Origin of the sequence: Bradyrhizobium sp. RD5-C2 (assembly GCF_019972155.1) — a bacterium.
GTDB lineage: Bacteria > Pseudomonadota > Alphaproteobacteria > Rhizobiales > Xanthobacteraceae > Bradyrhizobium.
Map to the genome: position 1 here is coordinate 1 of NZ_BOVL01000026.1, position 55,235 is coordinate 55,235.

Sequence of the window (55,235 nt, forward strand, 5' to 3'; positions counted from 1 at the left end):
GGCTCCCCCGCCGCCCCGCGCCGCAGCCGTTGCGCCGCATCCGGCACCGGCCCCGCGCGCCGCGCCGCCGCCGCCACGGCCGGCTGTGCAGGCGCAACGCGCAGCACCGCCGCCGCCTCGGCCGGCACCGCCGCCAAGGCCCGCAGCAGCAGCAGCAGCACGGGCAGCGCCGGCATGCCCTCCCGGCAAATGCAAACACTGAGGGGATGACACCATGAGCCGGGCAGGTCAGCCTTCATGAGCATCACGGCCACACTCGGATCGCGGACATCAGCGAAACTGATGATCGGTACGATCGTGGGGCTGGTGGTGTTCCACCAGCCGGCGCGGGCGGCCGAACTCGCAGCGCAGGACATCGCGCTGCTCGATCGCCTCACCTGGGGTGTCAGCGCCTCGAGCGCGGCGCATCTGCGCGAGGTCGGCACCGAACGCTGGCTGCAGGAGCAGCTGCATCCGGCCAACACCGCACTGCCGGCCGCCGTCCAGAAGCAGATCGAGGCGATGCCGGACGTGCATCGCTTCCCGTTCGACATTGCCGCCTCGTTCGACCAGCAGGGCAAATCCGCCAACCAGGTTGCCGATCCGGAGCAGAAGAAGGCGGCGCAACAGGTCTATCAGCAGGCCATGAACGACCGCGCCAGGCAGGCCGCGGCCCGCACCATCCTGCACGCGCTCTATGCGCCGGATCAGTTGCGCGAACGCCTGACATGGTTCTGGTTCAACCACTTCAATGTCCACCAGTACAAGGCCAACATCCGCGTGCTGGTCGGCGACTACGAGGATCGCGCGATCCGCGCCAATGCGCTCGGCAAATTCCGCAACCTGCTGTCGGCGACGCTGCATCATCCCGTGATGCTGCGTTACCTCGACAATGCCGATAACGCGGCCGGTCATCTCAACGAGAACTACGCCCGCGAGATCATGGAGCTGCACACCATGGGCGTCGGCTCCGGCTACACCCAGGCCGATGTCGAGGCGCTGGCGCGGATCCTCACCGGCGTCGGCATTGACTTCAAGTCGGAGGACCCGAAGCTGAAGCCCGAGCAGCAATCCCAGCTGGTCCGCGAGGGCGCGTTCGAGTTCAATCCGGCGCGCCACGATTTCGGCGACAAGACCTTCCTCGGCCATCAGATCAAGGGCCGTGGTCTTGCCGAGGTCGATGAGGCTCTCGACATCCTCTGTCATCATCCCGCGACCGCCACGCACGTCGCAAAGCAGCTTGCGACCTATTTCGTGTCGGACAATCCGCCGGCCGCACTGGTGCAGCAGATGGCGCAGACCTTCCAGAAGACCGACGGCGATATCGCGGCCGTGATGTCGACGCTGGTTCATGCGCCGGAGTTTGCCGCGAGCCTGAAGGGCGGCGCCAAGTTCAAGGACCCGATGCTCTACGTGATGTCGTCGGTGCGGCTCGCCTACGACAGCAAGGTCGTCCTCAACACGCTGCCGATCCAGGGCTGGCTCAACCGCCTGTCCGAGGGCCTGTTCAATCACGAGACGCCCGACGGCTATTCGATGCTGTCGGCGGCCTGGAACGGCCCCGGGCAGATGATGCTGCGTTTCGAGATCGCGCGCGCGATCGGCTCGGGATCGGCCGGGCTGTTCAAGCCGAACGAGCCCAACGCCGTCGACCAGCCGGCGTTTCCGCTGGTCATGAACGGGCTCTATTTCAGCAACATCAGGCAGACGCTGAGCCCGACCACGCTCGCCGCGCTCGATCAGGCCGTCTCGCCGCAGGACTGGAATACGCTGTTTCTGTCGTCACCCGAGTTCATGCACTGAAAGGGAGGTTCGCCAATGAACCGCCGTGAACTGCTCAAGGCCTTCGCCGCTTCCGCCTCGCTCACCCTGGCCGGCCGGGTCTGGGCCGCACCCGCGACCGACGCGCGGCTGCTCGTCGTGTTTCTGCGCGGTGCCTACGACGCCGCCAACGTGGTGGTGCCGGTCGGCAGCGAGTTCTACTACGCCTCGCGCCCGACGCTTGCGGTCGCGCGGCCCGACGCTGGCAATCCGAATGCGGCGCTGGCGCTCGACGCCGGATGGGGGCTGCATCCGGCATTGCGCGATTCGATCTATCCGCTGTGGGCCAAGCGCGAGATCGCGTTCGTCCCGTTCGCCGGCACCAGCGACGATCTCTCGCGCAGCCATTTCGAGACCCAGGACACGATCGAGCTCGGGCAGGCAGTCGGCGGCAGCCGCGACTACCGATCCGGCTTCATGAGTCGGCTCGCGACCGAGTTGACGCGGGTGAAGCCGATCTCCTTCACCGACCAATTGCCGCTGATCTTCCGCGGCCAGAACCAGATCCCGAACATCGGCATCGCCAGCGTCAGCAAGCCGGGTGTCGACGATCGGCAGGCGCGGCTGATCCGGGAGATGTATGCCAAGGGCGATCTCGCCAATTCGGTGTCGGAAGGTTTTCGGGTCCGCGACGACGTCTACAAGTCGGTCTCCGAGGAGATGATGGCGGCCAACCGCGGCGCCGTGTCGCCGCGCGGCTTCGAACTGTCGGCGCGGCGGATCGGTCGCCTGATGCGCGAGCAGTTCAACCTCGGCTTCGTCGACGTCGGCGGCTGGGACACCCACGTCAACCAGGGCGCGGCGACCGGCTATCTCGCCGACCGCCTCGGCGAACTCGGCAGGGGCCTCGCCGGCTTCTCCGAGGAGATCGGCCCTGCGATGTGGCGCGACACCGTCGTGGTCGTGATCTCCGAATTCGGCCGCACCTTCCGCGAGAATGGCGACCGCGGCACCGATCACGGCCATGGCAGCGTGTACTGGGTGATGGGCGGCGGCATCAATGGCGGACGCATGGCCGGCGAGCAGGTCCAGGTCGCACAGGCGACGCTGTTCCAGAACCGCGATTTCCCGGTTCTGACCGACTACAAGGCGTTCTTCGCCGGTCTGATCCAGCACGTCTACGGCCTGCAGCAGGCGAGCCTCGAACGCATCTTCACCGGCATCAAGCCGAAGGACCTGAACCTGGTTTGAAGGGGCGCTGCCGAAATATCGAAAACAACCCCATGCAAAGTAGCTGGTCGCCAGCATTCGGCACGGCGACTTGACACGTCGGGCAACTCAGCGGTATTCTTCTATTATTCAGAAATAATGCAATGGCGGCCACCTGGCCGTCGAGCAGGTTCATCGCTGTGCTAGCCGTGCGATGGCATTTGAGGGGAGCTTGAACGCGGACCTTCGAAGATAGGCGGCGCCGGCACGCCGCGCTGAAACGCAAGAAGGTCGAGCGACGGTGGTTCCTTGCCGGTCAGGATCGATACGCAAGCGTGGGCCTGGCCTCGATGGTGCGTCTGATGATTGAACAGATGCTGTAGGATGTCGGCGAGCCGCTGTTCCTGCGGTTGCTCGCTCGTCGTTCTGTAGGCGTGAACGCGATTCAGCTCCGCTTCCCCATAAGCCGAGACGACCGTCACGAGCCGCTCGTCCTCCTCAAAGCGAGCGCGGGCAAGGTCATGCCGGTCATCAAAGATGATGGCATTGAGACGGTCAGGATGTTCGCCTTCGCCTGTCAGTCGACGAAGCCACAGTCGATCGGTGAGGAGCAGGTGGTTGAGCGTCCCATGTAGGCTGCCGAAGAACACACCTGTCGGCCGCCTGTACGCGTCCTCGGGAAGCGCCAGCGCCGCAGCGTAAATGCGGGCGTTCGCCCACCGATTGTAGGCCGCGAACTGGTCAAAGATAGCTTTGGTCATGGGCACCTCCACAGGCGACCATAGTGGCTTCGCGCACGCCCATGCGTGAGATATATTCACGCTTCGCGTCGGAGCTTCAGCGATATGGACCTACCTTCGACAAGGAACTTGCAGGCCCTGGCAGCCCTGAAGAGAGCATCCTCCCTCAGCGCCGCAGCAGCGACGCTCGGAGTGACCCGTTCGGCGCTGTCGCACCGGATCGCAGAACTGGAGCGACAACTCGGTGTCGTTCTCGTCCGCCAGTCTGGCCGCTGTGCCGTGCTCACGGACGACGCGCAGTCCCTCCTGATGGTGTTGGGCAACGCTCTCGACCGTATCGAGGCGGCGGTGGCGCCGCTTCGTCGGCGGCGGGGACAGTTGCGCATCAGCACCGTGGCGACCTTCGCGTCGCTTTGGCTGATCCCCCGTCTTGCGGACTGGCAGCAGCAGCATCCCAACATCGAGCTGGCAATTTCCACCACGACACGGGTGCTCGATCTTGCAGCAGAAGATATTGATTGCGCCATCCGCCATGGTCTTGGGGATTGGCACGACCTGTCAGCCACTCTGTTGTTCCACGAAACGCTTGTGCCAGTCGCCCGTCCGGATCTGGCCGACCTTTCTGTTGCAAGCACGGTCATCAGGGCGCGATCCCGCTTCTCGGACTGGACACGCTGGTGGCGTGCTACATGCAAAACGGGGGAGCCGCCGATCCGAAGCGTCGTCGTTGAGACCCGCGCCCAAGCGATGGATGCGGCTCTGGCCGGCGCTGGGGTCGCGATGATGGACGAGGCCTATGCCCGACCCCATATCGCAGCAGGCCGACTTCGCCTGCACGGCCGAGCCACAGAACTTCCCGAAGGCTATTTCCTTGTGACGACACAAGAGGAGAAGCCACGGTCCGCGGCGGTCAGGCAGCTAGCAGCCTGGCTTGAGCATCAAGTCGCCTAAGTATGGCAACCAAGTCGTCGCCCATGGCCGATAGGAGGCGGTCCCCACCCGGAGTCGCCTCTTGCTCCGATGAAGCCGGGCTCGGAAGCGTCCGCCCTGGTCTCAAGCCGGATGCGGAACGACCCGCAGCGGCAGCGCGATCCCGAGCCGGTCGAGCATGCGCTGGAAGTCGCCTGCCGTGTAGCGGTCGTTCTCGGTGACCAACCCAAGGACCTGCCCTTGCCCTTCGACAGCCACCGGCCCAATTGCACCAAGGGCGCTGTCCAGCGGGTCAAGCAGAGGCCGTCCCTCGACGGAGCGCTCGAGGAAACTGCGGAGCCAGGGCAGATGTGTGCTCGATAGCGTCATCGCACCGATGTCTGCGTGTTGTGCGTCGAGCTCTGAGATAAACGCATCGACCTTCTGCTGGACGCCGGTTTGGTCAAACAGGAAGGCGCCGCTTTCGACCAGGTCGACGAGCGGCGAGGCGTTGACGAAGAGAACGCGCCGTACCTGATCGCCGGTCTCGGTCGCGGCGAAGGCGCGCATCTCCGCGCTCTCGACCAGCGACTTCACGCCGAGAACAGCGACGTTTCCGTTCGCCTGCGCGAGTGCCTCCTTCACCGGCGGACGTACCCCGAACACCGGCACGGAAACCATGTCCTCGAGATCGTCGAGGACGGTGATCGAAGGGGCATTGGATGCGACGAGGATGGCGGCGGGATCGAAGCGAAGCAGGAAATCAAAGGTTCGCCGCATCGTGTCGAGCAGCTCCTGCCGGCTCTTGCTGCCATAGGGAAAGCTCGCACGATCTGCGAAATAGACGAGGTCCTGGCGAGGAAGCGCACGCTGCAAGGCGGCCACGGCTGCATAGCTGCCAATGCCGGCGTCGAACACGGCAACGGGCTTGGTCAAGGCAGGAAAGTCGAGCATTTGATCGGTCATTAGCTCTGATATGGCGCCGGCTACGCCTTCGCCGCCAAATCCGCGATCGCCTTCATCACGGCGTTGCGGATGCCGGGGTCGTAGAGGATGTGGCCCGCGCCATCGATGATGCGGACCTCGCTGCCCGGCCAGCGCGCGGCGAGCGCGTGCGAGGTGGCGGGCGGGCACAGCAGATCGTAGCGGCCCTGCACCAGGATGCCGGGAATGCCGGCGAGCTTATTGGCCTCGTCCATCAGTTGGCGAGGCCGCATGAAGCAATTGTTGGCGAAGTAGTGCGCCTCCATGAACGGCGTCGAGGGCAGGGCGCCTGATGCCTTGAGATCGAGCCGGGTCTGCTTCGGCGTGTGCTCCGACAGCGTGCGTTCGGTGTCGTGCCAGGCCCGCGCGGCCGGTCCATGCACGGCGGCGTCGGGATCGAGGATGCGGCGGTAATAAGCCGCAAGCGGTGCGGCACGCTCGTTCTCGGGCAGGAAGTTGAGAAAATCCTCGGAGAGGCCGGGATAGAAGCGCGGCAACGCGCGCAGGAACACGTCTTCCAGCTCTTCGCTGGTGCCGAGAAACGTCGCGCGCAGCACCAGCCCGCTGACCCTGTCAGGGTGGGCTTGCGCATAGGCTAAGGCCAGCGTCGCGCCCCAGGAGCCGCCGACTACCATCCAGCGCGCGAAGCCGAAACGCTCGCGGATCTTCTCCATGTCGGCGATCAGATGCTGCGTCGTGTTGTTGTCGCGACTGCCCTTCGGCCGACTGCGGCCGCAACCGCGCTGGTCGAACAGCACGGCGTGAAAGCGCTCGGGATCGAACAGCCGGCGATGATCGGGCTGGCAGCCGCTGCCCGGGCCGCCGTGCAGATAGACCGCGGGAATGCCGTCCTCGCACCCAACGCTCTCGACATGGAGCTCGTGGCCATCGCCGACAGCGAGCCATTCCGATGTCAGCGGAGCAAAGGGATCGGCGCGCCTCGCGGCCTTGCCGGCATCGGCGTCAGGCGCCATTGATTTTTTCCTGGGGAGCTTCGGTCTCCAGCGTGCCACCGGCGAAGTTGCGGTAGAGGAAACGGTTCTGCGTGCCGGCGGATTCCTGCTCGGCCTGCTTGAAGATCTCCTCATGCCGCGGCGACAGCGCGCAGGCCGGGTCGGTGTTGCCGGCATCGCCGGTCAGCGCAAAGGCCTGGCACCGGCACCCGCCGAAATCGTCCTCGCGGAATTCGCAGGACTTGCACGGCTCCGGCATCCAGCCGGTGCCGCGATAACGGTTGAAGGCCTCCGAGTTCTGCCAGATCCAGGCGATCGAATGGTTCGAGCGCACCGACTCGAATTCCAGCCCGGTGATGCTTTCGGCGGCGTGGCACGGCAGCACCTTGCCGGCCGGCGAGATGTTGAAGAACTGGCGGCCCCAGCCGCCCATGCATTTCTTCGGACGCAGCGCGTAGTAATCCGGCACCACGTAGTCGATCGCGAGCGTGCCCTTCAGGCGCACTTGCGCTTCCTCGACGATCCGGCTGGTCTCCTCGATCTGTTCGATCGTCGGCATCAGCGCGGCGCGGTTCTTCAGCGCCCAGCCGTAATACTGCACGTTGGCGACTTCGAGCCGGTCCGCGTCGAGGTCGACCGCCATCTGGATGATGTCGGACAGCTGATGCAGGTTCTGCCGGTGCATCACCGCATTCACCGTGAGCGGCATGTCAAGCTCGCGGGTCCATCTCGCGACTTCGAGCTTCTTGCGATGCGCGTCCTTCAGGCCCGCAACGCGATCGGCAACCATGGGTTCATTGCCCTGGAAGCTGATCTGCACATGGCTGAGGCCGGCATCGGCCAGCGCCGACAGCTTGTCCTTGGTCAGCAGCACCGCCGAGGTGATCAGGTTGGAATACAGCCCGACATCGGTCGCGTGCTGCACCAGTTCGACGATGTCCTTGCGCGCGGTCGGCTCACCGCCGGAGAAATGAACTTGCAGCACCCCGAGCTCGGCAAGCTCGCTCAGCACCTTCTTCCATTCCTCGGTGGTGAGCTCGGTCGAGCCGCGGTCGAGCTCGACCGGGTTCGAGCAATACGGACATTGCAGCGGGCAGCGGTGGGTGATCTCGAGCAGCACCGCGAGCGGGATGCCGTAGGTCTCGGCCGCCGAGCGCGTCTGCTCGAGCACCGCGAGCCCGTCGGTCGTGCCGGCTGTCGTCGTCTTGTTGCCGGCGAGCGTGTCACTCATGCTGTGCTCTCGCGCGCTTCAGTGAGAAAGCCCTTGTCGGCCAGATCCTGCAGCATCGCGATCACGTCGGTCGCGATCGCATCGCGCGGCGCGGCGTATTTTTCGGCGAGCTGGTCCACCATCTCGGCGACGCTGCGCACGCCGTCGCAGAGTTGTAGCACCTCGACCGCGATTTCGTCCGGCGCCAGCACGCGCTCCGGCGCCAGGATCACCCACACCTGCCGCGTCTCGTCGAATTTCAGCTTGGTGTGGCGCGGCAGTTTCGGCCGGCTGGTCTCGCTGACGCTGATGTTGCGGCTGGCCATGTTACGTCTCTAGCTGGTTTTCGGCACGAAGGCGCCGGGCGGGATCTGGCCATCGACGTAGGCGTGATACAGCGCGTCGAGCTGCACCCACAGCACATTGGTCTTGAAGATCAGCGCGTTGCAGACCGCCTCGCGTTCGGCGGGCGTCTTGGCGTGCTGCTTGACGTAGTCGAGCGCAAAGCCGGCGTCGCGCGGCGCCTGGGTCAGTCGGCGGCTGAAATAGCTCATGATGTCGGGATTGACGAAGTCGTAGTGCTTCAACATCCCCGAGATGCGCTCCTCGTGCAGGTTCGGCGCGAACAATTCGGTGAGCGAGGAGGCAATCGCTTCCAGCGGCGTGCGGTCGCGGCAGAAATGCACATAGGCTTCCACGGCAAAGCGCGTCGCCGGCAGGATGCCTTCGGTGGACTCGACATAGGCCGTGTCGAGGCCGAGGCCTTCGGTCAGCTTCAGCCAGCGCTCGATGCCGCCCTCGTTGCCGAGATCGCCGTCGTGATCCTCGATGCGGTGGCGCCATTCGATCCGTGTGTTGCGGTCGCGGAAGCGCGAGATCACCATCGCGTCCTTCAGCGGGATCGTGCTCTGGTAGTAATAGCGGTTCAGCGCCCAGGCCTGAACCTGGCCCTTGTTGAGCTTGCCGCCGTGCAGCAGGCGGTGGAACGGATGCAGGCTGTGATAGCGCGTCGCGCCGATCGTGCGCAGCACGGATTCCATCGCCTCGGCACTGTCGAGCGTAATGCCCTTGCCGATCGAGAGCGCGGTCATTCCAGAGGTAGGCACGGCATTCACAGCACGATCTCCGTTCCGTCGGAGGGAATCTGCCAGCCCGCCTGTTCGGCCGCCTTGCGTTCGGCCGAGGTCCCAAGCAGCGCCGGGTTGGAGTTGTTGATATGCAAAAACACTTTTAGTCCGATGTCGAGCCCGGCGAGGCTTGCGATCGCGCCCTGATCGCCCGACATCGCGATATGTCCCATGCCCTGGCCGGTCTTGTTGCCAAGCCCCGCTGCGATCAGTTCGTCGTCGCGCCACACCGTGCCGTCGAAGAACACCAGCGGCGCGCCCTTGAGCCGCAATTTCAGGTCGTCGGTCACCCGGGCGCAGGCGGCCAGGAAATAGAAGTATTTGCCGCTGCGCCTGTCCGCAATACGCAGGCCGAGCGTATCGCCGACGCCGTCGGCGCCCGCCGGGTGCGCCTTGCCCTCGAGATACCAGGCGCCCTTGCCGGGAACCTCGAACGGCAGCACCTCGAGACCGGACGGCGATCCGTCGGGCAGGGCCGGCTCAAAGGCCTGGTCGACCGCGATCGGCCGGCGGGCGACGTTCTTCTCGCTCAGCACGTTGAAGATGCTGTTCGCGCGCAGGATCGCCAGCACCCGCTCATGGGCGTAGATCGCAAACGGCGAGCCCTCGCGCATCGACAGCAGTCCGGCGACGGCATCGATCTCGCCATTGGTGAGGATGACACCGGCGATCGGGCTGTGGCGCAACGCGCCTTGCTTCGGATGCAGCTGCGGCGTCGCGATCAGCTGTTGGCGCAGATCCGGGGAAGCGTTGACCAGGAACCAGTGCGCGCCATCGCCGCTGACGGCGATCGAGGCTTGCGTGCTCTGCAATTCGGGATGGTCGCTTCGCGCCGTCCTGCAGACGGCACAGCCGCAGTTCCACTGCGGAACGCCGCCACCCGCCGCGGCACCCAGGACGACGACACGAAGCATGATCCGTCCCCTGGAGACGTTTAACTCGGACCCATCAACTCGGCCCAATAACCTGGACCCAGAAACGTTACGAGGTGGACCCCGGCTTGGAACACACCCCCATGCTCGGGAGCGCGTTACGCCCGGATGTCCACCTGCGCTAAAACGCTAAACGTGTATAGGGCGCTGCCGCTTACTTGCGGGTGGCGCACATATACATGTTGATTTCCATGCCGACCGACACTTCGACGATCTTCGGTGCTTTCCAGGCCATTAGGCTCTCCTTGTTGCAACCGGACGAACTTTCCGCCCTACAGTTAAACTACTGCGGTTCGAAAAGTTCGCCACTTAAATTTTTCGCAAGCTGCCCTGCGGAAGCGCATGCTGCACTGCGGGAAGAAAATCCGGCCCACTCACAAATTTGTGCGCGCATTTCCGGTCAAAACCCGGTGGCATCAGACCTTTTTACTGTTGTTCGCCACACGGTGAATGGTGATCTTGGACTAAGAGAGGGGGCCACGCGATCCTCCGAAGGTCCTGATGACGATTCTGTGCTTCCCGGTGACGGGACGCGACTAACCGAGCCGAGTTCTGCCGATGCCACGCTATTTCTTCAATACCCGTATCGGCGACGAGCTGATCTCCGACCCCGACGGCGAAATCCTGCGCGACCCGGATCGCGCGTGGGAGATGGCGCGGGCGATGATTCGCGAACTGCTGAAGACCGAGGGGGCCGACGGCGCGTTGCTCAGCGCCGTGATCGAGGTGACCGACGACGAGGGCGAGATCGTGCTGGAGTTTCCATTCACCGAGGCGATTCTCGATCGCCCGGATCACTCGATCACAAGGCACTGAGAGACACCGGGACGGAGGCACACCGACACGGTCGCGTGGCCACAACCATGCGTTGGCCGATGCCGGCATGTTTCCGATTGCAATTGTCCGGACAAATTCGCAAGACTATGAGCGGAAAGCCTGATAGCGCCGGTCGACCTCAATGGCGCAATGAACAAACGGCTTCCACCCAGGGGAGATCATCATGAAAAAACACTCATTCGCTCCGCGCAGCCTGCTGCTCGCGGGGGCCATGCTGGGAGCGTTCACGCTCTCCGCTGCGGCGCAACAGCCCGCGGCCGCGCCGGCCGCAGGTGCCGCACCGGCCGCCCAGCCGCTGCCGCCGGGCTCGCCCATGATCGGGCGTCCGGACAATGAAGCCGCCGCCAAGCTTGCACCCGTCGTGGGCCCGCCGATTCCGGCCGCGCCCGACAAGCTGCCGCTCGCCAAGCTCAAGGTGCCAGCCGGCTTCAATATCGAGGTCTATGCTGCCGGCATGGCCAATGCGCGTTCACTGGCGCTCGGCGACAAGGGTACCGTGTTCGTCGGCAGCCGGCTCGTCGACAAGGTCTATGCGATCGTCAACAAGGACGGCAAACGCTCGGTCAAGGTGATCGCCTCCGGCCTCTACCGCCCGAACGGCGTCGCCTTCAAGGACGGCACGCTCTACATCGCCGAGCTGTCGAAGGTCTCCAAGATCGACAAGATCGAGGACAATCTGGACAACCCGCCGAAGCCGACCGTCATCTACGACAAGCTGCCGAAGGACGAGGCGCATGGCTGGAAGTTCATCGCCATCGGTCCCGACAACAAGCTCTATGTCCCGGTCGGCCAGCCCGGCAACAATGTGCTGCATGACGCCGACCACGGTCAGATCCGCCGCATGAATCTCGACGGCTCCGGCGCCGAGGTCTACGCGCTCGGCGTGCGCAACTCGGTCGGCTTCGACTGGAATCCCGAGACCAAGCAGATGTACTTCACCGACAACGGCCGTGACTGGCTGTCGGAGACGGTGCCGGAGGACGAGCTCAACCGCGTCACCAAGGCGGGCGAGGATTTCGGTGCGCCGTTCTGCTACCAGGGCAACATCATCGACCAGGAGCTCGGCTGGGGTAAGTCTTGCAAGGACTACACCGCGCCGGTGGGCCTGATGGGTCCGCATACCGCCTCGCTCGGCATGCGCTTCTACACCGGAAGCCAGTTCCCGAAGACCTACAAGAACGCGATCTTCGTCGCGCGTCACGGCTCCTGGAACAAGTCGCAGAAGCAGGGCGGTGACGTCGTCGTCGTCAAGCTGAACAAGGATGGCACCGTGAAGTCGATGGAGCCGTTCCTGACCGGCTTCCTCGAGGACAACAAGTATGTCGGCCGCCCGGTCGACGTGATGCTGCTGAAGGATGGCTCGCTGCTGGTCTCCGACGACTGGAACGGCGCGGTCTATCGCATCAGCTACGGCAAGCCGAAGGTCGCCAACCAGTAAGCTGAAGTCAGCGATCGGGGGCAGCGTCTGCTGCCCCCGATTTTCTTTTGAACTGCATGCAAGGATGGACCGATGCGTAAGCTCGCAATCGCCGCGGCGCTGGCCGCTCTCAGCTTCTCCGCAAACGCCGAGACCATCCAGGAGCGCACCGTCGCGTGCTTTGCCTGCCATGGCGAGCATGGCACGTCGGAAACCGAGAACACGCCTTCGCTCGGCGGCCAGCAGGCGCCCTATGCGCTGATCCAGCTCTTCATGTTTCGCGAGAAACTGCGGGTATTCGACCCGATGAACGAGATGGCGAAACCGATGACCGACGACGATCTGCGCACCTTCTCGGATTTCATCGCCACCTTGCCGAAGCCTGCGCCGCCCGCGGAGGCCGGCGATCCGGCACGGATGGCGCGCGGCCAGGCGCTGGTGCAGCAGAACCGCTGCAACACCTGCCACAACACCGATTTTTCGGGCAAGGACAACGTCCCTCGCATCGCCAACCAGCGCGAGGATTATCTCGCCAAGACGCTGGCCGAATACAAGGACAACAGCCGCCACGGCTACGACGCCACCATGGCGGACGTGATGCAGACGGTCACCAAGGAGCAGATCGGCGACCTTGCCTATTACATCGCCCATTTCCGCTGACCGGTTAGGCGGGGGCCGCTGGCCATGTCCTTCGTGCGGCGCTAAAACGCGTCCGTCATACGGAGTAGCACATGCAGGATCTTTGGCGTCTGTCGGCGGCTGAACTCGCCTCCCTTATCAAATCCAAGAAGGTATCGGCGAAGGAGGCGGCCGAGGCCGGGCTCGCCCGGCTCGACGCGGTCAACCCCAAGATCAACGCGGTGGTCGATCACCGGCCGGACGACGTGCTGGCACAGGCAGCCTCGATCGATACGGCAATTGCACGCGGTGAGGCGGTCGGGCCGCTGGCCGGCGTGCCAATCACGATCAAGGTCAATGTCGACCAGGAGGGCTACGCCACCACCAACGGGCTGAAGGCGCAGCGCGACCTCATCGCCAAGATCGACAATCCGGTCGTCGCCAACCTGCGCAAGGCCGGCGCGGTGCTGCTCGGCCGCACCAATTGTCCGGCGGTCTCCTACCGCTGGTTCACCACCAATCTCATTCACGGCGACACCAAGAACCCGCGCGATCCCGGCATCACGCCGGGCGGCTCGTCGGGCGGCGCGGGCTCCGCGGTCGCGGCCGGCATCGGCCACATTGCGCATGGCACCGATATCGCGGGCTCGGTCCGCTATCCGGCCTATGCCTGCGGCGTGCATGGCCTGCGGCCGAGCATGGGCCGCATCCCCGCCTTCAACGCGGCGTTGCCGGAGCGCCCGATCGGCCCGCAGATCAGCGCGGTGTCGGGCCCGCTGGCGCGCACCGTCAACGATCTGCGCATTTCGCTCGCGGCGATGTCGGCACCCGACTATCGCGATCCCTGGTATGCGCCGGTGCCGCTCGAGGGACCGCCGCGCGAGAAGCGCGTTGCGATGTGTCTCAATCCCGATGGCCTCAACCCGGTGCCGGAAGTGGTCGCCGCGGTGGCCGATGCCGGCAGGCGCTTGCGCGACGCCGGCTGGATCGTCGAGGAGATCGCCGACACGCCGTCGTTGCGCGAGGCGGCCGAGATCCAGACCCGGCTGTGGCTCGGCGACGGCTACGAGGCCCAGCTTGCGTTCGCGGAGCGCGAGGGCGATCCCGGCGCGCTGGCCTGCCTGCGCGGCGTCCGCTCAAAAGTGCACCCGTTCGACCTGTCGCAGGCGCTGACCCGCCGCGCGACCTTGACCCGCGAATGGTTTGCCTTCCTCGACAAATATCCGGTGCTGCTGATGCCGGTCTCGGGCGAGCTGCCGTTCCCCGATCATCTCGACCGCAAGGACGAGGCGTCGTTCGCGCGGGTGTGGCACGCGCAGCTGCCGCAGATCGCGATCCCGTTCATGGGGCTTCCCGGGCTTGTCGTCTCCACGGGGCTCGTCGGGCGGATTCCGGTCGGCGTGCAGCTGGTGGCCGGCCGCTACCGCGAGGATCTCTGCCTTGCCGCGGGCGAGGCGGTGGAAGCCGGCGGCACGCCGTCGTCGCCGATCGATCCGGTGATTTAACATGGCAACCGTCTACGATTTCACCGCCAAGTCGCTGGTCGGCGACGAGGTGCCGCTGCAGCGGTTCGAGGGCCAGGTGCTGCTGATCGTGAACACGGCGAGCGCCTGCGGGTTCACGCCGCAATACAAGGGCCTCCAGGAGCTGCACGCCGGTCTCTCGCCGCGCGGCTTTGCCGTGCTCGGCTTTCCCTGCAACCAGTTCGGCGCGCAGGAGCCGGGCGATGCCAAGCAGATCGCCACGTTCTGCGAGACCAACTACGCCGTGACGTTTCCGATGTTCGCCAAGATCGACGTCAATGGCTCAGGTGCGCATCCATTGTACGAGCACCTGAAACGTGAGAAGTCGGGCCTGCTCGGGCCGGCGATCAAATGGAACTTCACCAAGTTCCTGGTCGATCGCGCCGGCAAGGTCGTGGCGCGGCATGCGCCGACCGCCCGGCCCGAAGGATTGAAGAAGGAAATCGAGGCGCTGCTATGAGCGACGACAACGACACCACCAACGATCAATTTCCGGACCGTCTCTCGATCGATCCGAAGAGCCCCTATTACAACGAGGCGATCCTGTCGCGTGACGTCGGCATCCGGTTCAAGGGTGCCGAGAAGACCAATGTCGAGGAGTACTGCATCAGCGAAGGCTGGGTGCGGGTCACCGCCGGCAACGCCAAGGACCGTTACGGCAATCCGCTGACCATCAAGGTGCACGGGCCGGTCGAGCCGTATTTCCGGGATAAGAAGTAGCCACCGTCATTCCGGGGCACGCGAAGCGTGAACCCGGAATCTCGAGATTCCGGGTTCGATGCTTTGCATCGCCCCGGAATTACGCGCCTAGCAACTCCGAAGGCAACTCCCATGTCCGTCCGCATCGTCGACGTCCGCGAGGTGACAAAGCCGATCTCCTCGCCGATCCGCAACGCCTATATCGACTTCACCAAGATGACCACGAGCCTGGTCGCCGTGGTCACCGATGTGGTGCGCGACGGCAGGCGGGTGGTCGGCTACGGCTTCAATTCCAACGGACGTTACGGGCAGGGCGGACTGATCCGCGAGCGCTTTGCGCCGCGGCTGCTCGAAGCCGATCCGAAATCGCTGCTGGATGCTGATGGCGCCAACCTCGATCCGGACAAGGTCTGGTCGACGCTGATGTCGAACGAGAAGCCGGGCGGCCATGGTGAGCGTTCGGTCGCGGTCGGCACCATCGACATGGCGGTGTGGGACGCGGTGGCGAAGATCGCGGGCAGGCCGCTGTTCCGGCTGCTTGCCGAGCGTCATGGCCTGACCGCCAATCCGCGCGTGTTCGTCTATGCCGCCGGCGGCTACTACTATCCGGGCAAGGACCTCGGCGCATTGCGCAAGGAGATGCGCGGCTATCTCGACCGCGGCTACAACGTCGTCAAGATGAAGATCGGCGGCGCGCCGCTCGCCGAAGATCGCGAACGCATCGATGCGGTGCTGAAGGAGATCGGCCGCGAGGCGCAGCTCGCGGTCGACGCCAACGGCCGCTTCGATCTGGAGACCGCGATCGCCTATGCCAAGATGCTGCGGGAGTATCCGCTGTTCTGGTACGAGGAAGCCGGCGATCCGCTCGACTATGCGTTGCAGGCTGCGCTCGCCGAGTTCTATCCGGGCCCGATGGCGACCGGCGAGAACCTGTTCAGCCACCAGGATGCGCGGAACCTGATCCGCTACGGCGGCATGCGGCCGGATCGTGATTGGCTGCAATTCGACTGCGCGCTGTCCTACGGGCTCTGCGAATATCAGCGCACGCTCGCGGTGCTGAAGACCCACGGCTGGTCGCCGAGCCGCTGCATCCCGCATGGCGGCCACCAGATGTCGCTCAACATCGCGGCCGGCCTCGGCCTCGGCGGCAATGAGAGCTATCCCGACCTGTTCCAGCCCTATGGCGGGTTCCCGGACGGCGTGCGCGTCGAGGGCGGCCACATCGTCATGCCTGATCTCCCCGGCATCGGCTTCGAGGGCAAGTCGGATCTCTATGCGGAAATGAAGGCGCTGGCAGCGTAAGCGGCGCTCGTCCGGCCAGCCCGGCAGGCTCGAGTCCGCTTGCGAAATATCTTGAGCGTCGCTCAAAAAATATTGAACGTCGCTCACGTTCCGATATACTCATACGGGAGTGGCGTCTTCCGCGGATCCCCGGGGAGGCGCCCCAACCGGACATGAGGATCACCGCATGCCATATTCAGCGAAGAATCTCCGGGACGCCGCCGATGCCGGGGTGATTAGCGCCGCTGATCTGGACCGGCTTCTCGCCTTCCTGGCGAGCCATGACGGGCAGGGCGCGGTGGGCGACGCAAGCCCGGCGGCCAGGTTCGATGCCGCGCATGTGCTCTGGTACGCCGGCGCGCTGATCGTGATCGGCGCCATGGGCCTGTTCTCGACCCTGGCCTTCACCCAGATGGGCGGACGGGCGCTGACGGCCTGCGCGATCGCCTACGCCACCGCCTTCGCCGTGGCCGGTCACCACCTCTGGTACGGCAAGAATCTGCGGGTTCCCGGCGGCTTGATGATCGCGATCGCGGTCTCGATGGCGCCGCTTGCCGTCTACGGCATCCAGGACGAACTCGGCTGGTGGGGCAAGTTCGGCAAGCCGGGAACCGTGCAGGATTTCTACATCTGGGTGAAGGGCAGCTGGATCTTCATGGAGATCGCGACCGTCGTCGCCGGCGTCGTCGCGCTGCGCTACTTCCGCTTCGCCTTCATCGTCGCAATCATCGCGTTCGCGCTGTGGTTCATGTCGATGGATCTGGCGCCGTGGTTCAGCGGCACGAATTATGCCGATTTCGAGACGCGGCGCCGGGTGTCGGTGTGGTTCGGATTGGCCGTGCTCGCGGTGGCCTGGATCGTCGACTATCGCAGCCGCAATGGCGACTTTGCGTTCTGGCTGCATCTGTTCGGCCTGATGGCGTTCTGGGGCGGCATCACCGCGTCGGAAGGGTCAACCGAACTCTCGAAAGCGGTGTATTGCCTGCTCAATGTCGGTCTCGTCGCGATTGCGGTGATCCTGATGCGGCGCGCCTATGCGGTGTTCGGCGCGTTCGGCATCTGCATCTATCTCGGACATCTCGCCGACGTCGTCTTCAAGGATTCGCTGTGGTTTCCGTTCTCGCTGTCGCTGATCGGAATTGCCGTGATCGCCGCAGGCTTGCTCTACCATCGCAACGAGCGTGCGATCGCCGCCTGGCTCGCGGCGCATCTGCCGGCGGGGCTGCGTCCGCGGTCCGCCACCGCGTGACGCCGGACGGCATCGAAAGGCTGCTTTAGAACCGGTACAATCTGGAATTCCTACAAGAAGTGCGGCGCGCGAGCGCCGTTCTTCGTTTCCCGGCGCAAATCCGGAAGCCGACAGAAACCATTTGCATCCTTGACTTTTCCAACCCGGCGCTTGCTCCGCGCAGCGCCTGCGCGCTTTCGTCGCGATTTTATTCCGGCCTTACGTAAAAATTTTCTGAGGTCCGTCGTCTGGACGCAGAGCGCCTCACCTCTCTAGAGGACGGCGCATCGCTTTCGCGCAAGGCGACAGTTGCTTGGGGACGACGTCATGACATCAGGATCACAAACCAGCCGTCGCGGTGTTTTGCTCGCGAAGCTGTCGCTGCTCACGGTGAGTTATCTCGCACTGAGCGTTCCGCTCACGCCTTCCGCCGCGCAGGCACAATCGACGCCCTCGCAAGCCGGCGCCTCGACGCTGCCGCCGGTGACCATCACGCCGCCGGCCGCGCAACGCCGCCGCAGCGCGCCATCGACATCGCGCAGCACGACGGCCGCGCGAGGCCGCCGTACCCAGACCGCGCGGCGGATCGAGCCTGCGGTCGCGGCAAAACCGTTTGCGGAATCGCAGGATGCCCGCACCGGCACGTCAGGCTATTTCGCCAACAGCACATCGGTTGCGACCAGGACCAACACCGCCATCGTCAACATCCCGCAATCGCTCAACGTCGTGACGCGGGAGCAGATCCGCGACCAGAACTACCAGGGCCTCACCGACGTCACCCGCTACGTTCCGGGCGTCGCGGTGCACCAGGGCGAGGGCAATCGCGACGAACTCGTGATCCGCGGCGTCGATTCCAGCGCCAATTTCTTCGTCAACGGCTTCCGCGACGACGTGCAGTATTTCCGCGACATGTACAACGCCCAGAGCATCGAGGTGCTGAAGGGCCCGAGCGCGCTGACCTTCGGCCGCGGCGCCGGCGGCGGCCTGCTCAACCGAACGCTCAAGGAGGCTGACGGCAATCGCGTCTACGAGGCGACGGCGCAGACCGGCTCGTGGGGCGATCGCCGCGTCACCCTCGATGCCGGGCAGGCGATCAACGAGAACGTCGCAGCAAGGCTCAACGTGTTCTACGAGGGCGCCGACGCCTTCCGCGACTTCAACCATCTGGAGCGCTACGGCATCAACCCGACGGTGACGCTGAAGCCCGACGACAACACCAAAATCAAGCTGAGCTACGAGTATTTCCACGACGAGCGCACCGCCGACCGCGGCAATCCCTCGCAGGGTGTGCCGGGCGGCGCGACCCGCTTCAATCCGACGGCGCCGTTTGCGCCGAACGGCGACTTCTCGACCTTCTTCGGCAGCCCGAGGCTGAACACCGCGCAGGCGACGGTGCAGACCGGCATGGCCATCATCGAGCATGATTTCGAGAACGGGCTGACGGTGCGCAACGGCACCATCGCCGCCGACTACCAGAAGTTCTACCAGAACATCTATCCGACCGGCGGCGCGCTGGCGGGTGCGGTCAACCCGGCGGATACCGCGGTCAATCTCGGCGCCTATCAGCACACCACCAACCGCGACAACGTCTTCAACCAGACCGATTTCACCTACAAGACCTGGACCGGTCCGCTGTTCCATACCGTCGGCTTCGGCACTGAATTCGGCCGCCAGAGCGGCGTCGACATCCGCAACACCGGCGTGTTCCCGAACGGCACCAACACCATCGTGCAGAACCCGTTCGCGCCGACCTATTTCGGCGCGGTGACGTTCCTTCACCATTTCACCGGCACCAACACCGACGGCGTCACCACGCCGGACTCGAACAGCCGCTATGCGCTGAACATCCAGTCCGGCTATGTCAGGGACACCATCGAGATTTCCCGCGCCGTTCAGATCATCGCCGGCGCGCGGTTCGACCGCTTCGACATGTCGGCGACCGACATGAACACCAACACCAATCGCGGCCGGGTCGACAATCTGGTCTCGCCACAGGCCGCCCTGATCATCAAGCCGATCGAGCAGATGTCGGTCTATACCGCCTACAGCATCTCCTATCTGCCGGCCTCGGGCGACCAGTTCAGCTCGCTGACCGACGGCACGCTGATCCTGCAGCCGCAGCGCTTCGAGAATGTCGAGCTCGGCATGAAGTGGAACATCAATCCGAAGCTGTTGTTCTCGACCGCGGTCTACAATCTGAACCGCACAAACCAGCCGATCCCCGACGGCAACAATCCCGGCTTCTTCTTCCCCTCGGGAAGCACATTGACCCGCGGCGTCGAGGCAAGCTTGACCGGCCATGTCACCGAGCAGTGGCAGTCGTCGCTGGCCTATGCCTATACGGATGCGAAGATCACCGGCGCCACCTCGCCGACGGTCGTTCCCGGCAACCGCGTCCAGCTCGTGCCGTACAATCAGTTTGCCTGGTGGAACAAGTATCAGTTCACGCCGATGTGGGCGGCGGCGCTCGGCGTGATCTATTTCGGCGATTCCTTCGCCTCGTCCGACGACACCGTGCGGCTGCCGAGCTTCGTCCGCTTCGACGCAGCGGTCTATGCCAAGATCGACGAGACCTGGAGCGCCCAGCTCAATGTCGAGAACATCTTCGACAAGGGCTATTGGGCCTCCGCCGACGGCAACAACAATATCTCACCGGGACAGGGTCGCACGGTGCGGCTGACGGCGCGGGCGAGGTTTTAGGGATAGAGGGCGCCGACTATCGTGCCGTCATTGCGAGCGAAGCGAAGCAATCCATCGTTCCGCACAAGAGGAAGGATGGATTGCTTCGTCGCTTGCGCTCCTCGCAATGACGTGGAGAGAGGCGGCCTGCTACCCCAGCCGCATGTCGAGCAGCCGCCGGCCTTCGCCCTTCAGCAGCTTCTTCACCGCGCTCGAGGCGATCACCTCGCCGGTGTTGGCGTAGGCCTCGTGGTTCTTCTCGATGTCGTCGAGGCGGTAGAGGTAGTTGACCATGACGCCGGCAGATTCGCGCAGGCCCTTGGGCGAGAGGTCGCCGAGCCAGTTGATCCGCTCCAGCCGCGCGCCGTTGCCGAGATGGAAGCGCGCAACCGAATCGATCTGCCGTCCCTTCGGCGTGCGCGCCTTCAGGAAGTAGTAGGCGGCGAGCGGCTCCAGCACGGCGCGAAGCTGCGTGGCGAGCTCGGCGTTTTCGAACCAGTCGGGCTTGCCAAGGCTCTCCAGGAGCTGACGGTCCTCGTCGGTAAGCGGCACGTCATCGGCCTGCTTCACCCACTGCATGAAGCCCGGCACCGGCGACAGCGTCACGAAATTGTCGAGCTTGGGCAATTCGCGGCGCAGTTCCTCCACCACCTGCTTGATCAGGAAGCTGCCGAACGAGATGCCGCCGAGCCCGCGCTGGGTGTTGGAGATCGAATAGAACACCGCGGTGCGGGCGCGCTCGACCGGCACCGGCTCGCGCTCTTCGGCAAGCAGCGGCGCGATCGCGCCCGGAATGGCTTCGGTCAGCGCGACCTCGACGAAGATCAGCGGCTCGTCGGCCAGCGCCGGATGGAAGAACGCGTAGCAGCGGCGGTCCACCGGATCGATGCGGCGGCGCAGGTCGTCCCAGTCACGGATCTCGTGCACGGCCTCATAGCGGATGATCTTTTCCAGAATATTGGCCGGCGACGACCAGTCTATCCTGCGCAGCACGAGGAATCCCCTGTTGAACCAGGACGAGAGCAGATGCACCACGTCGCGATCGAGCGCGGCGAGGTCCTTGTTGCCCTTCATCAATGAAAGCAGATCCGAGCGGATCGACACCAGCTCGCCGGTGCCGCCCGGCGCGCGATTGAGCCGGCGGATCAATTCCTGGCGGCGCGGCTCGGAGGCGAAATGCAGGTCGCTGGCGTCGTCGCCATTGGCTTTGGCGCGCCAGCTCTCGATCGCCTGCGCCAGTCTGGCGTGATCGGGGCCGAAATCGCGCGCCAGCGTCTGGAAGAACGACAGGCGGCCGGCGGCATCGAGGTGGTGGTAGCGGTCGAGCACTTCGCGCGCCATCGCGGTGCCGGAGGCCTCGCCGCGGCCGGACAGCAGCGCCTCGCACAATTCCAGCAGCTCGGACGCATCCTGCTTGTCGTCGGTCGGGCTGGCGCGGCCGAGCAGGACGCGGCCGCGTTCGGAAATCGTCGAGAGCAGGTCGGAGAAGAAGGCGTTGGCCATGGGCAGTTCGTATCCAGCGGGTCGTATTCAGTGAAGCCGGACCTTACACGGGATTTAAGGTCGGGAGGACTGCAGTCAAGCGCATGGATCGTACGGAAATATGTCGCAGGACGACAACGGTATAATTCGTCGCCGGTGACCAATCGGGGTCACGTTTTCTCCGCGAACGCGGTCGGCGTCTTGCCGGTGACCTGGCGGAACGCATGGGAAAATGCCGGCACGCTGGCATAACCGAGGTCGGAGGCGACCTGCTTGACCGAAACGTTTGCGCTGGTCGACAGGCGTTCGATCGCGGCCGCGATGCGGGCGCGCTGGCACCAGCTCTTGAAGGACAGTTGCGTCTCCGCCGAGAACAGGCGCGAGAGTGTCCGCGCCGAGGTGCCGATCGTGCGCGCCAGCGCATCGATTTCGTGGTCCTTGGTCGGATCGGCCAATACGATGTCGGCGGCGCGGCGGCAGCGCGGCTCCTGCGGCAGAGGGATGAAGGTCGCGGAATCCTCGGCCTGGTGCAGCTCCAGCATCACGAGCCTGATCAGGAGGTCGGTGCGCTCGCGTCCGCATGAAGCGTCGAACAGCGCAAGGATCGCCTGGTGCACCAGCGGCGACACCCGCACCACGAATTCATGGCCGAGGCTGTCGCTGCGCTTCTCGCGCGCGAGCCACGCCCGGTCGAAATACAGCGTGCGCATCTCGATATCGGCGAGCACGTCGATCGCGTGGGGGAGCAGGGCCGGGACCCAAACCGCGCGGTCCGGCGGCACCAGCCAGCGGCCCTTCGGCGTCGTCACCTGCATGGTGCCGCTCGCGGCATAGACCAGCTGCGCCTCGCGGTGCATGTGCGGGTCGAGGCGGACGCCCTTTTGGTAGCTGCGCGCGACCATGTGCACGCCATCGCCGGTGACGCGCCGGTCCTTGTGGAGGGCTCTTATTGGCGGCTCAGCGATAGTCATTGGCGACATCCCGTCAGGACAAGCACCTATAACCTATTTTCGAGCAATTGAAGAATCGCGCGAGAGACGTGCCTCATGAGCAGCCCAACGAACAGTCCTAGCCGGGTGATCAGCTTCGTCAACGCCGGCCATTTCATCGACCACTATGCGATGCTGATTTTCGCGGCCGCGGTCATCATCATGGGCCCGGCGCTCGGCATGGCCTATTCGGAGCTGCTGCCTTATGCGACGCCAGGCTTCATCGCCTTCGGCGCCGGCTCGCTGATCACCGGCTGGCTCGGCGACCGCTGGAGCCGCCGCCACATGATGCTGATCTTCTTCGTTGGCATCGGCCTGTCGATGATCTCGGTCGGCTTCGTGCAGACGCCGCTGCAACTCGGCGCCGCGCTGCTGGCGATCGGCATCTTCGCCTCGATCTACCATCCGGTCGGCACTGCGATGATCGTGTCCTATGCCGAGAAGCTCGGCGCCCAGATGGGGATCAACGGCGTCTGGGGCAATCTCGGCGTCGCCTCCTCGGCGCTGGTCACCGGCGTGATCGGCCAGTATCTCGGCTGGCGTTGGGCCTTCATCGTGCCCGGCACGGTCACCGTGCTGGTCGGCATCGCCTTTGCGATGACGGTGGTGCATGAGGACCGCAAGGGGTCCAAACAGGCCGCAGCCCAGGTGCGGGTCGCCAAGGAAGACATGTGGCGGGTCGTGCTGTCGCTCTTGATCGTGGTGATCGCGATCTCGACCACCTTCAACGCGGTGACGGTGGCGCTGCCAAAGCTGTTCGCCGAACGGCTCGCCGATCTGACCAGGAGCCCGGCGCTGCTCGGCGTGATCGCCGCCGGGGTCTATGTGTTCGGCGCGATGACGCAGTACACGATCGGCAAGCTGCTCGACAGGCATTCGCTGAAGACGGTGGCGCTGCCGCTGTCGTTCATGCTGGCGCCGTTCCTCTATCTGGCGGCGAGCCTGTCCAACCTGCCGCTGATCGTGGTCTCGATCGGCATCGTGATGGGTGCGTTCGGCCAGGTCACGGTGAACGATGCGATGGTCGGCAAGTACACCACCGAGGAATGGCGCTCGCGCGCCTACGCGGTGCGCTATTTCGTCGGCTTCACCGCCGCGGGCGCCTCCGTCGGCCTGGTGGCGTGGCTGTACGACCAGGGCGGCTTCTCCATGATGCTGCGCGCCTTTGCCGCGCTGTGCCTGCTGGCGATCGCGGCCGCGATTATCCTGCCGCGCGAGATCCGTACGCCGGCCGCGCAAGGGGGCTGATCCCGGGCGTCTTGCGCCGCTTGCCGTTGAGGCAAAGCGCACCCGCCGGCGGGCGGGTGCGCTGATCGGCGCCTGCCGGCATTCGTGACTTGGTCACGCTTCGCGAACTTTGTTCCAACCCGCAGGTGTGGTACCTTTAGCTGGGCCTCGGGGACGAAGGCGTCGGTTGCGCCTCTTTGCACGTATTTTGGAGCAGCCGGAGCGCCATGGGCGAGATTCGCGACTTCAAGTCAGGTCGGTCACAGTCCGACAATACACAGCCTCCCGGCAATTCAGTGCCGCGGCGCCTGGCTGCGATCGTAGCCGGCGATATCGCCGGCTACAGCCGGCTGATGCAACTTGACGAAGAAGGCACCCATGCCCGCGTCAAGCGGACCGTGCGCGATCTGATCGAACCGACCATTGCAGAACACCACGGCAAGCTGGTCAAGACCACCGGCGACGGCTTCATCGCGATGTTCGACAGCCCGGTCGAGGCCGTTCGGTGCAGCATCGTGATTCAACAGAACATGATCGGCCGCAACGCGGCGGTCGCGCGAGATAACTGGATCGAGTACCGGATCGGCGTCAACCTCGGCGACGTCATCATCGAGCCCGACGACATCTATGGCGACGGCGTCAACGTGGCCTCGCGCCTGGAAGGGATCGCGGCGCCGGGTGATGTCTTCATCTCCGGCGGCATCTACGAGCAGATCAAGCACAAGATGGTCTGCGGGTACGAATCGCTCGGCGACAAGAAGGTCAAGAACATCACCGATCCGGTCCGGGTCTATCGCGTGTTGCCGGACGCTGCCGCATACCAGAGGACGCGCCGGCGCCGTGAGTCCATCCTGCTTACGCTGCTCGGACTGGCGGTCGCAATCATCGCTGGCGGCGTGCTCTGGTACATGCTGGCGCAACCGCGCAGCAAGCCGATCGACGTGGCGCGGGCGCCTCCGTCACCGGCCGCATCGCCGGCCGTTCAGCAGCCCGCGCCGAGCCCGGCTCCGGCGCCGGCTCCAGGCCAAGCTGCAAGTCCGGTCCCGAGTGCCGCACCGACGCAGCAAGCCTCGCCTCAAGCCGCACCCTCTGCGGCTCCGGCCGCGTCGGTACCGGAGCCCGAAATGGTCTCGCTGCGGGGCGGCAGCTTCTCGATGGGCAGCAATGACGATCCCTCGGAACGGCCGATCCGCAGGGTGACGGTCAAGCCGTTCGCGATGGGCAAATATCCGGTCACGGTGCTGGAATGGAACGCCTGCGCGGCGGCCAAGGCGTGCGGCTTCACGGCCGGCGGAAAGGACGACATGCCGGTCACCAATGTGAGCTGGAGTGACGCGAAGCAGTATGTGGCATGGTTGGCCGAGCGCACCGGCAAGGCCTACCGGCTACCGAGCGAAGCCGAATGGGAATATGCGGCGCGCGGCGGCACGCAATCGAAATACTGGTGGGGCGACCAGATGCAATCGGGCAACGTCGGTTGCAAGGATTGCGGCGGCGGTGATGCCGCCGAACAGCCGGTCAAGGTCGGCAGCCTCAAGCCGAATCCGTTCGGTCTCTACGACATGGGCGGCGGTGTCGATCAGTGGGTCGAGGATTGCTGGCACAGGAACTACCAGGGCGCTCCGGCCGACGGCGCGGTGTGGTCCGGCGGCGACTGCGGCTCCCATGTCATTCGTTCCGGCTCCTGGAAGAATGATGCGCGCTATGTCCGTCCGGCCAATCGCGACAATTACGACACCAATGTTCGCTACCCGACCCACGGTTTCCGGGTCGCGCTGTCGCCCTGAGCATTCGCCAGGTTTGGAGGGGTTATGAAAAGTGCAGGCTTGATCGCGCTCGCTGCGGCGCTGACATTGCTCGCCGGTCCGGCCGGCGCGCAAAACAAACCGGCGGGGAAAGACACCAAGCTGTATTTCATCTGGCCGCACGACGGGGCCAGGCTCAAAAGCCCGTTCTGGTGCCGCTTTGGGCTGCGCAACATGGGCGTCACCCATGCCGGCGACGAGTATCCGAACAGCGGCCATCACCACCTTCTGATCGATGTGAATGAGCCGTTGAATCCGAATGAGCCGATCCCGTCGGACAAGTCTCACCAGCACTTCGGTGCCGGCCAGACCGAGACGCAGCTCGATCTGGCGCCCGGCAAGCATACCTTGCAGCTGGTGCTGGGCGACGCCAAACACTATCCATTCAACCCACCGGTCGTCTCCGAGAAGATCACCATCCGGGTCAAATAGCCCGATACGGATAGCTCCCTTGCGCGAACCGCCGCTTGCGCAAAGCGGCCTCGTGCTGTTTGTTGCGCGCCGCCGGGCGCAAGACCCGACGTGGAGGGCCTCCGATGTTGTCTCGACCGCTGCGTCTGGCTGGCCTCGTTCTGGGAGTGATCGTTATGGCCGTATCCGCCAACGCTGACGCCTTGAAGGATCAGATCGCGCCGACCGGAAAGCTCCGGGTCGCGATTGCGATCAGCCCGGCGGGCGGCGCATTCTGGTCGACCCGGACCGAGAGCGGCTATGCCGGCGTTCCCGTCGATCTCGGCAGGGAGATGGCGGCGCAGCTTGGCGTCCCCGTCGAATATGTCGTGCACCAGAATTCCGGCCAGATCACCGACGCGGCGTCGAGCAACAGCTGGGACATCACCTTCCTGCCCAAGGATCCAGAGCGCGAGACCAGGATGACGTTCGGGCCGATCTACGAGGTCGCCGACGCCACCTACATCGTCAAGCCGGGGTCGATGATCGCGAATTTCGCGGCACTGGATGAGGACGGCGTCAAGGTCGCTGCCGTCAACGCCACCACCACGATGCGTGGCGCGATGGCGCATCTCAAGCACGCCAAGGTCACGGGCTATCAGACCTATGACGAGATCTTCAATCTCCTGAAGAGCGGCGAGATCGACGCGTTCGCGTTGTCGCGCGATCAGCTCAATGCGATGGCCAAGAAGATTCCGGGCACCCGCGTGCTGGACGAGACCTTCAAGCAGACCGTCACCGCGGTTGCGGTGCCGCTCAACCATCCGCTGGCCGCGGCGTTCGCCGCCAGGTTCATGGCCGATGCGATCGCCAACGGCGCGCTGCGCAAGGCCTATGACAATAACGGGCTGAAGGGCTCCCCGGTTCGTACCGAGGTGAAGTAGACCAGCGCGTATCGACTCTAGCGCCGTCGTTCTCAACTATCCCCGTCATCCTGAGGAGCGCGTAGCGCGTCTCGAAGGATGCACGGCCCGGCTGGTGGCCGTCGACCCTTCGAGACGCGCTGCGCGCTCCTCAGGGTGATGGTGCTGGAGAGGCGCGCACTGGGTGACATCTGGGCATGCTGCATAATTCCGCGCCATCGCGCGGGGCAGCTCCTACGTCGTCTGTCTAACTCATTGTATTCACATGGATTTAATGCCATCCTCGGGCGCCTCCGGTTGGCACATCCATTGCTTTTGATAGCACCAGTCAATGACGACTGCCGTCCTCCGGATCGCCGAAGCCAGTGCTGGCCGCGGCGAGGGGATCAAGGCGTCCCGCTCGGGCGCCGCGAGCAATCGTTGCACCCCCATCTCCCCGACGGACGAGCATTTCAACCAACCCGCGTCGCTTCCGGCAGGCAGCCGGCGCGGCCGAATTGCGCAAGGGGAATTTACGAATGGCCTATCTCGCACCGTCCGAGTTCGTCACCAAGATGGTGGACGCCGGCGAATCCAAGATCTTCATGTCGACGCGCGACACCGTGATCCGCGCCTACATGGCCGGTGCGATCCTCGCGCTGGCAGCCTGGTTTGCCGTGACGATCAACGTCAACACCGGTCAGCCGCTCGTCGGCGCATTGCTGTTTCCGGTCGGTTTCGTGATGCTCTATCTGCTGGGCTTCGACCTGCTGACGGGCGTGTTCGTCCTTTCTCCGCTCGCGCTGCTCGACAAGCGCCCCGGCGTCACGCTCGGCGGCGTGCTGCGCAACTGGGGCCTCGTCTTCGTCGGCAACTTCGCCGGTGCGCTCACGGTGGCGTTCATGATGGCGTTCGTGACCACCTTCGGCTTCACGCAGGAGCCCGACAAGGTCGGCATGACCATCGGAAACGTCGGCGAGGCGCGAACGTTGGGCTACGCGGCGCATGGCGCGGCGGGCATGGCCACGCTCTTCATCCGCGGCATGCTCTGCAACTGGATGGTTTCGACGGGCGTCGTCGGCGCCATGATCTCAACGACCGTGCCCGGCAAGGTCATCGCGATGTGGATGCCGATCCTGGTGTTCTTCTACATGGTGTTCGAGCATTCGGTGGTGAACATGTTCCTGTTCCCGTCGGGACTGATGCTGCATGCCAAGTTCTCGATCATGGATTACCTGATCTGGAACGAGATCCCGACCGTGCTGGGCAACCTCGCCGGCGGCCTCGCCTTCACCGGGCTCACGCTCTACACGACGCATGTGAAGACGGCGCCGAAGCGCCAGCGCCTCGCGGCTTGATCCCGGGCGGCTTATGGGGCTCTCCTGTCACGGAGGGCCCCATTCGCATTGAGACGGTCGATGCCGCGCGCGCTGACAATATCGGTCGGGCAATTCTCTGATCAGGGCCGCAAGGACACCAATCAGGATTTCCACGGCGTCTTGATCCCCGACGAGCCGCTGCTCGGCCTGAAGGGCATCGCCGTGGTGCTTGCCGACGGCATCTCCTCGAGCAGCGTCAGCCGCATCGCCGCCGAGTCCGCGGTCAAGAGCTTCCTGACCGATTACTACTGCACCTCGGAATCCTGGTCGGTGAAGACCTCGGCGCAGCGGGTGCTGGAGGCGACCAATTCCTGGCTGCACGCGCAGACCAGGCGCAGCCAGAACCCCTACGACAAGGACAAGGGTTACGTCTGCACGCTGAGCGCGCTGGTGATCCGGTCGACCACGGCCCATCTGTTCCATGTCGGCGACTCCAGGATCTACCGCGTCGCGGGCAACAGCCTCGAGCAATTGACCAACGACCACCGCGTCGTGCTGTCGTCGCAGCAGAGCTATCTCGGCCGCGCGCTCGGCGTGAACCCGCAGCTCGAGATCGACTACCAGAATCTCCGGCTGGAGCGGGGCGACACCTTCCTGCTGGTGACCGACGGCATCTACGAGCACGTCCCGGCGCGGCAGCTGGCGAAGACGATCAGGGATGGCGCTGCCGATCTCGACGCTGCCGCGAAGTCGATCGTCGCGCAAGCCTATGACAACGGCAGCCCGGACAATCTCACCGCGCAGATCATCCGGATCGACGAGTTGCCGGACGGCGATGCCAGCGAGGTGTTCGGCCAGCCCACCGAGCTGCCGCTGCCGCCGCTGCTCGATGCACGGATGCTGTTCGACGGCTACCGCATCGTGCGCGAGCTGCATGCATCGCACCGCAGCCACATCTATCTCGCAGTCGACGAGGAGAGCGGCACCACGGTCACGATCAAGATCCCCTCGATCGACCTGCGTGACGACGGCGCCTATTTGAAGCGCTTCATGATGGAGGAATGGGTCGCGCGGCGGATCGACAGCCCGCATGTGCTGAAGCCGTTTCTGCCGCAGCGCAAGCGCAACTTCCTCTATGTCGCAATGGAGTACATCGACGGCCAGACCCTGACGCAGTGGATGATCGACGATCCTGCGCCGTCGCTGGAGACGGTGCGCGACATCACCGAGCAGATCGCAAAAGGGCTGCGCGCCTTCCACCGCAAGGAGATGCTGCACCAGGACGTCAGGCCCGACAACATCATGATCGACCGGACCGGCACGGTGAAGATCATCGATTTCGGCTCGACGCGGATCTCCGGCGTCGCCGAGGCGGTGCCGGCGGGTGTCGAGGATATCCTGGGCACCCAGCAATACACCGCGCCGGAGTATTTCCTGGGCGAGGGCGGCACCGCGCGCTCGGACCTGTTCTCGCTCGGTGTCGTCACCTATCAGATGCTGACGGGCCGCTTGCCCTACGGCGCGCAGATCGCGCGCGCCCGCACCCGATCCGACTTCAACCGGCTGGTCTATCGTCCGGCCGCATATGGCGGCCGCGAAATTCCGAACTGGGTCGACGGCACGCTGGAGCGTGCCGTGCACGTCAATCCGCTGAAGCGCTACGACAGCTTTTCGGAGTTTCTGTTCGACCTGCGCAATCCCAACGCAAGATATCTGACGACGTCATCGACGCCGCTGATCGAGCGCAACCCGGTGCTGTTCTGGAAGTCGACCACGCTGGTGCTGGCGCTGGTCGTGGTGCTGCTGCTCGCCTACGGCGCGCATCATTGGCGGTAGCAGGGCCAAATCCGCCGGCCTTTCCCGTCACCCTGAGGAGCGCGCAGCGCGTCTCGAAGGGTCGACGGCCCCGCTGGTGGCCGATTCATCCTTCGAGGCTCGCTGCGCTCGCACCTCAGGATGACGGGAGGAGAGTTGAGTCCGCTGCGCCTAATGCGTCGCGCCGGCGGCAATCGGATCGAGACCGCTCTTGACCAGCGCGTCGCGCGCATCTGATGAGGCGAGGAAACTGATCAGCGCCTTGCCGGCGTCGGGCTCCTTCGAGGCGGTCGCGATGCCGGCGGAGAACACCGTGATTTTCTGCAACGGCTCCGGGAGCGGACCTATGATGTCGATGCCGGCGACCGGCTTCAGCTCGGAGATCTGCTGCAGGCCGATCTCGGCCTCGCCCTTGGCGACGATCTCGCCGACCGGGGTTGCCGGGATCATCCGCGCCTTGTCCTTCATCTGGTCGGCGATGCCGAGTTTTGCGAACATCTCGGTCGAGACATAGATGCCGCTGGCGCTGTCGGAATAGGCGACCGACTTTGCTGCCAGCAGGGCCTGCTTCACGCTGTCGGCCGAACTGATGTCCGGCTTTGGTGCGCCTGATTTCACCGCAATGCCGATCGGCGACTTCACGAGGTCGACGCGGCTGTCGGCCACCACCTTGCCCTGCTTGATCAGGTCACCCAGCGCATAGCCGACCATGATCAGCACGTCGGCCGGCTCGCCGCGCGCCAGCCGCACCGGAATGGCGTTGGTCGTGGTGCCCATCGACGGCCCGAAGGCGGTCACCACCTTGTGCCCGGTCTTGCGCTCGAACTCCGGCACCAGCGCCTTGTAGGCCGCGGTCAGCCCGCCCGAGATCATGACATGGACTTCGGCGGCGGATGCGGCTGACGTGAAGGCGAGGGCGACGATGACGGCGAGCGTGAGGGTGCGGAAGGTGGCGCGCATGGAGTTTCTCCCTGGACGATTCTTGGGAAACGGGTCGTCGTGGCCGGGGAGACTACTGGTCAGTGGGGAGCGTGACTAGCCATCCTTCGTCATTGCGAGGAGCGAAGCGACGAAGCAATCCATCTATCCTGGGTGGGAATATGGATTGCTTCGCTTCGCTCGCAATGACAGGGAACGAGCGTCGCCAGTCCTCACGAATTCACATGCACGAAATCGCGCAGCAACGGGTAGATCTCGTTGTTCCAGCGCTTGCCGGAGAACACGCCGTAATGGCCGACGCCGGCCTGCATGTGGTGCACCTTGCGATAGGTGCGCACGCCGGTGCAGAGGTCCTGGGCGGCGAGCGTCTGGCCGATCGAGCAGATGTCGTCCTTCTCGCCTTCCACCGTCATCAGGCCCATGCGCCGGATCGCCGCCGGGTTCACCGGGCGGCCGCGATGCATCAGCATGCCCTGCGGCAGCAGATGCTCCTGAAACACATCGCGCACCGTCTCGATATAGAATTCCGCGGGCAGATCCATTACCGCAAAATACTCGTCGTAGAAGGTCTTGATCAGCTCAGCCTTGGCAGTCTCGCCCTTGGCGAGATGATCGGCGAGGTCAATGTGCTGCTTGATGTGGCGCTCCAGGTTCATCGAGACGAACGCCGTCAGCTGCACGAAGCCGGGATAGACCTGACGCAGCGCGCCCTTGCACTGCATCGGCACGTAGTTGATCAGATTGTCCTCGAACCATTTGATCGGCTTGCTCTTGGCAAATTCATTCACCTTGGTCGGCAGGATCCGCGTGTCGATCGGGCCGGCCATCAGGGTCAGCGACGCCGGCCGCGCCGGATGATTGTCCTCCGACATGATCGCGGCAGCCGCCAGCGCCGACACCGAAGGCTGGCAGATCGCCACCATATGCGCGCGCGGGCCGAGCTGCCCCAGGAAGTCGATCAGATGGTCGGTGTAGTCCTCGAGCCCGAAGCGGCCCTCCTTGCGCGGGATATCGCGCGGATTGTGCCAGTCGGTGATGTAGACGTCGTGGTCCTGCAGCAGCGTCTTCACGGTGCCGCGCAGCAGCGTGGCAAAATGTCCGGACATCGGCGCCACCAGCAGCAGCCGCGGCTGCTCCGGTCCGTCCACCTTCCTGAAATGCAGCAGCGAGCCGAACGGCGTCGCATAGGCGACCTCCTCGCTCACCTGGCATTCCCGGTTGCCGGAGGACACGCTGCCGATGGCGTAGTCGGGACGGGCGTAGGTCAGGGTGGAGCGCGAGATCAGCTCGAGCGCTGCCGCGAGCCGGCCGTACGCCCTGTCGGCGGCGCCCTGCGGCACCAGATTGAGGTATTTCAGCGCCGCCGCAGCCCCGGTCCGCCATGGCGCCGTGAGGTCCATGTGGTTCTGATAGGCTTGGTACATCATTGACATCATACGCATCCGCCCCTGGCAGGGATGGATATGCAATATCGACGCCAGAGAAGGGGCGGGCTGCCCGGCAAATTGGCACGTGGCTTGCTGCAAAAATGAACGGCTTCGGGGCGCGGCGGCTTGGACCGGCGCGCGCTGCCCGGGGGTAAGGACGCGTTCAGGGCGTGAGGAGCGGGCATGGCGAAGGCGACACTCACCATCAGCAGCAAGAATTATTCGTCCTGGTCGCTGCGCGGCTGGTTGCTGGCGAAATTCGCCGGGCTGGAGTTCGAGGAGGTGGTCACCGCGCCGGATGACCCCACGGCGCGGGCCGAGCTGCTGCTGCTGTCGTCGTCGATCCTGGTGCCCTGCCTGCGCCACGAGGGCGCGACCGTCTGGGACACGCTGGCGATCGGCGAGTATCTCAACGAGATCATGCCGCACGCCGGGCTGCTGCCGGACGACCGGATCCAGCGCGCGCATTGCCGCTCGATCTCGGGTGAAATCCATTCCGGCTTCACCACGCTGCGCTCGTCTTTACCGGTCAACCTCAAGGGGCATTTTCCCGGTTTCAAGATCTGGTCGCGGGCGCAGGCCGATATCGACCGTGTCTGCACCATCTGGCGCGATTGCCTTAGCCTGTCAGGCGGACCGTTCCTGTTCGGCGAGCGCCGCACCATGGCGGACGCGATGTATGCCCCCGTCGTGACCCGCTTCATGACCTATGACGTGAAGCTCGACCCTGTTCTGACGGCGTATGCCAGGACCATCATGGCGATGCCCGAGATGCAGCAATGGATCGAGGCCGCCAAGGCCGAGCCTGCCGACGTCGAGGAGCTCGAGGTCGAATATTAGGCAACGCGCGCCGGGGCCTGCCGGCGCCGGCGGCTCAAGCTCCAGGCAAGCCTTGCTCAATCGACGTGCCGCCGCCGCCCGGCCCCGGCGCCGCGCGGCGATCGGGCGCAGCGCGCGCCGAACGCAAATTCACGCCTTGCTCCAGATGCTTCCGCTGAGATGGCGGAGCATGGCGAGGCCGATCGCCGCAGCACAACCGGGCTGGCAAGGATTTCGCATAGCAACAAGCGAGCTGTGACCGCGACGATGCGACGCTGCCGAAAATTTGGACGCTGAGCCGCGCCGCGATCTCGCGAACACGAGAACCGTGGAGGCTTGAAATGAACCAGCACGCCATCGTCAGCAAATTCTCTCACGTCAAACCCGGTGACACCGAGTTCAAGGGCGGAGGTCTGCGCGACTTCTTCCTGTATCGCGATCTCGGCATCGCCGATGCCACCGGCGGGCAGGTGATCTGCCATCTGGTCAAGGCCAATCCCGACCTGCCGCCGGAGGAGGGCACCGGTTGGCACAAGCATCTGTGCGATTTTCAGATCGTCATCATGACCAAGGGCTGGGCGCGCTTCATGTACGAGGACAAGGAGACGCTGGTCGAGGCCGGCGACGTGATCCATCAGCGGCCCGGCATCACCCACTACCTGTTCGATTACTCGAAGGACATGGAATACCTCGAGATCGTCAGCCCCGCCGATTTCAAGACCGTGGATGTGCCGCCGGCAACCGAGACCGTGCCGCCGGTGACGCCGTGGAAATGATCGCCAAGGAGGATCAGAGGAGGGTTCGCAAATGTCGTCCGCGGAGGAATTAACCTTTGTCGTCGGCCGCTGGCTGCGGCCGATCGTCATGCTTCTGTATGTGGTGCGCCGCCTCGGGCTGATGACCACATCTAGCCGTGAACAACGGAGTACGTCGCTCAATCAGTGATTCGGACGCGGTTCGTTCCATCCGCGTTCCAAATCTTAAAGCGCCTGCGCGCGCGCGTCGCGTTTTGAAACAGCGCGCGCCAATGCACCCCTCAGGCCACGCCCGCACGCTTCTCGCGCGGCGTGCGCCAGGCGATGACATTGACTTCCAGCGGGCCACCGGTCGTGTCATTGCGCCACTTGCCGTCGATGAATCGGCAGGCGAACGGCAGCTGATACGTTCCGCTGTGATCCTCACAAAGCACTTCCACGCGTTGTTCCGGCGAAGGTTCGCCATTGCCGTCGAATTGCGCCAGCCGTTTTTCGCGCGTAGCCATACGATCTGTCTCCACTGCCCAAGGTCGAGCCAAAAGGGGTCGAACCAAACAAGTTCCGAAGGCCCCCGTCCCCACGAGTAGTCCCCGTAATGGGTGAAGCACACCGCTCGAATGCGGTTTCAGTGTGGTATGTCTGCCCGGCTTTCAGCGTCGCGAGCACAAATCTGTGAATGACGCATGTGATTGGGGGATGCCGATGATCGCGCGCTTCGTTGTTGCCTTGCTGGTGCCGCTTGCACTCGGCGTCGTCGGAACCGCGCATGCGCAGGACGTTCCCGGTATCGAGATCTGCACCGTCGAGAAAACCATGGAGCGGCGCACCAGCTGCCTGCAGAGCAATGTCGATTTCCTGCAGAAGACAATCGGCAAGCTCACATCGGATCATCAGCAGAAGCTCGACGCCGCCAACCGGCAGATCGAGAGCCTGAAGGGTTCGGTCGCAAGCTTGCAGAAGCTCGTCACCGATTTGCAGGCGGCGCAAGTCAAGCTGACCGACGACCTGAAGAAGAAAGCCGACGCGCCACCGGCCAAGGATGCGACGCCGGCTGCGAAGGACGGGACGAAGTAGGAAATCGTCATTGCGAGGAGCGAAGCGACGAAGCAATCCATGCTTCAGCACGTGCGGTACTGTGGATTGCTTCGCTTCGCTCGCAATGACGGCAGAGAGTGTGGCTCGTCACGCCACCCGGTATTTCTCCATCACATCGCGATCCGGTTCGTAGCCGAGCCCGGGGCCATGCGGCACGGCGACATGGCCATTGGCGTCGACGTCGATGCGGTCGCCCCACAGGCAGGCGGGGCGCTTCATGAAGAACATTTCGATCAGGCCTTCGTCGCGGATGGCCATCAGATGCAGCGTGGCGAGGAAGCCCGGCCCGAAATAGGGCGAGTGCGGAATCACCTGGACGCCGAACTCGTCGGCGAGCACCGCCACGCGCAAAAATTCGGTGACGCCGCCGACCTTGATCACCGAGGGCTGGGCGTGACTGACTGCGCCCGCCGTCATCATCTGGCGAAATTGATGCACGGTGCAGGCGTTCTCGCCGGCGGCGATATCGAGCCGGCCTTCTCTGCGCACCTCCGCGAGCGTCGCAAAATCCTCCGGCGGCCAGACCGGCTCCTCCAGGAACATCGGCGCGGCCTGCTTGCAGTCGCGAGCGAACTGGATCGCCGCCGGCCCATCCAGCGGACAATTCATGTCGACCATCAGCGGCACGCCGGGACCGATCGCTTCGCGCGCCGCGGCAACCGCCGGCACGGTGGTCTCGTGCAGCTTGATCGCGGCGTAACCGAGCTTGATCGCCTTCTTGCATTCGGCGGCGATGTGCGTGGGATTGCCGATCCGCATCAGGCTCGCATAGGCCGGAATCGTGCTGCGCTTGGCGCCGCCGATCAGTTGATGCAGCGGCACGCCCTTCACCTTGCCGGCGAGATCCCACAGCGCGATGTCGAGTGCCGAAATCGCAAACATCGTGATGCCGTAGCGGCCGAACAGATGCAGATTGCGCTGGATCTGCTCCATCGCGGCGGGAATGCTGGCCGCATCGGGCACCTCGAGGCCGCGCGCCTGCGGCGCGATCATCTCGGCCACCGCCGCGCAGCTCGTCTTCGGGCAGACATAGGCGAAGGCATCGCCCCAGCCGGTCAGACCGGCATCGGTCGAAACCTCGACCAGCACCATGTCGAGCGCCGAGATCGCGGAAGCGCCCTGGCGGAAGCTCGCAGGGCCGGCGTCATAGGGAATGCGGATGTGGTGGGCGCGGACGTCGGTGATCTTCATTGTTGTTCTCCTTCCGATCGCAGGCTTGCTTGTGACGAGTCTTGCTCCTGACAAGTCTTGCTCGTCAATCGTGTCGAAGACGTGGATGCCCGGCGTAGCCGCCGGGCATCACGAACTCCGGACCTGTGGGGAGGGCTGCTACGAGCTCTTCTCGCCGCTCATGACGGGCCCGAACCGCTCCCAGCTCTCGCCCTTGAAGCGCATCATCTGCAACTGCTCGATCGGTGCATAGTCGTCCGGTCCGGTCTTGATCTTGGTGCCGGGCAAATAGATGCCGATCTCGAAGTTGAGGCTGGCCGCCTGCTTGATCAGGTTCTCGCGGGTGAGGTTGTCGCCGCATTGCCGCAACACCTGCTCGAGCCCCTTGGCGACGCCGTAACCGAACACGGTCGAGGCGTCGTTCTGGTCGCCCTCGGGATACCACCTGGTCATGAAGGCGCGCCACTCGTTCATGGCCGGATCGGTCTTCCACTCGTGATCCGCGGGATCCTTCAGATACTGGGTCGACAGGATGTCCTGGCTCGCCTCATAGCCGGCCGGCTTCATCACGCCGCCGATCGAGACCGAGACGTTGGTCAGGAACTGGACCGGATGCCAATCGAGCTCGGCGGCCTTCTTGATCGCCTGTGCCGCGAATTTCGGCGTTGCAATGTTGACGAAGATGTCGGGGTTGGCGCCCTTGATCTGCACGATCTGCGAATCCACCGTCGGCGACGTGGTCTCGTAGGAGGATTCGACGACGATCAGTTTCTTGGCCGCATCGCCGAGCCCGTCATGCAGGCCGATCAGATAGTCCTTGCCGAAATCGTCGTTCTGGTAGAGCACGCCGATGGTCTTGCCGGGATATTTCTGCAGAATGTACTTCGCATAGATGCGGGCCTCGACCTGGTAGCTCGGCTGCCAGCCCATGGTCCACGGAAAGTTCTTCGGATCGTTCCACTTGGCGGCGCCGGTGGAGACGAACAGCTGCGGCACCTTCTTGGCGTTCATGTATTTCTGGATCGCGGTGTTGCCCGGCGTGCCCAGCGGATTGAAGATCAAGAGCACCTCGTCGCTCTCGACCAGCTTGCGGGCCTGCTCGACCATCTTCGGCGGGCTGTAGCCGTCGTCGTAGGAGACGAAGTTGATCTTGCGGCCGTTGATTCCGCCTTCGCTGTTGAGCTTGTTGAAATAGGCCGCTTCCGTCTTGCCGATCGTGGCGTAGGCGGATGCCGGGCCTGAATAGGGCATGATGTTGCCGACCTTGATCTCGGTGTCGGTCGCACCCGGATCATATTTCTTCTGGGCGTTGGCGGCGCTGGCGACGGCGATCGTCAAAAGCCCCGCAAGCACCGCAGACTTGACGCAGTTGACATAGCTCAGGCGATGGTGGTGCATCATTGTCCTCCCTGACATGCTGGCCGCGGCTCGTGCAGTCTTGATTTTCGGGCAGCTTGGTGAGCCGTCGGATCGATGCAACTGCGAGTATGCACGATTGCAACGGTGTTGCCAGCGACGGCTTTGCGGTAAAATTTCGCAGAGCGGAACCACAGTTTCGCCGTTGCGCAGCAAGGACTGTCAAATGCCGTGCGCTGCGGCCATGCATGATGCCCGAGCTTTGCAGGAAGGCCGTCGTCCATGAATCCAGCCCAGAAGGCGCTCTGGTACATCGAAAGCCACCTGCGCACGTCGCTGACGCTGGACGATATCGCTGTTGTCGCCGGGGTCTCGCGCTTCCATCTGGTGCGGGCGTTCGCGGAGGCGACCGGCTTTTCGGTGATGCGCTATGTGCGGGCCCGGCGGTTGAGCGAGGCCGCGCGCGAGCTTGCGGCCGGTGCGCCCGACATTCTCACGCTCGCGCTGGATGCGGATTACGGCTCCCACGAGGCATTCACCCGTGCGTTCCGCGACCATTTCGGCGTCACGCCGGAGACGGTGCGCGCGACGACATGCCTAACCAAGCTCAAGCTCCAGGAGCCGATCACCATGATCTCGACCGCCCTCGATCATCTCGATCCGCCGCGTATCGCGATCGGCAAGGCCTTTCTCGTCGCCGGGGTTGGCGAGCGCTACAATCACGCCAATGGCAGCACGGCCGGCATTCCGAATCAGTGGCACGGCTTCCACCAGCAATTCGCGCATATTCCCCGCCAGGCCGGTGACGTTGCCTATGGTGTCGGTTGCAACGGCGACGATGCCGGCAATTTCGACTACATCGCAGGTGTCGAGGTCGCCGATTTCTCTGACCTGCCGCGCGAGTTCGCGCGGGTCCGGATCCCGGCGCAGAAATACGTGGTGTTCACCCACGCCGACCACATCTCGACCATCCGCCGCACCGTCAACACGATCTGGAATCGCTGGCTGCCGCAATCCGGCATGAAGGTCGCCGACGCGCCGAACTTCGAGCGCTACGACGAGAAGTTCGACAAGAACAGCGGCAACGGCGGGCTGGAGATCTGGGTGCCGGTCGAGGAGTAACGGCCGGTGTGGTGGTTGCGCGGGAGGCGAAACTTGCGGGAGACCTTTCAGATGAACGTCGACAGATATGAAAAGCCGGTTGCCATGAGCGATCCGGGGCGTCACGCCGCTCTATTCGATGGCTTGCCGCGGGGCGCCGGCGCGCTTGCGACGACAGTGCAGGGTCTGCTGATCCATCAGCACATCGCTCCGGCCTATGGGGTCACGCTCGGCGGTGACCGGCAAGCGCAATCGCAGGTCCGTGCCGTCGAGACGATGCTGGATGAAATCGTGACGCGCGATGCGCGGCCGCTTGCCGTGGCGCGTGCCGTCAACGAGCGGCAGGTCGGTGTCTGCAGGCACTTCACGCTGCTTCATGTGGCGATGTTGCGCACGCAGGGCATTCCGGCGCGTGCCCGTTGCGGGTTCGGCGCCTATTTCGAAGCGGGAAAATATCTCGACCATTGGGTGACGGAGTACTGGAACGAGGAACGGAAATGCTGGGTCTTGTTCGATTCCCAGATCGACGATCGGCAGCGCGAGCTGTTCAGGATCGGGTTCGATGCGGCGGATGTGCCGCGAGATCAGTTCCTGGTCGCCGGCGATGCCTGGTCGCTCTGCCGCGAGGGGAGCCGCGATCCCGGCGCTTTCGGCATCCTCGACATGCACGGACTTTGGTTCATCGCCGGCAATCTTGTCCGCGACATCGGCGCGCTGAACAATCGCGAGATGCTGCCGTGGGACGTTTGGGGCGCCATGCGCATGCGGGACAACGAACTCGACCTCGCCTTCTTCGACCGGCTGGCAAGCGTCAGTCGCGAGCCCGATGCTCACGTCGATGAACTCGGTGCGCTTGATCGTGATGAGCGGGTGCGTATTCCCGGAGCCGTGTTCAACGCCGTGCTCGACTGCGTGCAGGACGTGTAGCCGAAGGTCGCGGGCGGACCGGACTTCGAGCGCTATGACGAGAAGTTCGACAAGAACAGCGGTAGCGGCGGGCTCGAGATCTGGGTGCCCGTCGAAGGGTAGGGCACCTTCTCCAAGCATGGAACGGTTGCCATTCGAGCGACCCCAGCAGCCTTTGGGGGCCTGATGCGGCGGCTGCTGGGGCCATCTACCGGCCCGATGCGCCGAGCCAGGTTCGCGGGGGCTCCACTTGGACCAAGGCTATGGCGGCTGTTGCGACGCGGGCCACCGAGCCAATCTTTTGGCCGCATCCATGATCTGAACATGCGAGTGGATTTGCAGCTTCCTGAGCAAGCGAACGCGCTGGACCGATATCTGCGCTTCGGTCCCACCGATCTGCGCGGCAATCTGGGCATCGCACCGCCCGAGGGCCATGCGCCTCAGGAGCTTCTTTTCGCGCGGGCTCAGGAGCAGCACAGGACGCCTTCACGACACGAACATCGCAATGCCGATAATGACGAGCGGGCTTAGTCCCATCAGAACGATGCAAACGCTCTCAAGTATGTCACTGTCCATGACGCAACTCCTGCGTTGGGACTGGAACCTACACCCGGTGGAACTCGGCGAGCTAGTGCACTTTGTGCCTCGGAAACCAACCGAAACAACTGGGACTGCTGCACTGCGGACCTCCGTTGAACGCGATGGGCCGATGGATTGATCTATCTCAATCTCCGTTCGAAATGCCGACCCAGCCTTGCTCGCAATCCTGCGATACGTCCAGGCGATCGGGAGGTGGGGCATGTATTGGCATCTTCTCATTTCGGCAGATGGCTCGGAACTGGCGGGCTGAGATGTCGGAGGCTTCGGATTCCCAGTTCGGGAGCGTGCTGGATCCGATGGAACGGATCTCCGAAACCCTTTTCGGCCTGATCATGGCTCTCACCTTTATCTGCTCGCTCGGTATCGCAACCGGGACAAACATCAATCTCAAGACCATGCTGATCGGTGCGCTCGGCTGCAACCTTGCCTGGGGTATCGTTGACGGCGGTCTTTATCTGCTGGGCCGGATCAACAGTCGGGGAAGCAAGCTTCGAATGCTCCACGCGGTGCGGCAGGCGCCGGATTCCGAGACCGCGCGCAGCGTCGTCGCTGACGCACTGCCACCGGAATTGGCGGCGTTTTTGCCTGCGCAGCAATTGGAAGCGATACGGCAGAAACTGCAAGGTTTGCCCGAGACGTCCGGCGGACCGAAACTGACGAAGCGTGATTGGATCGGGGCGCTGGGTCTTTGCTTGCTGAGCTTCCTTTCGACCTTCCCGGTGGTAATCCCGTTTCTATTCCTGAGCGACGCCAGATTGGCGCTGCGCGTCTCCTACGCCGTCGCTATCATCATGCTGTTTTGCTGTGGTTACGTGTTCGGAATTCAAAGCGGGTTACGGCCCTGGGCTGCTGGCCTTGCGATGCTGGCAGTTGGTGGTGCGCTGGTTGGCATAGCGGTGGCTCTTGGAGGATAGCGACGGTGAGGCGGCCCGGTGCTGCATTGGTTCGGCGGTTACGCGATGCCTCATGCGCCGCGTTGGTCGGGATGTGCCTTGCACCGGTGACCGGCGCTCTCGCACAAGCCAATCCCCCAGGTCCAGGCAGTGCAATCGGTCTTGGTAACCGCGGATGGTCGGCGGCCGATACCAACCGTGATAGCTCGGCAAACGAACTCGAATTCAGCGCCCGCGCGGGCGTTGCATCCGACTACATCTATCGCGGGACCACGCTTTCCGATCATGGGCCCGCGGCAGGTGCCGCCTTCGAAACGAGATTTGGTGCGGTATACGCAGGAACTACCGTGGCCACCGTCAAGCTACCGACCCAGCCGGCCGCCGAGTTGACGTTTGCCGGCGGGGTCCGGCCGAAGATCGCAAACATCGATTTCGATCTTGGCGTCACCTATTTCGCTTATCCCAGTGAACGGCTTCCCGGTGAGACGAACGGCATCAACTATTGGGAAGCGGTTATTCGCGGCGATCGTCGCATCACCGAAGACATCCATATCGCGGCCGGCTACGCCTATTCGCCTGACGTCTCGAACACCGGAGCCTGGAGCCAGTATGCCGCGGCCGGTATCGGCTACGATGTGCCAGACCGGCTGCTGCCGCAGGACCTGGCCGTGTCGTTCACGGCTGCTGCCGGCTATTCCTGGTTCGGCAATCAGGCCGCGCAACTCGGCGGCTTCCCGCTACCTGCCTATCTCAACTGGCAGGCGGGCGTGACCTTCACACACAAAGCCTTCAATCTCGATCTGCGCTACTATGACACCAATCTGTCGAGGGAGAACTGCTTTGTCTTCACGGGCGATCCGAATGCGCGTTCGGGTGGCCACGTGAATCCCGTCACCAACCCTGACGGCCTGGTCTCGAACTGGTGCGGCGCGACGTTTGTTGCGAAGGCCTGGTTTGCCTTCAACTAGCTCTCGGTGGCGGCTCGCGTGTCCGCTACCGGGCGAAAGCGGATATCGTGAGCCTCGGGACGCCGCGGCCGCTCGGCTCAAGCACTGGCGTCTCTGGAATACTGGATCACCCGTATGCGCTTGCGCGGGTGATGACACCGCGCTGTTTGAAAGGTTGAGCGGAGGACCATCTTCATCGTCGTCCTGGCGAAAGCCAGGACCCATTACCCAAATGGCAATCGTTCCGCGACGCTGGGGCCGCGATCTCTTTCACAATCAAATTCGGTGGCTATGGGTCCTGGCTTTCGCCAGGACGACACTGTCTTTGATGCTCGAAAGTGCCTAGATCAGTGCGATCTTGCGAGGCAGAACGCGACGACCTGTTCCAGCGCCGTCTTCATCGGCGAGGACGGGAACAGCGCCAGCGCGTCGACCGCCATGGCGCCGTAGTGGTGGGCGCGGCTGATGGTGTCTTCCAGTGCACGGTGCTTGGTCATCAGCCCGATCGCGTGATCGAGATCGGCTGCTCCGATCTCGCCGCGCTCCAGTGCGCGGATCCAGAACTGGCGCTCGGTGTCGTTGCCGCGGCGGAAGGCGAGCACCACGGGAAGCGTGATCTTGCCCTCGCGGAAATCGTCGCCGACATTCTTGCCGAGTTTTGCGGATTTGCCGCCATAGTCGAGCACGTCGTCGACGAGCTGGAAGGCGATGCCGAGATTCATGCCGACCGAGCGGCAGGCGGTCTGCTCGGCCTTGGGCCGGTTGGCGATCACGGGACCGACCTCGCAGGCGGCGGCGAACAGCTCCGCCGTCTTGCCGCGGATCACGGCGAGATACTCGTCCTCGGTGGTCGCGGTGTTCTTGGCGGCGGCAAGCTGCATCACCTCGCCCTCGGCGATGGTGGCGGCGGCCGCGGAGAGAATGTCGAGCGCGCGCAGCGAGCCGACCTCGACCATCATCCGGAATGCCTGGCCGAGCAGGAAGTCGCCGACCAGCACGCTGGCCTCGTTGCCCCACAGCATCCGCGCGGACAATTTGCCGCGGCGCAGCTCGCTCTCGTCGACCACGTCGTCGTGCAGCAGGGTCGCGGTGTGCATGAACTCGACCGCGGCGGCGAGCTTGATATGGCCGTCGCCTGTGTAGTCGGCGAGCTGCGCCATTGCCAGGGTCAGCATCGGGCGCAACCGCTTGCCGCCGGAGGAGATCAGATGATTGGCGACCTCGGGGATCATGGTGACTTCGGAGCCGGTCCGCGAAAGGATGGTCGCGTTGACGCGCTCCATGTCGGCGGCGACAAGTCCCACCAGCCCGTCGATCGAAGCATTGGACGGGCTTTCGAAGGGTACAATAACCGCCACGCTGGTCTCCAATTTTGCCGAATTCGCACTAGCTCAGCTATAACAATAGAAACTGCGCGGTGCAGCGGCAAGGCCACGAAGTTGTTGACATGTGATGCATTGGCCGCACAGCCGGGCGGAGAGGAGAGTGGATTTTGCGGGAATTGGTACGGACCAATGACGTGGTGCTGGTCTCCGCCGTCGGAGCGCTGCTCGACAGCGCTAACATCCATCATCTGGTGCTGGACCAGAACATGAGCATCATCGAGGGCTCGCTCGGCGTGCTGCCGCGGCGGATTCTGGTGCATGAGGACGACAACCACGAGGCCCGCCAGCTCCTGACTGATGCCGGCCTTGGCCACGAATTGCGGGCCGATGACTAGGGCGTTTTCAAGCGAAGTGGACCCCGGTTCGCGTCAAGAAAACGCGTCAAAAAACCAGTCTCCGGCCACCGAGATCACCGAAGACGGATTCCTCGGCGGGCAATTGCGGCTGCGGCAGCCGCGCAGCGGCCACCGCGCCGGCCATGACGCGATCCTGCTGGCCGCGGCGACGCCGGCGCGATCAGGCGACCGGGTCGTCGATCTCGGCTCCGGCGTCGGCGCCGCCGGGCTGGCGGTCGCAAAGCGGGTGGGGGGGATCGATCTGGTCCTAGTCGAAATCGACCGTGCATTGGCCGAGCTTGCCCGGAATAACGCCGGCGCCAACGCGATCATGGCCGAGGTGATCGTGCTCGATGTCGAGGCTGGCGCTTCAGCGTTCGATGACGCCGGACTGGCGCCCGACAGCGCCGACGTCGTGCTGATGAACCCGCCGTTCAACGATGCCACCAGGCACCGCGCCTCGCCGGACAGCGTCCGGCAGCGCGCCCATGTCGCGACCGCGACGACGCTGGCAGCCTGGGTTCACGTGGCGCGGCGGATCCTCAAGTCGAACGGGCAGCTTGCGATGATCTGGCGAGCCGACGGGATTGCCGAGGTGCTGGCCGCGCTGGATCGCGGCTTTGGCAGCCTCGAGATCCTGCCGGTTCACGGCGAGGCGACGTCGCCGGCGATCCGAATCCTGGTGCGGGCCACCAAGGGCGGCCGGGCGCCGACACGGCTGCATGCCGCGCTGTTGCTCAATGAAGAGTCAGGTGTGCCCAATAAATGGGTGCAGGAGATTTTGGCTGGAAAGGGAGAATTGCCGCTGGCGCGGCGCTAACGAGCAGGCGCTGCCCGCATCGTCATTGGCACAAAGTTACTGCGGGGCCGTTTCTGACTGGCGTTCAGGCCTGGATGTGAAGTGGATCGCCGTGAGGAGCGTACCGATCAGCAAAATCAGCAGGTAGATCTTCATGGTTTCCTCTCCGCCCGCGCGTTGCAACCCCAATGACAAAATGCAAAACGCGTTCCACGAAATCCAATGACACTGGCGTGATAAAAAGTGGTTAATTCGAGGTAACGGCATGAGTGAACAAACAAGTGATCGCCAGGGGCATTCTGGAGGACGTTCGGGACTGCTCGAACGCGTGCAGGGAATGTTGCCGGCACGTTTCCGGCGCGGCATGGCCGTGGTGCCGGTGGTGCGGCTGTCGGGCGTGATCGGCGCGGTGACGCCGCTGCGGCCCGGCATGTCGCTCGCGGGCGTCGCCAAGATGCTGGAGCGCGCCTTTGGCACTCGGAATGCCAAGGCGGTTGCGCTGGTGATCAATTCGCCGGGCGGCTCGCCGGTGCAGTCGCGCCAGATCTATCTGCGCATCCGGCAACTGGCCGCCGAGAAGAGGCTGCCGGTGCTGGTGTTCGCGGAGGACGTCGCGGCCTCCGGCGGCTACATGATCGCCTGTGCCGGCGACGAGATTTACTGCGACCCGTCGTCGATCCTCGGCTCGATCGGCGTGGTCGGCGGCAGCTTTGGTTTCCAGGAGGCGATCAAGAAGATCGGGGTCGAGCGGCGGCTCTACACAGCCGGCAGCCATAAGGCGATGCTCGATCCGTTTCTCCCCGAGAACCCCGATGACGTCGCCCGGCTGAAGTCGATCCAGCGCGAGATCCATGCAACCTTCATCAACCTTGTAAAGCAGAGCCGCGGCAGCCGTCTGAAGGCTGCCGACGACGTGCTGTTCACCGGCGAATACTGGGCCGGCGAGACCGCTGTTGGCCTCGGGCTTGCTGACGGCATCGGCGACCTGCGCGCGACGCTGCGGGCCCGGTATGGCGAGAAGGTGCTGACCCCGGTGATCGCGCCCGCGAGCGGCATGTTGTCCGGCCTGCTCGGCCGGCGGTCGCCCGGCGCGGGGTCGATGGCGGCGCTGGACGGGCTGGCAAGCTTGCCGGACGACCTGATCTCGGCGGTCGAAACAAGGGCGATTTGGGCCAGATTCGGGCTGTGAACACGGGGATTTGAGCGCGCCATTTTGCCCCAAAAGCGCGATTGCGGCGCAGGCCGCCTTGCGCGAGAATGCCTGTCGTTGGGGGCCTGACAGACGTGAACGACAAGGATCGACCGATGCCGCCGCTGATTGCATTCGCAGGCGTCCTGGGTGGCCTGGCCGTGGTCCGCTGGGCATACAAGACGGCCGTTCGGATCAACCAGGAACTGGAAGAGGCGCGATTGTCCCGCGTGGCCGAGCCCACGCGTGCGAGCGAAATCAAAACCCTGCGCCGCGACCCCGTCACCGGGGCCTATCGGCCGGGCTAACAGCTTTCGGATTCCGCAAGATGGCGGTGCCGGATTTTCCGGCATCGCCTTGATTCCATTGGCTGCCGCCGATACGGTCCCGCGCGCTTCAAAACCCCCTCGCGAGACCTGTACTGACGATGGACGCCCTGCCTGACCACATGCGCCCGGAACGTTCGTTCCAGGGCTTCATCCTGGCTCTCCAGCGATTCTGGGCCGAGCAGGGTTGCGTCATCCTGCAGCCCTACGACATGGAAATGGGCGCCGGCACCTTCCATCCTGCGACCACGCTGCGGGCGCTGGGGCCAAAGCCCTGGAACGCGGCCTATGTGCAGCCATCGCGGCGGCCCAAGGACGGCCGCTACGGCGAAAATCCCAACCGGATGCAGCACTACTACCAGTTCCAGGTGATCATGAAGCCGTCGCCGCCGAACCTTCAGGACCTGTACCTGAAGTCGCTGGCCGCGATCGGTATCGACGCCGCTGTCCATGACATCCGCTTCGTCGAGGACGACTGGGAGAGCCCGACGCTGGGCGCCTGGGGCCTGGGGTGGGAATGCTGGTGCGACGGCATGGAAGTCAGCCAGTTCACCTACTTCCAGCAGGTCGCCGGCGTCGAATGCGCGCCGGTCGCGGGCGAGCTCACCTACGGGCTCGAACGGCTCGCGATGTATGTGCAGGGCGTCGACCGCGTCTACGACCTCAACTTCAATGGCCGCGAGGGCGGCGAGAAGGTGACCTATGGCGACGTCTTCCTGCAGGCCGAGCAGGAATATTCGCGGCACAATTTCGAATACGCCGACACCGCGATGCTGTTCGAGCAGTTCAGGATGGCGGAAGAGGCCTGCCGCAAATATCTCGCCGCCGGCTGGCGCGAGGGTGGCAATCAAAAGGAACATCTGATGGCCTTGCCGGCCTACGACCAGTGCATCAAGGCGAGCCACGTGTTCAATCTGCTCGACGCCCGCGGGGTCATCTCGGTGACGGAGCGGCAGAGCTATATCGGGCGCGTGCGCGATCTGGCGAAGGCCTGCGGCGACGCATGGATTCACACTGAAACGGGCAGGGCGGTCTGATGCCCGATCTTCTCCTCGAACTGTTCTCCGAAGAAATCCCCGCGCGCATGCAGGCCAAGGCGGCAGACGATCTGCGCCGCATGGTGACCGACAAGCTGGTCGCCGAGGGCCTCGTCTATGAAGGCGCCAAGGCGTTCGCGACCCCGCGCCGCCTGGCGCTGACCGTGCACGGCATCCCGGCGCGCCAGCCCGATCTGAAGTCTGAACGTCGCGGCCCGAAGATGGGCGCCCCGGATGCGGCGGTGCAGGGCTTTCTGAAAGCGACTGGTCTCAAGTCGCTGGATGAAGCGAAGATCCAGAAGGATCCGAAGGGCGATTTTTACATCGCGCTGATCGAAAAGCCCGGCCGGGCCGCGATCGACGTGATCGCGGAGATGATCCCGGTGATTATCCGCACCTTTCCGTGGCCGAAATCGATGCGCTGGGGCGCGCGCTCGGCCAAATCAGGCGCGCTCACCTGGGTGCGGCCGCTGCACGCCATCACCGCGACCTTCGGTCTGGAGACCGAGGAGCCTGATGTCGTCAAGTTCGCGGTCGACGGCATCGAGGCCGGGCAGACCACCTATGGCCATCGCTTCATGGCGCCGGGTGCGATCAGCGTGCGCCGCTTCGAGGACTACGAGGCCAAGCTGAAGGCCGCCAAGGTCATCCTCGATCCGCAGGCGCGCAAGGACATCATCCTCGAGGACGCCAAGGAGCTCGCGTTCGCGCAGGGCCTCGAGCTGGTCGAGGATCAGGTGCTGCTCGACGAGGTCTCCGGTCTCGTCGAATGGCCGGTCGTGATGATGGGATCGTTCGAGAAGGAATTCTTGGTCATCCCGGATGAAGTGATCCGCGCCACCATCCGCAACAACCAGAAGTGCTTTGTGGTCAAAGACCCCAAGACGGGCAAGCTGACCAACAAGTTCGTGCTGACCGCCAACATCGAGGCGCCCGACGGCGGCAAGACCATCGTCGCCGGCAACGAGCGCGTGATCCGCCCGCGGCTGTCCGACGCGAAGTTCTTTTACGAGACCGATCTGAAGACCAGGCTCGAGGACCGGCTGCCGAAGTTCGAGCAGATCGTGTTCCATGAGAAGCTCGGCACCCAGGCTGAGAGGATCAAGCGGATCGAGCAACTGGCGGCGGAAATTGCGCCGCTGGTCGGCGCAGATGTCGAGAAGACCAAGCGCGCCGCGCGCCTTGCCAAGGCGGATTTGTTGACGGAGGTCGTCGGCGAATTCCCCGAACTGCAAGGCCTGATGGGGAAGTACTACGCGCTGGCGCAGGGCGAGGATGCCTCGGTCGCCGCCGCGAGCGAGGAGCACTGGAAGCCGCAGGGGCCGACCGATCGCGTGCCGACCGATCCGGTGAGCGTCGCGGTGGCGTTGGCGGACAAGCTCGACACCCTGGCGGGGTTCTGGGCAATCGACGAGAAGCCGACGGGATCGAAGGACCCGTATGCGCTGCGTCGTGCGGCGTTGGGCGCGATCAGGCTGATCGTCGAGAACACGCTGCGCCTGCCGATCCTGAAGGCGGCCAAATCCGCATTGCTCGGGCTGTCGGTCAAGGCTGATGCCGAAACACTGCCGAGCGATCTCCTCGCCTTCTTCGCCGACCGCCTGAAGGTTCAGCTCCGCGATCAGGGCGCGCGGCACGATCTCGTCGACGCCGTGTTCTCGCTCGGCGGTCAGGACGATCTCCTGCTCGTCGTTCGCCGCGTCGAAGCGCTCGGCAAATTCCTCGACAGTGACGACGGCAAGAATCTGCTCGCGGGCACCAAACGCGCCAGCAACATCCTCGCCATCGAGGAGAAGAAGGACAAGCGCACCTTCGACGGCGCGCCTGATGCTGCGCTCTACAAGCTCGATGAAGAGAAGATTCTTGCCAAGGCGATCGACCAGGTGAAGGCCGAGGCCTCCGCCGCGGTTGCAAAAGAAGACTTCGCCGGCGCGATGAGCGCGATGGCGAAGCTGCGTCCCGCGGTGGATGCGTTCTTCGACAAGGTCAAGGTCAACGACGATGACCCCAAGGTGCGCGAAAACCGCCTGAAGCTGCTCAACGAGATCCGCGCCGCGACGCGTGCGGTGGCAGATTTCTCCAGGGTCGAGGGTTGACCGATGGACCGCGCAACGCTCGCCGCTTACGACAAGGAGGCGGCGACGTTTGCGCAGGACTGGCACGACCAGCCGGCACCTCGCGATCTGCAGGAGATCGTCGGGCAATTCTTCATCAAGGGCGGTGCGACCGCCGATATCGGCTGCGGCAGCGGCCGCGAGGTGGCGTGGCTCAATGCCAACGGCTTTCCGGCCGAAGGCTTCGATGCCTCCGAGGGCCTGCTCGCGGAAGCGCGCACGCGCTACCCGGCGCTGCGCTTTTCTCACGCCGAATTGCCCGAACTATCCGGCATCGCCGCCGATAGTTTCGACAATGTGCTGTGCGAGACCGTCATCATGCATCTCGATCACGTTGCTGTAGCGCCGTCGGTCCGCCGGATGTTCGAACTCGTGAAGCCCGGCGGCATCTTCTATCTGAGCTGGCGCGTCACTGCCGGTGACGATGCGCGCGATGCGCATGGCCGGCTCTACGCGGCGTTCGATACCGCGCTGGTGCGGGCTGAGCTGGCGGCGGCCGAATTGCTGCTCGACGCGGAAGTCGTCAGCGCCTCGTCCGGCAAGGTCATTCACCGGCTGGTTGCCAGCAAGGGCAGGGAATGATGGCGCGGCTCGCGACATGCGCCTGCGGACAGCTCCGCGTCACCTGTCAGGGCGAACCCGTCATGGTATCGCTGTGTCATTGCCTGGAGTGCCAAAAGCGAACCGGCAGCACCTATGGCGTCGCGGCGTTCTTTCCGCGCGCCGATGTCGAGCCGCAGGGCGAGGCGCGCGAATACAGCCGTATCGGCGGCAGCGGGTCTGCGGTGGTGTTTCATTTCTGCCCGAATTGCGGATCGTCGGTCTATTGGGAGCCCGGTCGCGCGCCGGATCTGGTCGGCGTTGCCGTCGGCGCCTTTGCGGACCCCGATTTTCCGGCGCCGTCGCAGTCGGTCTTCACCCAGCGCCGCCACGCCTGGGTCGTCGACAGGTAAGCCGCCACCGCCGCAACATGTGTCGCGTCAGAAATATTTGGAAATAATTTGCAATTTATTAACCATGCCCTGCGAGGGTCCTGGTGAGTCAACGATTTCTTAAGAAATCGCCCCTCGCGCCAATGCAGGGACCTCCCCGATGACCTCGATCGGCACCACGCCCAATCCTTACGCCCGATATGGCTCGGCCTATGCGCGGGCCGCCGAGACACCCTCGCTGGCGGCGACCTTGTCAGGTGACGGCACCGCCGGCGACCTGTCGGCGCCCGCGACCTCGAGCGCCGCAACCAACCTCACGCTGTCGGACGCCGCCCGCGCGCAGCTCGCCAAGGCGCCGCTGCCGGATTTCGCGACCGTCACCCATGACGCGCGCGTCACGCTCGACCAGCTCTACACCGCCGCGGGCGTGAAGAAGCCGATCGTCGATGGCAAGACCACGATCGATCTCTCGACACTGGATCGCCGCTCGCTGTTTGCGATCTCGACCAACAATGGTGGCAAGTTCACGCCGGACGAGCAGGCGGTCGCCGCCACCGAACTGAAGCAGCGCTTCGACAAGGCCTTGGCGCCGTCGCTTGCGACCACGCGCCTGACCGGCGACTACAGCGTCAGCTACAAGTCGGCGCTCGACTATCTCGACGGCGCCAGCGAAGAGGAAAAGGCAACCGCGACCTGGGCCAACCAGCGCGCCGCGGTGCTGAAAGGCTATCAGGCGACGCAGCAGGATCCGAACAAGGCGCCGACGGGAATTTCAGGCGACCCGGTCGCGGCCGCGCTGGCGGGGACCACGTCGCCCACGACGGGCAAGCCACGCGATTTCGGCAGCGTGGCGAGCGATGCGCGCGCCTTCCTCGATCGGCAGAAGAGCGAGGCGGCGAAGAGCGGCAAGGAACTGGTGTACGATTCCCGCCGCAAGACCGGACAGCTCGCCGACCTGTCCTCGCTCGACAATCGCTCGCTGTCGGCGATCTCGCTAAACCAGGACAAGAAGTTTTCAGGCGAGGAGATCTTCGCGGCCAAGCACGAACTCAACACGCGGACCCGTCTTGCCGTGCTCGATGCGCTGAAGCAGAGCCAGTCCGCCGGCGATCCGCGCCAGTTCAGCCTCGGCATCCTCAAGCAATATTCCTCGATGAGCGCGGAGGAACGCCAGGCTGCCAACTGGACGCAGGATTTCCAGGACGCCGCGATCAAGAACTACAAGTCGACCTCGACGCTGCTCTCGATCCTCAAATCGTAAGCCAGCAGAGCGTTTTCGAGCGAAGTGGGTACCGCTTCGCGTGAAGAAAACGCGTCAAAAGAAGAATCTGGAATTTCTAGCGACAGAACAGAAGAGCCCCGCCCGGAGGGGAGGCCGGGCGGGGCTTTCTGGTCCGGTCGAACTGCGCGCACATCCGCTTGCGCGGCGCCCGGACTGTTCGTTCAGGCGATCATGCTGAAGCTGAGCTACTCGACCACCTGAACGATCCGCCGCGAACGCGGCTCGACCAGAACGGTCTCGCCATTCACGACGGTGTAGCGATAGGGCGTCGCGCCGAACCGTTGCGGCACGTCGTAATAAGTTACGCCGGCATCCGGCAGCACGGTGCCGACCACGACGCGATCCGGAACGGCGTAGTTCGGCACGCGCTCGCGCACGATGTATTCGCGGAACGCCGGGCGCTGCTCAACCGCAATGCCCTCGTCATCCTCGACGGCAACCGGCGGGCCACCGCGGACAATGCCGACGGTCTGGGCCTGTGCGGCAACAGCCGGCACCGTGATCGCAGCAGCAACCGCTGCAACGGCAAGTATTCTGTTTCGCATGGCTCGCTCCATTCTTTTAACGCGCGCGCCGACCTTCGCCGATGCGCACGGCGAGCCAATGCATCTGGTGTGGCGATGTTCCGGAAAAACCGCCGCCACATACGCGGCAATTTGGAGCAATTTTCGTGAGTTGCGGGAACTCGCAGGCCGTGACGGACGTCTTGATGTGGAAACCCCCGCAGCGGATAAACTGCCGCTCGATTCGCTCCTCCAAAAACCGCCGGAGAAACACTTCAATGGTCATCACCGCTGGGCATTTGCCGCACATTGTCGCTCTGATCGCAGGCGTCCTGATCCTGATCATGCCGCGGCTGCTCAACTACATCGTCGCGATCTACCTGATCTTCGTCGGGCTCGTGGGAATGGGGCTGCTGCGCTGGCTGCACCTGTAGCGGGAAAGCGGGGTTTCGCGGCTTGCGCGGAACCCCCCAAAATGGTGTAAGGCGCGCATCTTCGACCCCTCTTTTCGGATTGTTGTCTGACATGGCCAAAGCCGTCGCGAAGTCCAAGAAAACTGCCGAGAAAACCGCAGCGAAATCAAAGTCCTCGGCACCGGCCCGGAAGGCCGCGCCGGCGCGCAAGGCGCTGAAGAAGAGCGCCCCGAAGCCGGCGCCGAAGCCCGCCGCCAAATCGGCTGCGAAGCCCGCCAGCAAGGCGCCGGTAAAGGCCGTTACCGCTGCGAAAAAGGCGGCTCCGCCTGCGATCAAGGCCGGCAAGTGGGTCTATACGTTCGGCGATGGCAAGGCCGAGGGCCAGGCGACCTTGCGCAATCTGCTCGGCGGCAAGGGCGCCAATCTCGCGGAAATGGCCAATCTCGGCCTTCCGGTGCCTCCCGGCTTCACCCTTCCGACCTCCGTCTGCACCTATTTCTACGACCACGACAAGACCTATCCGAAGGAACTGAAAGCACAGGTCGAGAAGGCGCTCGACTATGTCGGCAAGCTGACCGGCAAGACCTTCGGCGATGCCAAAAACCCGCTGCTGGTCTCGGTCCGCTCGGGCGCGCGCGCCTCGATGCCGGGCATGATGGACACCGTGCTCAATCTCGGCCTCAACGACCGAACGGTCGAAGCGCTGGCCGAACTCTCCGGCGACCGCCGCTTCGCCTATGACAGCTATCGCCGCTTCATCACGATGTATTCGGACGTGGTGCTCGGCTTCGAGCATCATCACTTCGAGGACATCCTCGACACCTTCAAGGACGGCCAGGGCTATTCGCTCGACACCGACCTCACCGGCGACGACTGGGTCGAACTGGTCGGCAAGTACAAGGAGGCGGTCGCCAAGGAGACCGGCCACGACTTCCCGCAGGATCCGCACGCCCAGCTGTGGGGCGCGATCGGTGCCGTGTTCTCATCCTGGATGAACGCGCGCGCGGTGACCTACCGCAAGCTGCACGACATCCCGGAATCCTGGGGCACCGCCGTCAACGTGCAGGCAATGGTGTTCGGCAACATGGGCGAGACGTCGGCGACCGGCGTCGCCTTCACCCGCAACCCCTCGACCGGCGAGAGCAAGCTGTACGGCGAGTTCCTGATCAACGCGCAGGGCGAGGACGTCGTCGCCGGCATCCGTACCCCGCAGGACATCACCGAAGAGGCGCGCCAGGAATCCGGCTCCGACAAGCTGTCGATGGAAGCCGCGATGCCGGTCGCGTTCAAGGAGCTGACGCGGATCTACACGCAGCTCGAGAAGCACTACCGCGACATGCAGGACATGGAGTTCACGGTCGAGCAGGGCAAGCTGTGGATGCTGCAGACCCGCGGCGGCAAGCGCACCGCCAAGGCGGCGCTGCGCATCGCGGTCGAACTCGCCAATGAGGGCCTGATCTCGCGCAAGGACGCCGTGACGCGGATCGATCCGGCATCGCTGGACCAGCTGCTGCATCCGACCATCGATCCGGCCGCGAAGCGCGACGTGGTGGCGACCGGTCTGCCGGCGTCGCCGGGCGCGGCGTCGGGCGAGATCGTGTTCTCGTCGGACGAAGCCACCAAGCTGCAGGCCGACGGCCGCAAGGTGATTCTGGTCCGCATCGAGACCAGCCCGGAAGACATCCACGGCATGCACGCCGCGGAAGGCATCCTGACCACCCGCGGCGGCATGACGTCGCACGCGGCGGTGGTCGCGCGCGGCATGGGCAAGCCCTGCGTCTCCGGCTGCGGCACCATCCGCGTCGATTACGGCCGCGGCACCATGAGCGTCGGTTCGCGCACCTTCAAGACCGGCGACGTCATCACCATCGACGGCTCGGTCGGCCAGGTGCTGGCCGGCCGCATGCCGATGATCGAGCCGGAACTGTCCGGCGAGTTCGGCACGCTGATGGGCTGGGCCGACGAGGTCCGCAAGCTCGGCGTCCGCGTCAACGGCGACACGCCCGATGATGCGCGCACCGCGGTGAAGTTCGGCGCCGAAGGCATCGGCCTCTGCCGCACCGAGCACATGTTCTTCGAGGAGACCCGCATCCGCACCGTGCGCGAGATGATCCTCTCCGAGGACGAGCAGTCGCGCCGCGCTGCGCTGTCGAAGCTGCTGCCGATGCAGCGCGCCGACTTCGTCGAGCTGTTCGAGATCATGAAGGGCCTACCCGTCACGATCCGCTTGCTCGATCCGCCGCTGCACGAGTTCCTGCCGCACACCCAGGCCGAGATCGAGGAAGTGGCGCGCGCCATGAACACCGATCCGCGCAAGCTCGCCGACCGCGCCCGCGAACTGTCCGAGTTCAACCCGATGCTCGGCTTCCGCGGCTGCCGTCTCGCGATCGCCTATCCTGAAATCGCCGAGATGCAGGCGCGTGCGATCTTCGAGGCCGCCGTCGAAGCCGGCAAGCGCACCGGCAAGCCGGTCGGTCTCGAGGTGATGGTGCCGCTGATCGCGACCAAGGCCGAGTTCGATCTGGTCAAGGCGCGGATCGATGCCATGGCCAATGCGGTAATGAAGGAAACCGGCGCCAAGCTCAGTTACCAGGTCGGCACCATGATCGAGCTGCCGCGCGCCTGCCTGATGGCGGGCGAGGTAGCGGAGACCGCGGAGTTCTTCTCCTTCGGCACCAACGACCTGACGCAGACCACCTACGGCATCAGCCGCGACGACGCCGCGAGCTTCCTCGGCACCTACGTCGCCAAGGGCATCCTCGAGATCGATCCGTTCATCTCGGTCGATCGCGACGGCGTCGGCGAGCTGGTCAGGATCGGCGTGACGCGCGGCCGCAAGACGCGGCCGAACCTCAAGGTCGGCATCTGCGGCGAGCACGGCGGCGATCCCGCGTCGG

At 64.4% G+C, this 55,235-nt stretch carries 55 protein-coding genes and 1 pseudogene (1 of these 56 running past the window's edge); 38 read left to right on the forward strand and 18 right to left on the reverse strand.

Annotated elements, in window-relative coordinates; all coding sequences use genetic code 11:
* The first annotated feature begins 237 nt into the window (after positions 1–237).
* Both BraRD5C2_RS31725 and BraRD5C2_RS31730 read left to right on the forward strand, forming a co-directional pair.
* A complete protein-coding gene (locus tag BraRD5C2_RS31725) occupies positions 238–1,782 on the forward strand; it encodes a DUF1800 domain-containing protein (RefSeq protein ID WP_374708070.1) in 1,545 nt (514 codons plus the stop codon).
* A 15-nt stretch (positions 1,783–1,797) separates the two neighbouring features.
* Positions 1,798–2,991, forward strand: a complete 1,194-nt coding sequence (locus tag BraRD5C2_RS31730; RefSeq protein ID WP_223975240.1) for a DUF1501 domain-containing protein — start codon at positions 1,798–1,800, stop codon at positions 2,989–2,991.
* 161 nt (positions 2,992–3,152) lie between these two features.
* Here BraRD5C2_RS31730 and BraRD5C2_RS31735 read toward each other — a convergent pair whose 3' ends face one another.
* Positions 3,153–3,710, reverse strand: a complete 558-nt coding sequence (locus tag BraRD5C2_RS31735) for a DinB family protein (protein ID WP_223975241.1) — start codon at positions 3,708–3,710, stop codon at positions 3,153–3,155.
* 108 nt (positions 3,711–3,818) lie between these two features.
* On the opposite strand from BraRD5C2_RS31735, the gene BraRD5C2_RS31740 reads away from it, so the two are divergent.
* On the forward strand, positions 3,819–4,640 hold the full coding sequence (locus BraRD5C2_RS31740; protein ID WP_249788373.1) for a LysR substrate-binding domain-containing protein: 822 nt from the start codon (positions 3,819–3,821) through the stop codon (positions 4,638–4,640).
* Positions 4,641–4,742: 102 nt separating this feature from the next.
* On the opposite strand, the gene BraRD5C2_RS31745 is transcribed toward BraRD5C2_RS31740, so the two are convergent.
* The 7 genes from BraRD5C2_RS31745 to pqqA all read right to left on the reverse strand — a co-directional run bounded on the left by BraRD5C2_RS31745 (position 4,743) and on the right by pqqA (position 10,039).
* The gene (locus BraRD5C2_RS31745) at positions 4,743–5,564 is read right to left on the reverse strand and encodes a glutamate racemase (protein ID WP_223975243.1); all 822 of its coding nucleotides are present in this window, start codon (positions 5,562–5,564) and stop codon (positions 4,743–4,745) included.
* Between the two features lie 20 nt (positions 5,565–5,584).
* On the reverse strand, positions 5,585–6,556 hold the full coding sequence (pip, locus tag BraRD5C2_RS31750) for a prolyl aminopeptidase (RefSeq protein ID WP_223975244.1): 972 nt from the start codon (positions 6,554–6,556) through the stop codon (positions 5,585–5,587).
* Positions 6,546–7,766, reverse strand: a complete 1,221-nt coding sequence (gene pqqE, locus BraRD5C2_RS31755) for a pyrroloquinoline quinone biosynthesis protein PqqE (protein ID WP_223975245.1) — start codon at positions 7,764–7,766, stop codon at positions 6,546–6,548. The genes pip and pqqE overlap by 11 nt, the downstream gene beginning before the upstream one ends.
* A complete protein-coding gene (pqqD, locus tag BraRD5C2_RS31760; RefSeq protein WP_223975246.1) occupies positions 7,763–8,071 on the reverse strand; it encodes a pyrroloquinoline quinone biosynthesis peptide chaperone PqqD in 309 nt (102 codons plus the stop codon). Before pqqD ends, pqqE begins: the two co-directional genes overlap by 4 nt.
* A 9-nt stretch (positions 8,072–8,080) precedes the next feature.
* Complete coding sequence (pqqC, locus tag BraRD5C2_RS31765) at positions 8,081–8,836, reverse strand: pyrroloquinoline-quinone synthase PqqC (RefSeq protein WP_374708074.1); 756 nt, start codon at positions 8,834–8,836, stop codon at positions 8,081–8,083.
* Positions 8,837–8,856: 20 nt separating this feature from the next.
* Entirely contained in the window at positions 8,857–9,786 is a 930-nt protein-coding gene (gene pqqB / locus BraRD5C2_RS31770; RefSeq protein ID WP_223975250.1) for a pyrroloquinoline quinone biosynthesis protein PqqB, read from the reverse strand.
* 172 nt (positions 9,787–9,958) lie between these two features.
* Positions 9,959–10,039 (reverse strand): pyrroloquinoline quinone precursor peptide PqqA, encoded by an 81-nt coding sequence (gene pqqA / locus BraRD5C2_RS31775; protein WP_035635412.1) that lies wholly within the window; start codon positions 10,037–10,039, stop codon positions 9,959–9,961.
* Between the two features lie 323 nt (positions 10,040–10,362).
* Here pqqA and BraRD5C2_RS31780 point away from each other — a divergent pair, with 323 nt between their 5' ends.
* The 9 genes from BraRD5C2_RS31780 to BraRD5C2_RS31820 all read left to right on the forward strand — a co-directional run bounded on the left by BraRD5C2_RS31780 (position 10,363) and on the right by BraRD5C2_RS31820 (position 20,107).
* Positions 10,363–10,620 (forward strand): DUF6894 family protein, encoded by a 258-nt coding sequence (locus BraRD5C2_RS31780; RefSeq protein WP_223975252.1) that lies wholly within the window; start codon positions 10,363–10,365, stop codon positions 10,618–10,620.
* Between the two features lie 184 nt (positions 10,621–10,804).
* Entirely contained in the window at positions 10,805–12,079 is a 1,275-nt protein-coding gene (locus BraRD5C2_RS31785) for a PQQ-dependent sugar dehydrogenase (RefSeq protein WP_223975253.1), read from the forward strand.
* Between the two features lie 72 nt (positions 12,080–12,151).
* On the forward strand, positions 12,152–12,718 hold the full coding sequence (locus BraRD5C2_RS31790; protein ID WP_223975254.1) for a c-type cytochrome: 567 nt from the start codon (positions 12,152–12,154) through the stop codon (positions 12,716–12,718).
* A 71-nt stretch (positions 12,719–12,789) separates the two neighbouring features.
* Complete coding sequence (locus BraRD5C2_RS31795; RefSeq protein ID WP_223975255.1) at positions 12,790–14,181, forward strand: amidase family protein; 1,392 nt, start codon at positions 12,790–12,792, stop codon at positions 14,179–14,181.
* Position 14,182: 1 nt separating this feature from the next.
* Entirely contained in the window at positions 14,183–14,659 is a 477-nt protein-coding gene (locus tag BraRD5C2_RS31800) for a glutathione peroxidase (protein WP_223975256.1), read from the forward strand.
* Positions 14,656–14,919 carry a DUF3297 family protein gene (locus BraRD5C2_RS31805; protein ID WP_223975257.1) on the forward strand — a complete coding sequence of 88 codons (264 nt, stop codon included), beginning with the start codon at positions 14,656–14,658 and terminating at the stop codon, positions 14,917–14,919. Before BraRD5C2_RS31800 ends, BraRD5C2_RS31805 begins: the two co-directional genes overlap by 4 nt.
* 111 nt (positions 14,920–15,030) lie before the next feature.
* Positions 15,031–16,200: a mandelate racemase/muconate lactonizing enzyme family protein gene (locus BraRD5C2_RS31810; RefSeq protein ID WP_223975258.1), complete on the forward strand. Its 1,170-nt coding sequence runs from the start codon at positions 15,031–15,033 to the stop codon at positions 16,198–16,200.
* Between the two features lie 166 nt (positions 16,201–16,366).
* The gene (locus BraRD5C2_RS31815; RefSeq protein ID WP_223975259.1) at positions 16,367–17,428 is read left to right on the forward strand and encodes a V-type ATP synthase subunit I domain-containing protein; all 1,062 of its coding nucleotides are present in this window, start codon (positions 16,367–16,369) and stop codon (positions 17,426–17,428) included.
* A 306-nt stretch (positions 17,429–17,734) separates the two neighbouring features.
* Positions 17,735–20,107 (forward strand): TonB-dependent receptor, encoded by a 2,373-nt coding sequence (locus BraRD5C2_RS31820; protein WP_223975261.1) that lies wholly within the window; start codon positions 17,735–17,737, stop codon positions 20,105–20,107.
* Between the two features lie 129 nt (positions 20,108–20,236).
* Here the strand turns inward: BraRD5C2_RS31820 and BraRD5C2_RS31825 are convergent, their stop codons facing one another.
* Both BraRD5C2_RS31825 and BraRD5C2_RS31830 read right to left on the reverse strand, forming a co-directional pair.
* Positions 20,237–21,589 carry a malonyl-CoA decarboxylase gene (locus BraRD5C2_RS31825; protein WP_223975263.1) on the reverse strand — a complete coding sequence of 451 codons (1,353 nt, stop codon included), beginning with the start codon at positions 21,587–21,589 and terminating at the stop codon, positions 20,237–20,239.
* A gap of 149 nt (positions 21,590–21,738) precedes the next feature.
* Entirely contained in the window at positions 21,739–22,539 is an 801-nt protein-coding gene (locus BraRD5C2_RS31830) for an AraC family transcriptional regulator (protein WP_223975264.1), read from the reverse strand.
* A 75-nt stretch (positions 22,540–22,614) separates the two neighbouring features.
* On the opposite strand from BraRD5C2_RS31830, the gene BraRD5C2_RS31835 reads away from it, so the two are divergent.
* The 6 genes from BraRD5C2_RS31835 (at position 22,615) to BraRD5C2_RS31860 (ending at position 30,036) form a co-directional block, all read left to right on the forward strand.
* Positions 22,615–23,805 (forward strand): MFS transporter, encoded by a 1,191-nt coding sequence (locus BraRD5C2_RS31835; protein WP_223975265.1) that lies wholly within the window; start codon positions 22,615–22,617, stop codon positions 23,803–23,805.
* A gap of 206 nt (positions 23,806–24,011) precedes the next feature.
* Entirely contained in the window at positions 24,012–25,571 is a 1,560-nt protein-coding gene (locus BraRD5C2_RS31840; protein ID WP_223975266.1) for an SUMF1/EgtB/PvdO family nonheme iron enzyme, read from the forward strand.
* Between the two features lie 24 nt (positions 25,572–25,595).
* Entirely contained in the window at positions 25,596–26,021 is a 426-nt protein-coding gene (locus BraRD5C2_RS31845) for a DUF4399 domain-containing protein (RefSeq protein WP_223975267.1), read from the forward strand.
* 155 nt (positions 26,022–26,176) lie between these two features.
* The gene (locus tag BraRD5C2_RS31850) at positions 26,177–26,923 is read left to right on the forward strand and encodes a transporter substrate-binding domain-containing protein (RefSeq protein WP_223975268.1); all 747 of its coding nucleotides are present in this window, start codon (positions 26,177–26,179) and stop codon (positions 26,921–26,923) included.
* Between the two features lie 497 nt (positions 26,924–27,420).
* Positions 27,421–28,239, forward strand: coding sequence for a formate/nitrite transporter family protein (locus BraRD5C2_RS31855; RefSeq protein ID WP_212310650.1), 819 nt, complete (start codon positions 27,421–27,423; stop codon positions 28,237–28,239).
* Positions 28,240–28,299: 60 nt separating this feature from the next.
* Positions 28,300–30,036: a bifunctional protein-serine/threonine kinase/phosphatase gene (locus BraRD5C2_RS31860; RefSeq protein ID WP_223975270.1), complete on the forward strand. Its 1,737-nt coding sequence runs from the start codon at positions 28,300–28,302 to the stop codon at positions 30,034–30,036.
* A gap of 150 nt (positions 30,037–30,186) precedes the next feature.
* On the opposite strand, the gene BraRD5C2_RS31865 is transcribed toward BraRD5C2_RS31860, so the two are convergent.
* Together BraRD5C2_RS31865 and BraRD5C2_RS31870 are read right to left on the reverse strand one after the other, a co-directional pair.
* Positions 30,187–30,975: a substrate-binding domain-containing protein gene (locus BraRD5C2_RS31865; RefSeq protein ID WP_223975272.1), complete on the reverse strand. Its 789-nt coding sequence runs from the start codon at positions 30,973–30,975 to the stop codon at positions 30,187–30,189.
* A gap of 191 nt (positions 30,976–31,166) precedes the next feature.
* Positions 31,167–32,390: a polyhydroxyalkanoate depolymerase gene (locus tag BraRD5C2_RS31870; protein ID WP_223975274.1), complete on the reverse strand. Its 1,224-nt coding sequence runs from the start codon at positions 32,388–32,390 to the stop codon at positions 31,167–31,169.
* Between the two features lie 174 nt (positions 32,391–32,564).
* Here BraRD5C2_RS31870 and BraRD5C2_RS31875 point away from each other — a divergent pair, with 174 nt between their 5' ends.
* The 3 genes from BraRD5C2_RS31875 to BraRD5C2_RS31885 all read left to right on the forward strand — a co-directional run bounded on the left by BraRD5C2_RS31875 (position 32,565) and on the right by BraRD5C2_RS31885 (position 34,145).
* Entirely contained in the window at positions 32,565–33,221 is a 657-nt protein-coding gene (locus BraRD5C2_RS31875) for a glutathione S-transferase (RefSeq protein ID WP_223975276.1), read from the forward strand.
* 320 nt (positions 33,222–33,541) lie between these two features.
* Entirely contained in the window at positions 33,542–33,976 is a 435-nt protein-coding gene (locus tag BraRD5C2_RS31880; protein WP_173638102.1) for a cupin domain-containing protein, read from the forward strand.
* A 31-nt stretch (positions 33,977–34,007) separates the two neighbouring features.
* Positions 34,008–34,145: a hypothetical protein gene (locus tag BraRD5C2_RS31885; RefSeq protein WP_223975277.1), complete on the forward strand. Its 138-nt coding sequence runs from the start codon at positions 34,008–34,010 to the stop codon at positions 34,143–34,145.
* 91 nt (positions 34,146–34,236) lie between these two features.
* On the opposite strand, the gene BraRD5C2_RS31890 is transcribed toward BraRD5C2_RS31885, so the two are convergent.
* On the reverse strand, positions 34,237–34,461 hold the full coding sequence (locus tag BraRD5C2_RS31890) for a hypothetical protein (RefSeq protein ID WP_223975278.1): 225 nt from the start codon (positions 34,459–34,461) through the stop codon (positions 34,237–34,239).
* 196 nt (positions 34,462–34,657) lie between these two features.
* Here BraRD5C2_RS31890 and BraRD5C2_RS31895 point away from each other — a divergent pair, with 196 nt between their 5' ends.
* Positions 34,658–35,029 carry a hypothetical protein gene (locus BraRD5C2_RS31895; protein WP_223975279.1) on the forward strand — a complete coding sequence of 124 codons (372 nt, stop codon included), beginning with the start codon at positions 34,658–34,660 and terminating at the stop codon, positions 35,027–35,029.
* 108 nt (positions 35,030–35,137) lie between these two features.
* Here the strand turns inward: BraRD5C2_RS31895 and BraRD5C2_RS31900 are convergent, their stop codons facing one another.
* The gene (locus BraRD5C2_RS31900; RefSeq protein ID WP_223975280.1) at positions 35,138–36,241 is read right to left on the reverse strand and encodes a mandelate racemase/muconate lactonizing enzyme family protein; all 1,104 of its coding nucleotides are present in this window, start codon (positions 36,239–36,241) and stop codon (positions 35,138–35,140) included.
* Positions 36,242–36,379: 138 nt separating this feature from the next.
* Positions 36,380–37,621, reverse strand: coding sequence for an ABC transporter substrate-binding protein (locus BraRD5C2_RS31905; protein WP_223975281.1), 1,242 nt, complete (start codon positions 37,619–37,621; stop codon positions 36,380–36,382).
* Between the two features lie 237 nt (positions 37,622–37,858).
* Here BraRD5C2_RS31905 and BraRD5C2_RS31910 point away from each other — a divergent pair, with 237 nt between their 5' ends.
* From BraRD5C2_RS31910 to BraRD5C2_RS39735, 3 genes and pseudogenes are all read left to right on the forward strand, one after another.
* Positions 37,859–38,698 (forward strand): AraC family transcriptional regulator, encoded by an 840-nt coding sequence (locus tag BraRD5C2_RS31910; RefSeq protein ID WP_223975282.1) that lies wholly within the window; start codon positions 37,859–37,861, stop codon positions 38,696–38,698.
* A 51-nt stretch (positions 38,699–38,749) separates the two neighbouring features.
* Positions 38,750–39,604 (forward strand): transglutaminase-like domain-containing protein, encoded by an 855-nt coding sequence (locus tag BraRD5C2_RS31915; RefSeq protein ID WP_223975284.1) that lies wholly within the window; start codon positions 38,750–38,752, stop codon positions 39,602–39,604.
* Positions 39,605–39,607: 3 nt separating this feature from the next.
* Positions 39,608–39,706, forward strand: a pseudogene (locus BraRD5C2_RS39735) (AraC family transcriptional regulator); the annotation flags it as partial.
* Between the two features lie 138 nt (positions 39,707–39,844).
* Here BraRD5C2_RS39735 and BraRD5C2_RS39740 read toward each other — a convergent pair.
* The gene (locus BraRD5C2_RS39740; protein ID WP_374708075.1) at positions 39,845–40,018 is read right to left on the reverse strand and encodes a helix-turn-helix domain-containing protein; all 174 of its coding nucleotides are present in this window, start codon (positions 40,016–40,018) and stop codon (positions 39,845–39,847) included.
* Between the two features lie 416 nt (positions 40,019–40,434).
* Between BraRD5C2_RS39740 and BraRD5C2_RS31925 the strand changes: the two genes are divergently transcribed.
* Positions 40,435–41,097, forward strand: coding sequence for a VIT1/CCC1 transporter family protein (locus tag BraRD5C2_RS31925; RefSeq protein WP_223975286.1), 663 nt, complete (start codon positions 40,435–40,437; stop codon positions 41,095–41,097).
* A 71-nt stretch (positions 41,098–41,168) separates the two neighbouring features.
* On the forward strand, positions 41,169–42,044 hold the full coding sequence (locus BraRD5C2_RS31930) for a TorF family putative porin (protein WP_223975287.1): 876 nt from the start codon (positions 41,169–41,171) through the stop codon (positions 42,042–42,044).
* 326 nt (positions 42,045–42,370) lie between these two features.
* Here BraRD5C2_RS31930 and BraRD5C2_RS31935 read toward each other — a convergent pair whose 3' ends face one another.
* Positions 42,371–43,381, reverse strand: coding sequence for a polyprenyl synthetase family protein (locus BraRD5C2_RS31935; RefSeq protein ID WP_173638096.1), 1,011 nt, complete (start codon positions 43,379–43,381; stop codon positions 42,371–42,373).
* A 134-nt stretch (positions 43,382–43,515) separates the two neighbouring features.
* Here BraRD5C2_RS31935 and BraRD5C2_RS31940 point away from each other — a divergent pair, with 134 nt between their 5' ends.
* The 9 genes from BraRD5C2_RS31940 (at position 43,516) to BraRD5C2_RS31980 (ending at position 51,401) form a co-directional block, all read left to right on the forward strand.
* Positions 43,516–43,743: a putative signal transducing protein gene (locus tag BraRD5C2_RS31940; protein WP_092116072.1), complete on the forward strand. Its 228-nt coding sequence runs from the start codon at positions 43,516–43,518 to the stop codon at positions 43,741–43,743.
* The gene (locus tag BraRD5C2_RS31945; protein ID WP_223975288.1) at positions 43,736–44,563 is read left to right on the forward strand and encodes a tRNA1(Val) (adenine(37)-N6)-methyltransferase; all 828 of its coding nucleotides are present in this window, start codon (positions 43,736–43,738) and stop codon (positions 44,561–44,563) included. Before BraRD5C2_RS31940 ends, BraRD5C2_RS31945 begins: the two co-directional genes overlap by 8 nt.
* A gap of 244 nt (positions 44,564–44,807) precedes the next feature.
* Positions 44,808–45,731: a S49 family peptidase gene (locus BraRD5C2_RS31950; RefSeq protein WP_223975289.1), complete on the forward strand. Its 924-nt coding sequence runs from the start codon at positions 44,808–44,810 to the stop codon at positions 45,729–45,731.
* A gap of 116 nt (positions 45,732–45,847) precedes the next feature.
* A complete protein-coding gene (locus BraRD5C2_RS31955; RefSeq protein ID WP_223975290.1) occupies positions 45,848–46,039 on the forward strand; it encodes a hypothetical protein in 192 nt (63 codons plus the stop codon).
* Between the two features lie 119 nt (positions 46,040–46,158).
* A complete protein-coding gene (locus tag BraRD5C2_RS31960; RefSeq protein ID WP_223975292.1) occupies positions 46,159–47,094 on the forward strand; it encodes a glycine--tRNA ligase subunit alpha in 936 nt (311 codons plus the stop codon).
* A complete protein-coding gene (gene glyS / locus BraRD5C2_RS31965; protein ID WP_223975294.1) occupies positions 47,094–49,190 on the forward strand; it encodes a glycine--tRNA ligase subunit beta in 2,097 nt (698 codons plus the stop codon). The genes BraRD5C2_RS31960 and glyS overlap by 1 nt, the downstream gene beginning before the upstream one ends.
* Before the next feature lie 3 nt (positions 49,191–49,193).
* The gene (locus tag BraRD5C2_RS31970; protein ID WP_223975295.1) at positions 49,194–49,790 is read left to right on the forward strand and encodes a class I SAM-dependent methyltransferase; all 597 of its coding nucleotides are present in this window, start codon (positions 49,194–49,196) and stop codon (positions 49,788–49,790) included.
* A complete protein-coding gene (locus BraRD5C2_RS31975) occupies positions 49,790–50,161 on the forward strand; it encodes a GFA family protein (protein WP_223975689.1) in 372 nt (123 codons plus the stop codon). Before BraRD5C2_RS31970 ends, BraRD5C2_RS31975 begins: the two co-directional genes overlap by 1 nt.
* Positions 50,162–50,300: 139 nt before the next feature.
* On the forward strand, positions 50,301–51,401 hold the full coding sequence (locus BraRD5C2_RS31980; protein ID WP_223975297.1) for a hypothetical protein: 1,101 nt from the start codon (positions 50,301–50,303) through the stop codon (positions 51,399–51,401).
* 206 nt (positions 51,402–51,607) lie between these two features.
* Here the strand turns inward: BraRD5C2_RS31980 and BraRD5C2_RS31985 are convergent, their stop codons facing one another.
* Positions 51,608–51,967 (reverse strand): DUF1236 domain-containing protein, encoded by a 360-nt coding sequence (locus BraRD5C2_RS31985; RefSeq protein WP_223975299.1) that lies wholly within the window; start codon positions 51,965–51,967, stop codon positions 51,608–51,610.
* Positions 51,968–52,203: 236 nt separating this feature from the next.
* Between BraRD5C2_RS31985 and BraRD5C2_RS31990 the strand changes: the two genes are divergently transcribed.
* Both BraRD5C2_RS31990 and ppdK read left to right on the forward strand, forming a co-directional pair.
* Positions 52,204–52,359, forward strand: coding sequence for a DUF3096 domain-containing protein (locus BraRD5C2_RS31990; protein ID WP_080891118.1), 156 nt, complete (start codon positions 52,204–52,206; stop codon positions 52,357–52,359).
* 91 nt (positions 52,360–52,450) lie between these two features.
* Positions 52,451–55,235: the 5' portion of a pyruvate, phosphate dikinase gene (gene ppdK, locus BraRD5C2_RS31995; RefSeq protein ID WP_223975301.1), read on the forward strand. The gene runs 119 nt beyond the window's last position; 2,785 of the gene's 2,904 nt are visible here — the first part of the coding sequence; its start codon is at positions 52,451–52,453; the stop codon falls past the right edge of the window.

Bases quoted from the DNA above. Each gene is read 5' to 3' on its own strand.
- BraRD5C2_RS31880 (WP_173638102.1), top strand. From the start codon at position 33,542: ATGAACCAGCACGCCATCGTCAGCAAATTCTCTCACGTCAAACCCGGT.
- pip (WP_223975244.1), bottom strand. From the start codon at position 6,556: ATGGCGCCTGACGCCGATGCCGGCAAGGCCGCGAGGCGCGCCGATCCC.
- BraRD5C2_RS31790 (WP_223975254.1), top strand. From the start codon at position 12,152: ATGCGTAAGCTCGCAATCGCCGCGGCGCTGGCCGCTCTCAGCTTCTCC.
- BraRD5C2_RS31780 (WP_223975252.1), top strand. From the start codon at position 10,363: ATGCCACGCTATTTCTTCAATACCCGTATCGGCGACGAGCTGATCTCC.
- BraRD5C2_RS31985 (WP_223975299.1), bottom strand. From the start codon at position 51,967: ATGCGAAACAGAATACTTGCCGTTGCAGCGGTTGCTGCTGCGATCACG.
- BraRD5C2_RS31850 (WP_223975268.1), top strand. From the start codon at position 26,177: ATGGCCGTATCCGCCAACGCTGACGCCTTGAAGGATCAGATCGCGCCG.
- BraRD5C2_RS39740 (WP_374708075.1), bottom strand. From the start codon at position 40,018: ATGGCCCTCGGGCGGTGCGATGCCCAGATTGCCGCGCAGATCGGTGGG.
- pqqA (WP_035635412.1), bottom strand. From the start codon at position 10,039: ATGGCCTGGAAAGCACCGAAGATCGTCGAAGTGTCGGTCGGCATGGAA.
- BraRD5C2_RS31930 (WP_223975287.1), top strand. From the start codon at position 41,169: ATGTGCCTTGCACCGGTGACCGGCGCTCTCGCACAAGCCAATCCCCCA.
- BraRD5C2_RS31735 (WP_223975241.1), bottom strand. From the start codon at position 3,710: ATGACCAAAGCTATCTTTGACCAGTTCGCGGCCTACAATCGGTGGGCG.
- BraRD5C2_RS31805 (WP_223975257.1), top strand. From the start codon at position 14,656: ATGAGCGACGACAACGACACCACCAACGATCAATTTCCGGACCGTCTC.
- BraRD5C2_RS31975 (WP_223975689.1), top strand. From the start codon at position 49,790: ATGGCGCGGCTCGCGACATGCGCCTGCGGACAGCTCCGCGTCACCTGT.
- BraRD5C2_RS31915 (WP_223975284.1), top strand. From the start codon at position 38,750: ATGAACGTCGACAGATATGAAAAGCCGGTTGCCATGAGCGATCCGGGG.
- BraRD5C2_RS31895 (WP_223975279.1), top strand. From the start codon at position 34,658: ATGATCGCGCGCTTCGTTGTTGCCTTGCTGGTGCCGCTTGCACTCGGC.
- pqqC (WP_374708074.1), bottom strand. From the start codon at position 8,836: ATGACCGCGCTCTCGATCGGCAAGGGCATTACGCTCGACAGTGCCGAG.
- BraRD5C2_RS31950 (WP_223975289.1), top strand. From the start codon at position 44,808: ATGAGTGAACAAACAAGTGATCGCCAGGGGCATTCTGGAGGACGTTCG.
- BraRD5C2_RS31990 (WP_080891118.1), top strand. From the start codon at position 52,204: ATGGTCATCACCGCTGGGCATTTGCCGCACATTGTCGCTCTGATCGCA.
- BraRD5C2_RS31810 (WP_223975258.1), top strand. From the start codon at position 15,031: ATGTCCGTCCGCATCGTCGACGTCCGCGAGGTGACAAAGCCGATCTCC.
- BraRD5C2_RS31890 (WP_223975278.1), bottom strand. From the start codon at position 34,461: ATGGCTACGCGCGAAAAACGGCTGGCGCAATTCGACGGCAATGGCGAA.
- BraRD5C2_RS31815 (WP_223975259.1), top strand. From the start codon at position 16,367: ATGCCATATTCAGCGAAGAATCTCCGGGACGCCGCCGATGCCGGGGTG.
- BraRD5C2_RS31910 (WP_223975282.1), top strand. From the start codon at position 37,859: ATGAATCCAGCCCAGAAGGCGCTCTGGTACATCGAAAGCCACCTGCGC.
- BraRD5C2_RS31900 (WP_223975280.1), bottom strand. From the start codon at position 36,241: ATGAAGATCACCGACGTCCGCGCCCACCACATCCGCATTCCCTATGAC.
- pqqD (WP_223975246.1), bottom strand. From the start codon at position 8,071: ATGGCCAGCCGCAACATCAGCGTCAGCGAGACCAGCCGGCCGAAACTG.
- BraRD5C2_RS31970 (WP_223975295.1), top strand. From the start codon at position 49,194: ATGGACCGCGCAACGCTCGCCGCTTACGACAAGGAGGCGGCGACGTTT.
- BraRD5C2_RS31875 (WP_223975276.1), top strand. From the start codon at position 32,565: ATGGCGAAGGCGACACTCACCATCAGCAGCAAGAATTATTCGTCCTGG.
- pqqE (WP_223975245.1), bottom strand. From the start codon at position 7,766: ATGAGTGACACGCTCGCCGGCAACAAGACGACGACAGCCGGCACGACC.
- BraRD5C2_RS31795 (WP_223975255.1), top strand. From the start codon at position 12,790: ATGCAGGATCTTTGGCGTCTGTCGGCGGCTGAACTCGCCTCCCTTATC.
- BraRD5C2_RS31955 (WP_223975290.1), top strand. From the start codon at position 45,848: ATGCCGCCGCTGATTGCATTCGCAGGCGTCCTGGGTGGCCTGGCCGTG.
- BraRD5C2_RS31830 (WP_223975264.1), bottom strand. From the start codon at position 22,539: ATGACTATCGCTGAGCCGCCAATAAGAGCCCTCCACAAGGACCGGCGC.
- BraRD5C2_RS31825 (WP_223975263.1), bottom strand. From the start codon at position 21,589: ATGGCCAACGCCTTCTTCTCCGACCTGCTCTCGACGATTTCCGAACGC.
- BraRD5C2_RS31845 (WP_223975267.1), top strand. From the start codon at position 25,596: ATGAAAAGTGCAGGCTTGATCGCGCTCGCTGCGGCGCTGACATTGCTC.
- BraRD5C2_RS31840 (WP_223975266.1), top strand. From the start codon at position 24,012: ATGGGCGAGATTCGCGACTTCAAGTCAGGTCGGTCACAGTCCGACAAT.
- BraRD5C2_RS31860 (WP_223975270.1), top strand. From the start codon at position 28,300: ATGCCGCGCGCGCTGACAATATCGGTCGGGCAATTCTCTGATCAGGGC.
- BraRD5C2_RS31885 (WP_223975277.1), top strand. From the start codon at position 34,008: ATGTCGTCCGCGGAGGAATTAACCTTTGTCGTCGGCCGCTGGCTGCGG.
- BraRD5C2_RS31960 (WP_223975292.1), top strand. From the start codon at position 46,159: ATGGACGCCCTGCCTGACCACATGCGCCCGGAACGTTCGTTCCAGGGC.
- pqqB (WP_223975250.1), bottom strand. From the start codon at position 9,786: ATGCTTCGTGTCGTCGTCCTGGGTGCCGCGGCGGGTGGCGGCGTTCCG.
- BraRD5C2_RS31870 (WP_223975274.1), bottom strand. From the start codon at position 32,390: ATGATGTCAATGATGTACCAAGCCTATCAGAACCACATGGACCTCACG.
- BraRD5C2_RS31945 (WP_223975288.1), top strand. From the start codon at position 43,736: ATGACTAGGGCGTTTTCAAGCGAAGTGGACCCCGGTTCGCGTCAAGAA.
- BraRD5C2_RS31905 (WP_223975281.1), bottom strand. From the start codon at position 37,621: ATGATGCACCACCATCGCCTGAGCTATGTCAACTGCGTCAAGTCTGCG.
- BraRD5C2_RS31855 (WP_212310650.1), top strand. From the start codon at position 27,421: ATGGCCTATCTCGCACCGTCCGAGTTCGTCACCAAGATGGTGGACGCC.
- BraRD5C2_RS31745 (WP_223975243.1), bottom strand. From the start codon at position 5,564: ATGACCGATCAAATGCTCGACTTTCCTGCCTTGACCAAGCCCGTTGCC.
- BraRD5C2_RS31725 (WP_374708070.1), top strand. From the start codon at position 238: ATGAGCATCACGGCCACACTCGGATCGCGGACATCAGCGAAACTGATG.
- BraRD5C2_RS31820 (WP_223975261.1), top strand. From the start codon at position 17,735: ATGACATCAGGATCACAAACCAGCCGTCGCGGTGTTTTGCTCGCGAAG.
- BraRD5C2_RS31980 (WP_223975297.1), top strand. From the start codon at position 50,301: ATGACCTCGATCGGCACCACGCCCAATCCTTACGCCCGATATGGCTCG.
- BraRD5C2_RS31925 (WP_223975286.1), top strand. From the start codon at position 40,435: ATGTCGGAGGCTTCGGATTCCCAGTTCGGGAGCGTGCTGGATCCGATG.
- BraRD5C2_RS31730 (WP_223975240.1), top strand. From the start codon at position 1,798: ATGAACCGCCGTGAACTGCTCAAGGCCTTCGCCGCTTCCGCCTCGCTC.
- BraRD5C2_RS31800 (WP_223975256.1), top strand. From the start codon at position 14,183: ATGGCAACCGTCTACGATTTCACCGCCAAGTCGCTGGTCGGCGACGAG.
- BraRD5C2_RS31865 (WP_223975272.1), bottom strand. From the start codon at position 30,975: ATGCGCGCCACCTTCCGCACCCTCACGCTCGCCGTCATCGTCGCCCTC.
- BraRD5C2_RS31835 (WP_223975265.1), top strand. From the start codon at position 22,615: ATGAGCAGCCCAACGAACAGTCCTAGCCGGGTGATCAGCTTCGTCAAC.
- glyS (WP_223975294.1), top strand. From the start codon at position 47,094: ATGCCCGATCTTCTCCTCGAACTGTTCTCCGAAGAAATCCCCGCGCGC.
- BraRD5C2_RS31785 (WP_223975253.1), top strand. From the start codon at position 10,805: ATGAAAAAACACTCATTCGCTCCGCGCAGCCTGCTGCTCGCGGGGGCC.